The 56,775-nt window shown below is 60.7% G+C and carries 47 protein-coding genes; 24 read left to right on the top strand and 23 right to left on the bottom strand.

Features of this window, described 5'->3' with window-relative positions; genetic code table 11:
- Window positions 1-203: 203 nt before the first annotated feature.
- Window positions 204-2,117, bottom strand: a complete 1,914-nt coding sequence (locus tag M9827_RS26535; RefSeq protein ID WP_250608127.1) for a sigma-54-dependent Fis family transcriptional regulator — start codon at window positions 2,115-2,117, stop codon at window positions 204-206.
- Window positions 2,118-2,418: 301 nt separating this feature from the next.
- Between M9827_RS26535 and exaC the strand changes: the two genes are divergently transcribed.
- From exaC to M9827_RS26485, 10 genes are all read left to right on the top strand, one after another.
- Window positions 2,419-3,939: an acetaldehyde dehydrogenase ExaC gene (gene exaC, locus M9827_RS26530; RefSeq protein WP_250608125.1), complete on the top strand. Its 1,521-nt coding sequence runs from the start codon at window positions 2,419-2,421 to the stop codon at window positions 3,937-3,939.
- Window positions 3,940-4,117: 178 nt separating this feature from the next.
- Window positions 4,118-5,569 carry an ethanolamine permease gene (gene eat / locus M9827_RS26525; RefSeq protein WP_250608123.1) on the top strand — a complete coding sequence of 484 codons (1,452 nt, stop codon included), beginning with the start codon at window positions 4,118-4,120 and terminating at the stop codon, window positions 5,567-5,569.
- Window positions 5,570-5,621: 52 nt separating this feature from the next.
- Window positions 5,622-7,016: an ethanolamine ammonia-lyase subunit EutB gene (locus M9827_RS26520; RefSeq protein WP_038361972.1), complete on the top strand. Its 1,395-nt coding sequence runs from the start codon at window positions 5,622-5,624 to the stop codon at window positions 7,014-7,016.
- A complete protein-coding gene (gene eutC, locus M9827_RS26515) occupies window positions 7,013-7,846 on the top strand; it encodes an ethanolamine ammonia-lyase subunit EutC (protein ID WP_502943470.1) in 834 nt (277 codons plus the stop codon). Before M9827_RS26520 ends, eutC begins: the two co-directional genes overlap by 4 nt.
- 115 nt (window positions 7,847-7,961) lie before the next feature.
- The gene (locus tag M9827_RS26510; protein ID WP_007910890.1) at window positions 7,962-8,423 is read left to right on the top strand and encodes a GNAT family N-acetyltransferase; all 462 of its coding nucleotides are present in this window, start codon (window positions 7,962-7,964) and stop codon (window positions 8,421-8,423) included.
- 229 nt (window positions 8,424-8,652) lie between these two features.
- Window positions 8,653-9,303 carry a DedA family protein gene (locus tag M9827_RS26505; RefSeq protein ID WP_034153744.1) on the top strand — a complete coding sequence of 217 codons (651 nt, stop codon included), beginning with the start codon at window positions 8,653-8,655 and terminating at the stop codon, window positions 9,301-9,303.
- 4 nt (window positions 9,304-9,307) lie between these two features.
- Window positions 9,308-10,120, top strand: a complete 813-nt coding sequence (locus M9827_RS26500; RefSeq protein WP_250608119.1) for a M90 family metallopeptidase — start codon at window positions 9,308-9,310, stop codon at window positions 10,118-10,120.
- A gap of 112 nt (window positions 10,121-10,232) precedes the next feature.
- Window positions 10,233-10,760, top strand: a complete 528-nt coding sequence (gene ppa / locus M9827_RS26495) for an inorganic diphosphatase (RefSeq protein WP_008052339.1) — start codon at window positions 10,233-10,235, stop codon at window positions 10,758-10,760.
- A gap of 223 nt (window positions 10,761-10,983) precedes the next feature.
- Window positions 10,984-11,730 carry a S24 family peptidase gene (locus tag M9827_RS26490; RefSeq protein WP_250608117.1) on the top strand — a complete coding sequence of 249 codons (747 nt, stop codon included), beginning with the start codon at window positions 10,984-10,986 and terminating at the stop codon, window positions 11,728-11,730.
- A gap of 1,267 nt (window positions 11,731-12,997) precedes the next feature.
- Window positions 12,998-14,554 (top strand): methyl-accepting chemotaxis protein, encoded by a 1,557-nt coding sequence (locus M9827_RS26485; RefSeq protein ID WP_250608115.1) that lies wholly within the window; start codon window positions 12,998-13,000, stop codon window positions 14,552-14,554.
- A gap of 60 nt (window positions 14,555-14,614) precedes the next feature.
- Here the strand turns inward: M9827_RS26485 and M9827_RS26480 are convergent, their stop codons facing one another.
- From M9827_RS26480 to M9827_RS26455, 6 genes are read right to left on the bottom strand one after another with little or no spacing between them, the layout of a single operon-like run.
- Window positions 14,615-15,427 carry a YfaP family protein gene (locus tag M9827_RS26480; protein ID WP_250608113.1) on the bottom strand — a complete coding sequence of 271 codons (813 nt, stop codon included), beginning with the start codon at window positions 15,425-15,427 and terminating at the stop codon, window positions 14,615-14,617.
- Window positions 15,428-15,430: 3 nt separating this feature from the next.
- A complete protein-coding gene (locus tag M9827_RS26475; RefSeq protein WP_250608111.1) occupies window positions 15,431-17,050 on the bottom strand; it encodes a DUF2300 domain-containing protein in 1,620 nt (539 codons plus the stop codon).
- A 1-nt stretch (window position 17,051) separates the two neighbouring features.
- The gene (locus M9827_RS26470; RefSeq protein ID WP_250608109.1) at window positions 17,052-21,626 is read right to left on the bottom strand and encodes an alpha-2-macroglobulin family protein; all 4,575 of its coding nucleotides are present in this window, start codon (window positions 21,624-21,626) and stop codon (window positions 17,052-17,054) included.
- Window positions 21,623-22,273, bottom strand: a complete 651-nt coding sequence (locus M9827_RS26465) for a DUF1175 domain-containing protein (RefSeq protein ID WP_034153738.1) — start codon at window positions 22,271-22,273, stop codon at window positions 21,623-21,625. The genes M9827_RS26470 and M9827_RS26465 overlap by 4 nt, the downstream gene beginning before the upstream one ends.
- Window positions 22,258-23,970, bottom strand: a complete 1,713-nt coding sequence (locus M9827_RS26460) for a DUF2138 domain-containing protein (RefSeq protein ID WP_250608108.1) — start codon at window positions 23,968-23,970, stop codon at window positions 22,258-22,260. The genes M9827_RS26465 and M9827_RS26460 overlap by 16 nt, the downstream gene beginning before the upstream one ends.
- A gap of 48 nt (window positions 23,971-24,018) precedes the next feature.
- On the bottom strand, window positions 24,019-24,810 hold the full coding sequence (locus M9827_RS26455) for a YfaP family protein (RefSeq protein ID WP_250608107.1): 792 nt from the start codon (window positions 24,808-24,810) through the stop codon (window positions 24,019-24,021).
- A gap of 278 nt (window positions 24,811-25,088) precedes the next feature.
- Between M9827_RS26455 and M9827_RS26450 the strand changes: the two genes are divergently transcribed.
- From M9827_RS26450 to M9827_RS26430, 5 genes are all read left to right on the top strand, one after another.
- Window positions 25,089-26,234: a Fic family protein gene (locus M9827_RS26450; RefSeq protein ID WP_250608106.1), complete on the top strand. Its 1,146-nt coding sequence runs from the start codon at window positions 25,089-25,091 to the stop codon at window positions 26,232-26,234.
- 113 nt (window positions 26,235-26,347) lie between these two features.
- Entirely contained in the window at window positions 26,348-26,590 is a 243-nt protein-coding gene (locus tag M9827_RS26445; protein WP_003228627.1) for an exodeoxyribonuclease VII small subunit, read from the top strand.
- Window positions 26,587-27,474 (top strand): (2E,6E)-farnesyl diphosphate synthase, encoded by an 888-nt coding sequence (ispA, locus tag M9827_RS26440; protein ID WP_250608105.1) that lies wholly within the window; start codon window positions 26,587-26,589, stop codon window positions 27,472-27,474. Before M9827_RS26445 ends, ispA begins: the two co-directional genes overlap by 4 nt.
- A 91-nt stretch (window positions 27,475-27,565) precedes the next feature.
- Window positions 27,566-29,464, top strand: coding sequence for a 1-deoxy-D-xylulose-5-phosphate synthase (gene dxs / locus M9827_RS26435; protein ID WP_250608104.1), 1,899 nt, complete (start codon window positions 27,566-27,568; stop codon window positions 29,462-29,464).
- Window positions 29,465-29,605: 141 nt separating this feature from the next.
- A complete protein-coding gene (locus tag M9827_RS26430; protein WP_250608103.1) occupies window positions 29,606-31,504 on the top strand; it encodes a TonB-dependent receptor domain-containing protein in 1,899 nt (632 codons plus the stop codon).
- A gap of 102 nt (window positions 31,505-31,606) precedes the next feature.
- Here M9827_RS26430 and M9827_RS26425 read toward each other — a convergent pair whose 3' ends face one another.
- The 12 genes from M9827_RS26425 to nrdR all read right to left on the bottom strand — a co-directional run bounded on the left by M9827_RS26425 (window position 31,607) and on the right by nrdR (window position 40,422).
- Window positions 31,607-32,407 carry a cobalamin-binding protein gene (locus M9827_RS26425; RefSeq protein ID WP_250608102.1) on the bottom strand — a complete coding sequence of 267 codons (801 nt, stop codon included), beginning with the start codon at window positions 32,405-32,407 and terminating at the stop codon, window positions 31,607-31,609.
- Window positions 32,407-32,826 carry an MFS transporter gene (locus M9827_RS26420; protein WP_250608101.1) on the bottom strand — a complete coding sequence of 140 codons (420 nt, stop codon included), beginning with the start codon at window positions 32,824-32,826 and terminating at the stop codon, window positions 32,407-32,409. Before M9827_RS26420 ends, M9827_RS26425 begins: the two co-directional genes overlap by 1 nt.
- Complete coding sequence (ribA, locus tag M9827_RS26415; RefSeq protein WP_016984117.1) at window positions 32,823-33,440, bottom strand: GTP cyclohydrolase II; 618 nt, start codon at window positions 33,438-33,440, stop codon at window positions 32,823-32,825. Before ribA ends, M9827_RS26420 begins: the two co-directional genes overlap by 4 nt.
- Before the next feature lie 221 nt (window positions 33,441-33,661).
- Window positions 33,662-34,414: a substrate-binding periplasmic protein gene (locus M9827_RS26410; protein WP_250608100.1), complete on the bottom strand. Its 753-nt coding sequence runs from the start codon at window positions 34,412-34,414 to the stop codon at window positions 33,662-33,664.
- Window positions 34,415-34,451: 37 nt separating this feature from the next.
- The gene (locus tag M9827_RS26405) at window positions 34,452-34,955 is read right to left on the bottom strand and encodes a phosphatidylglycerophosphatase A family protein (protein ID WP_007910933.1); all 504 of its coding nucleotides are present in this window, start codon (window positions 34,953-34,955) and stop codon (window positions 34,452-34,454) included.
- Window positions 34,952-35,917, bottom strand: a complete 966-nt coding sequence (gene thiL / locus M9827_RS26400) for a thiamine-phosphate kinase (RefSeq protein ID WP_250608099.1) — start codon at window positions 35,915-35,917, stop codon at window positions 34,952-34,954. The genes M9827_RS26405 and thiL overlap by 4 nt, the downstream gene beginning before the upstream one ends.
- Before the next feature lie 27 nt (window positions 35,918-35,944).
- The gene (gene nusB / locus M9827_RS26395) at window positions 35,945-36,445 is read right to left on the bottom strand and encodes a transcription antitermination factor NusB (protein ID WP_123448286.1); all 501 of its coding nucleotides are present in this window, start codon (window positions 36,443-36,445) and stop codon (window positions 35,945-35,947) included.
- The gene (gene ribH / locus M9827_RS26390; RefSeq protein ID WP_003228649.1) at window positions 36,442-36,918 is read right to left on the bottom strand and encodes a 6,7-dimethyl-8-ribityllumazine synthase; all 477 of its coding nucleotides are present in this window, start codon (window positions 36,916-36,918) and stop codon (window positions 36,442-36,444) included. The genes nusB and ribH overlap by 4 nt, the downstream gene beginning before the upstream one ends.
- A 91-nt stretch (window positions 36,919-37,009) precedes the next feature.
- A complete protein-coding gene (ribBA, locus tag M9827_RS26385; protein ID WP_039761895.1) occupies window positions 37,010-38,101 on the bottom strand; it encodes a bifunctional 3,4-dihydroxy-2-butanone-4-phosphate synthase/GTP cyclohydrolase II in 1,092 nt (363 codons plus the stop codon).
- 16 nt (window positions 38,102-38,117) lie between these two features.
- A complete protein-coding gene (locus M9827_RS26380; RefSeq protein WP_093434480.1) occupies window positions 38,118-38,780 on the bottom strand; it encodes a riboflavin synthase in 663 nt (220 codons plus the stop codon).
- Between the two features lie 47 nt (window positions 38,781-38,827).
- On the bottom strand, window positions 38,828-39,961 hold the full coding sequence (gene ribD / locus M9827_RS26375) for a bifunctional diaminohydroxyphosphoribosylaminopyrimidine deaminase/5-amino-6-(5-phosphoribosylamino)uracil reductase RibD (protein WP_250608098.1): 1,134 nt from the start codon (window positions 39,959-39,961) through the stop codon (window positions 38,828-38,830).
- Window positions 39,958-40,422 carry a transcriptional regulator NrdR gene (gene nrdR / locus M9827_RS26370; RefSeq protein WP_007910946.1) on the bottom strand — a complete coding sequence of 155 codons (465 nt, stop codon included), beginning with the start codon at window positions 40,420-40,422 and terminating at the stop codon, window positions 39,958-39,960. Before nrdR ends, ribD begins: the two co-directional genes overlap by 4 nt.
- A 128-nt stretch (window positions 40,423-40,550) precedes the next feature.
- Between nrdR and M9827_RS26365 the strand changes: the two genes are divergently transcribed.
- The 3 genes from M9827_RS26365 (at window position 40,551) to trxA (ending at window position 42,697) form a co-directional block, all read left to right on the top strand.
- The gene (locus tag M9827_RS26365; RefSeq protein ID WP_042562223.1) at window positions 40,551-41,015 is read left to right on the top strand and encodes a YbaY family lipoprotein; all 465 of its coding nucleotides are present in this window, start codon (window positions 40,551-40,553) and stop codon (window positions 41,013-41,015) included.
- Window positions 41,012-41,677, top strand: coding sequence for a class I SAM-dependent methyltransferase (locus M9827_RS26360; protein WP_250608097.1), 666 nt, complete (start codon window positions 41,012-41,014; stop codon window positions 41,675-41,677). Before M9827_RS26365 ends, M9827_RS26360 begins: the two co-directional genes overlap by 4 nt.
- A 147-nt stretch (window positions 41,678-41,824) precedes the next feature.
- The gene (gene trxA, locus M9827_RS26355) at window positions 41,825-42,697 is read left to right on the top strand and encodes a thioredoxin (protein ID WP_250608096.1); all 873 of its coding nucleotides are present in this window, start codon (window positions 41,825-41,827) and stop codon (window positions 42,695-42,697) included.
- An 88-nt stretch (window positions 42,698-42,785) separates the two neighbouring features.
- Here the strand turns inward: trxA and M9827_RS26350 are convergent, their stop codons facing one another.
- Entirely contained in the window at window positions 42,786-43,145 is a 360-nt protein-coding gene (locus M9827_RS26350) for a hypothetical protein (protein WP_250608095.1), read from the bottom strand.
- A 135-nt stretch (window positions 43,146-43,280) separates the two neighbouring features.
- On the opposite strand from M9827_RS26350, the gene M9827_RS26345 reads away from it, so the two are divergent.
- The 5 genes from M9827_RS26345 to M9827_RS26325 all read left to right on the top strand — a co-directional run bounded on the left by M9827_RS26345 (window position 43,281) and on the right by M9827_RS26325 (window position 47,469).
- Window positions 43,281-43,880 carry a DUF2796 domain-containing protein gene (locus M9827_RS26345; RefSeq protein ID WP_007910957.1) on the top strand — a complete coding sequence of 200 codons (600 nt, stop codon included), beginning with the start codon at window positions 43,281-43,283 and terminating at the stop codon, window positions 43,878-43,880.
- Window positions 43,881-44,013: 133 nt separating this feature from the next.
- Window positions 44,014-44,724, top strand: coding sequence for an ABC transporter ATP-binding protein (locus M9827_RS26340; RefSeq protein ID WP_250608094.1), 711 nt, complete (start codon window positions 44,014-44,016; stop codon window positions 44,722-44,724).
- Between the two features lies 1 nt (window position 44,725).
- A complete protein-coding gene (locus tag M9827_RS26335) occupies window positions 44,726-45,991 on the top strand; it encodes an ABC transporter permease (RefSeq protein ID WP_250608093.1) in 1,266 nt (421 codons plus the stop codon).
- Between the two features lie 11 nt (window positions 45,992-46,002).
- The gene (locus M9827_RS26330) at window positions 46,003-46,521 is read left to right on the top strand and encodes a DUF3299 domain-containing protein (RefSeq protein WP_250608092.1); all 519 of its coding nucleotides are present in this window, start codon (window positions 46,003-46,005) and stop codon (window positions 46,519-46,521) included.
- A gap of 249 nt (window positions 46,522-46,770) precedes the next feature.
- Window positions 46,771-47,469: an OmpW/AlkL family protein gene (locus M9827_RS26325; protein ID WP_250608091.1), complete on the top strand. Its 699-nt coding sequence runs from the start codon at window positions 46,771-46,773 to the stop codon at window positions 47,467-47,469.
- A gap of 468 nt (window positions 47,470-47,937) precedes the next feature.
- On the opposite strand, the gene pgnE is transcribed toward M9827_RS26325, so the two are convergent.
- Both pgnE and M9827_RS26315 read right to left on the bottom strand, forming a co-directional pair.
- Complete coding sequence (gene pgnE / locus M9827_RS26320) at window positions 47,938-48,870, bottom strand: UDP-N-acetylglucosamine epimerase PgnE (RefSeq protein ID WP_250608090.1); 933 nt, start codon at window positions 48,868-48,870, stop codon at window positions 47,938-47,940.
- Complete coding sequence (locus tag M9827_RS26315) at window positions 48,863-49,747, bottom strand: sugar nucleotide-binding protein (RefSeq protein ID WP_250608088.1); 885 nt, start codon at window positions 49,745-49,747, stop codon at window positions 48,863-48,865. Before M9827_RS26315 ends, pgnE begins: the two co-directional genes overlap by 8 nt.
- A gap of 322 nt (window positions 49,748-50,069) precedes the next feature.
- Here M9827_RS26315 and M9827_RS26310 point away from each other — a divergent pair, with 322 nt between their 5' ends.
- Entirely contained in the window at window positions 50,070-54,356 is a 4,287-nt protein-coding gene (locus tag M9827_RS26310; RefSeq protein ID WP_250608086.1) for a DEAD/DEAH box helicase, read from the top strand.
- 142 nt (window positions 54,357-54,498) lie between these two features.
- Here M9827_RS26310 and M9827_RS26305 read toward each other — a convergent pair whose 3' ends face one another.
- Entirely contained in the window at window positions 54,499-56,595 is a 2,097-nt protein-coding gene (locus tag M9827_RS26305) for a mechanosensitive ion channel family protein (protein ID WP_250608084.1), read from the bottom strand.
- Between the last annotated feature and the right edge of the window lie 180 nt (window positions 56,596-56,775).

The following is a 56,775-nucleotide window of genomic DNA, read 5'->3' as shown; positions in this document are numbered from 1 at the left end:
TCCTGAGTTAGGCTCAATATTTCAGGTCGGCGTAAATCGCCAAAACACCGCGGTCAGTCCCCTCGCCCCCCCCCCGGGAGAGGGAGCCGATCTCGGTTGCCTTCAAATCCTGAGTTCAGCTCGATATTTCAGGTCGGCGTAAATCAGTAGAGCGACCCGGTCAGTCCCCTCTCCCTCTGGGAGAGGGCTAGGGTGAGGGCCTTCTAACTGACTCGACGCTCAATGCCATGCTTACGCAGTTTTCTATAGAGCGTATTACGGCTGACCCCAAGCTGTTCCGCTGTATGCGTCATGTGCCACCGCGTCTGCTCCAGCGTTTTAAGCAGCGCAATCCGCTCGGCGTCTTCCAGGGGATGTTCAGACGAATCAGGCTGCAAAATCGGCACCCGTCCCTGCCGAATCATCACCGGCAAATCCTCCAGCCCGATCCGCCCTTCATCACACAACGCCGCCAACGTGCGCAGCACATTGCGCAACTGGCGCACGTTGCCCGGCCAGTTGAAGGCCAGCAACGCCTGACGCGCCGACTCGTTGATCAGGATCGTTTCTCCACCCGCCTCCTCGGCCAACAGGAAATCCAGCAGCTGCGATTTATCACTGCGCTCGCGGAGTGCCGGCAGTGCCACTTCCAGCCCGTTGAGCCGGTAATACAAATCCTCGCGGAAGCTGCCGTCCGCAACCCGCTCCAGCAAATTGCGGTGGGTGGCGCTGATGATCCGCACATTGACCGACTCCGGCTCGCCGCCAATCGGCACCACTTGCCGGTCTTCAAGCACCCGCAACAACCGGGTCTGCAAGGCCAGCGGCATATCGCCGATTTCATCGAGGAACAACGTACCGCCATCGGCCTGCTGCAACTTGCCGCGCATGCCATCCTTGCGCGCGCCGGTGAAGCTGCCGCCGCGATAGCCGAACAGTTCGCTTTCAATCAGGCTCTCAGGAATCGCCGCGCAATTGAGCGCGACGAAGGCTTTGTTCGATCGCTGGCTGGCCTGGTGCACAGCCTTGGCGAAGGCTTCCTTGCCGGAGCCGGTTTCGCCATTGATCAACAACGGCACATCTCGCTCGAAGACGCGCAGCGCTTTGCGGAAGTCTGCCTGCAAGGCCTCATCACCGAGACAAATGCCCGACAAGCGCGCGGGTGCCGGAATGACCGGCGCAGGCATGATCGGCGTCGGCCTGCGCGATTCGCCGCGCAACACGGCAAACAGATGCCGACCGTCGCGGGTGCGCAACGGCCAACTGGCGCTGGCATGGGCACTGGCGCGGCCAAGCAATTCATCCAGCGAACAATCGAAAAACGCCTCGACCGGTTTGCCCAGCAAGCCACCGCGAATATGCCCGAGCAGGTTCAGCGCACTCTGGTTGACCGCACTGATCCGCCCTTCGCCGTCAAACGCCAGCAGCCCTTCGCTGAACAAACCGACCGATTCTGCCTGCAAGTGGAAACGCAGCAACCATTGGTTATCGAAACAACGCAGGAAGTAGCAACTCTCGATCATCTTCGCCGAGAGGTTGACCAGCGCCATGGTGTGAAACTGGCTTTGCCGCGAGACATCGTGGCGCGCCGAGGACACGTCGAGTACCGCGAGCAGTTCGCCATGCGGGTCGAACACCGGACTGGCCGAGCAGGTCAGGCCGGTGTGGCGGCCGCGAAAGTGTTCGTCCTGATGAATGGTCAGCGCCTGCCGCTCGACCAGGCAGGTGCCGATGCCGTTGGTGCCTTCGCAGGCTTCGCTCCAGTCAGCGCCGAGCCAGAGGCCGGCACGTTCGAAAATCTTGCGTTCGGCCGGCGCGGTGACGCAGTTGAGGATCACCCCGCGAGCATCGGTCAGCAGCACCGCGTGGCCGGCGCCGGAGAGTTGTTGATGCAGGCTGCTCATTTCATTGCCGGCGATCTGCAACACTTGCTGCAGACGTTCGCGGCTCTCCAGCACACGGCCGTGCTCAAGTACCGTCGGCGCCATGCTCAGCGCCGGGTCGAGGTGATAGTCCTCCAGACAGCGCAGCCAGGAACGGGCAATCGACGGGTCGGCACCGGGCCCGTGCAGATGCGGTTTGCCCTGGGTCACGGTGAGAACCTGTCGGGCATGGCGACTCAAATGGTTGTCGTGCATTTCTTATTGTTCTCCCCGGGGTTCGACGGCCCAATGCTGAGGTGACGCCCAGCATCCTCCAGCCATCGACGCATTGCAATGCTGGCAAGACTGCCCGGTCACTGGCTGTGCCAAAAGCGGTACAAACTGTCACCCCCTCTGTACCGAAACCATCACAGGCGCGATCCACTCGTCCGACAAAAATCACGCAAGGCCTTGATCTACCTGCCCTGCACGGCAGTGGCCCGACCTTTGCTCTACGCTTATAGCAAGCGCACTTGCGCGTTTCTCTAATAAGTACAAAGCCAAGGAGAACATCATCATGCGTTACGCTCACCCCGGAACTGAAGGCGCCAAAGTCTCGTTCAAGAGCAAGTACGGTAACTACATCGGCGGCGAGTTCGTCGCGCCTGTCAAAGGTCAGTACTTCACCAACACCTCGCCAGTGAATGGCCAACCGATTGCCGAATTCCCCCGCTCCACTGCCGAAGACATCGACAAGGCACTGGACGCCGCCCACGCCGCTGCCGATGCGTGGGGCGCGACCTCCGTGCAGGCGCGCTCGCTGATCCTGCTGAAAATCGCCGACCGCATCGAAGCGAACCTCGAACTGCTGGCGATCACCGAAACCTGGGACAACGGCAAAGCCATCCGCGAAACCCTCAACGCCGACATCCCGCTGGCCGCCGACCATTTCCGCTACTTCGCCGGGTGCCTGCGCGCCCAGGAAGGCAGCGCTGCCGAAATCGACGGCAACACCGTGGCTTATCACATCCATGAACCGCTGGGCGTGGTCGGCCAGATCATCCCGTGGAACTTCCCGCTACTGATGGCTGCCTGGAAACTCGCTCCGGCACTGGCTGCCGGTAACTGCGTGGTGCTCAAGCCTGCCGAGCAAACCCCGCTGGGCATCTGTGTACTGATGGAGTTGATCGGCGATCTGCTGCCGCCGGGCGTGCTCAACGTGGTGCAAGGGTTCGGCAAAGAGGCCGGCGAAGCCCTGGCCACCAGCAAGCGCATCGCCAAGATTGCGTTCACCGGCTCGACCCCGGTCGGCTCGCACATCATGAAGTGCGCGGCCGAGAACATCATTCCGTCCACCGTGGAACTGGGCGGCAAATCGCCGAACATCTTCTTCGAAGACATCATGCAGGCCGAACCGAGCTTCATCGAAAAAGCCGCTGAAGGTCTGGTACTGGCGTTTTTCAACCAGGGCGAAGTGTGCACCTGCCCTTCCCGCGCGCTGGTGCAGGAATCGATCTACGACGAATTCATGCAAGCAGTGATGAAGAAAGTCAGCCAGATCAAGCGTGGCGACCCACTGGACACCGACACCATGGTTGGCGCGCAGGCGTCCGAGCAGCAATTCGACAAGATCCTGTCGTACCTGGAAATCGCCAAGGGCGAAGGTGCCGAGCTGTTGACCGGCGGCAAGGTGGAAAAACTCGAGGGCAGTCTCGCAACCGGCTACTACATCCAGCCGACCCTGCTCAAGGGCACCAACAAGATGCGCGTGTTCCAGGAAGAAATCTTCGGCCCGGTGGTCAGCATCACCACCTTCAAGGACGAAGCCGAAGCCCTGGCAATTGCCAACGACACCGAGTTCGGCCTCGGCGCCGGGCTGTGGACTCGCGACATCAACCGCGCCTACCGCATGGGCCGCGCGATCAAGGCCGGTCGCGTGTGGACCAACTGCTACCACCTGTATCCGGCGCATGCCGCGTTCGGCGGGTACAAGAAATCCGGCGTTGGTCGTGAAACCCACAAGATGATGCTTGACCACTATCAGCAGACCAAAAACCTGCTGGTGAGCTACGACATCAATCCGTTGGGGTTCTTCTAAACCTGCAGCACTGATCGTTCCCACGCTCTGCGTGGGAATGCAGCCCGGGACGCTCCGCGTCTCACCAAAGCCGAACGCAGAGCGTCCGTTGAGGCATCCCCACGCAGAGCGTGGGGACGATCATGCTACCCACCGGCAAAAAAGCCGGGCCAATAAAACAATAAGAACGGTGAAACCTATGCCTAGCGAATCCCCGGCTGGCGCTCCGGCGACCGGCGCCTCCGTCGACTTTGAAAAAGTCGGATCGGATTACTTTCAACAACGCGAACTGAAAAAAGGTGCTGCCGGCTGGGTACTGCTGGTGGGGCTGGGCGTGGCCTACGTGATTTCCGGTGACTATGCCGGCTGGAACTTCGGCCTCGCTCAGGGTGGCTGGGGCGGCATGTTCCTGGCGACGCTGCTGATGGCCACCATGTACCTGTGCATGTGCTTTTCTCTGGCCGAGTTGTCTTCGATGATCCCCACCGCCGGCGGTGGCTACGGTTTTGCGCGCAGTGCATTCGGGCCTTGGGGCGGGTTTCTCACCGGCACCGCGATCCTCATCGAATACGCCATTGCCCCTGCGGCTATCGCGGTGTTCATCGGTGCCTACTGCGAATCGCTGTTCGGCATCGGCGGCTGGATGATTTATCTGGCGTTCTACATCATTTTCATTGCCATCCATATTTTCGGGGTCGGCGAAGCGCTCAAGCTGATGTTTGTCATCACCGCCGTCGCCGCGTTGGCGCTGGGGGTGTTTCTGGTGGCAATGGTGCCGCACTTCGACGTCGCCAACCTGCTCGACATTCCGGTCACTGCCGCGGCGGGCGCCAGTCCGTTTCTGCCATTTGGCTATGTCGGCGTCTGGGCGGCGATTCCCTATGCGATCTGGTTCTTCCTTGCCGTTGAAGGCGTGCCGCTGGCCGCCGAGGAAACCAAGAACCCCAAACGTGACCTGCCACGTGGCTTGATCGGCGCCATGTTGGTGCTGCTCATGTTTGCCCTGTTGATTCTGATCGTCGGCCCCGGCGGTGCGGGCGCCAACTCGCTGCTGACCTCCGGTAACCCGTTGGTTGAAGCGTTGAGCAAAGCCTATGGTGGCTCGACCTGGATGGGCAGCTTCGTCAATCTCGTGGGCCTGGCCGGGTTGATCGCCAGTTTCTTCTCGATCATCTATGCCTACTCGCGACAGATTTTCGCCTTGTCGCGTGCAGGCTACCTGCCGCGAAAACTCTCCGAGACCAACAAAAGCAAGGCGCCAGTGCTGGCCCTGATCATTCCAGGGATCATCGGTTTTGGTCTGTCACTGACCGGCCAGGGCGACCTGCTGATTCTGGTAGCGGTGTTCGGCGCGACCATTTCCTACGTGCTGATGATGGCGGCGCATATCACGCTGCGCATCCGCCGCCCCAAAATGGATCGGCCGTACCGCACGCCTGGCGGCATTTTCACCTCCGGTGTGGCGCTGGTGCTGGCTTGCATCGCCGTAATTGCGGGGTTTCTGGTTGACCCACGGGTCGTGATCGGCGCCGCTATCATCTATGGAGTGTTAATTGCTTACTTTGCTTTCTACAGTCGACATCACTTGGTAGCAGGTACGCCGGAAGAAGAATTCGCGGCGATTCAGAACGCTGAAAAAGCCCTGCACTGACTGCCGAAAACCACGGCGCGGGTCTGACCTGCGCCGTCACGGAGAATTCTGTATGGCGAGTTTCGCTCACACGGTCGGCGCCCAGACCTATCGCTTCGACAGCCTCAAGGACGTCATGGCCAAGGCCAGCCCGGCGCGTTCCGGGGACTTTCTTGCCGGCGTCGCCGCGCTCAACGACGGCGAGCGCGTAGCCGCACAAATGGCCCTGGCCGACATCCCGCTCACGCATTTCCTGCAGGAAGCGCTGATTCCCTACGAGTCCGATGAAGTCACCCGGCTGATCATCGACACCCACGACAAGCAAGCCTTCGCCGTGGTCAGCCACCTCACCGTCGGCGGCTTTCGCGACTGGCTGCTCAGCGACGCCGCCGACGAAACCAGCCTGCGCAACCTCGCCCCCGGCCTGACCCCGGAAATGGTCGCCGCGGTGTCGAAGATCATGCGCGTGCAGGATCTGGTGCTGGTGGCGCAAAAGATCCGCGTGGTCACAAAATTTCGCGGCACCCTCGGCCTGCGCGGGCGTTTGTCGACGCGCCTGCAACCCAATCATCCAACCGACGAGCCTTCCGGCATCGCTGCAAGCATTCTCGACGGTCTGCTCTACGGCAACGGCGACGCGATGATCGGGATCAACCCGGCCACCGACAGCATCGCCTCGATCTGCGCGATGCTGGAAATGCTCGACGCGATCATCCAGCGCTACGACATCCCGACTCAGGCCTGCGTGCTGACCCACGTCACCACCTCCATCGAAGCGATCAATCGCGGCGTGCCGCTGGATCTGGTGTTTCAGTCGATTGCCGGCACCGAAGCGGCCAACGCCAGTTTCGGCATCAACCTGAATGTCTTGCAGGAAGGCTACGACGCTGGCCTGAGCCTGAATCGCGGCACTCTCGGGCAAAACCTGATGTATTTCGAAACAGGTCAAGGCAGCGCGCTGTCGGCCAACGCCCACCACGGTGTCGACCAACAGACCTGCGAGACGCGGGCCTACGCTGTGGCACGACATTTCAAACCGTTTCTGGTGAACACCGTCGTAGGATTTATCGGCCCGGAGTACCTGTACAACGGCAAACAGATCATCCGCGCCGGCCTCGAAGACCATTTCTGCGGCAAGTTGCTCGGCGTGCCGATGGGTTGCGATATCTGCTACACCAACCACGCCGAAGCCGATCAGGACGACATGGACACCCTGCTGACCCTCTTGGGTGTGGCCGGGATCAATTTCATCATGGGCATCCCCGGCTCCGACGACATCATGCTCAACTACCAGACCACCTCGTTCCACGACGCGCTCTACGCCCGCCAGACCCTGGGCCTGAAACCGGCGCCGGAGTTTGAGCAGTGGCTGGCGAACATGGGCATCTTCACCCAAGCGGACGGCAAGGTTCGTTTCGGTAACAACTTGCCGCCGGCCTTTCGCCAGGCGCTGGCGCAACTGGGATGAGTCACATGGAAAAACCGCCCGTCGACCCGCAAAACCCTTGGCTGGAACTGCGTCGCCTGACCCCGGCGCGGATCGCCCTCGGCCGCACCGGCACCAGCCTGCCGACCAACGCACAACTGGACTTTCAGTTCGCCCACGCGCAGGCACGCGACGCCGTGCACCTGCCGTTCGATCACGCCGCGCTCAGCGCGCAACTGACGGAACGTGGCCGCGAAAGCCTGCTGCTCCACAGCGCCGCTGCGGATCGCAACAGCTATCTGCAACGCCCGGATCTGGGGCGCAAGCTCAGCGATGAATCGGCGCAGGCCTTGCGCGAATATGCCGCGGCGCATCCGGGCGGCGTCGATCTGGCGATTGTCGTGGCTGACGGTTTGTCGGCATTGGCAGTGCATCGGCATACTTTGCCGTTTCTGACCCGACTGGAGGAGCAGATGAACGCTGAGGGCTGGTCAACAGCGCCGGTCGTTCTGGTGGAACAGGGTCGCGTTGCGGTCGGCGATGAAATTGGTCAATTGCTCGGCGCAAAAATGCTGGTGATGCTGATCGGCGAACGCCCAGGCCTCAGTTCGCCAGACAGCCTCGGTTTATATTTCACCTACAATCCAAAGGTCGGCCTGACCGACGCCTACCGCAACTGCATTTCCAATGTACGGCTCGAAGGCTTGAGCTACGGCATGGCGGCGCACCGCTTGCTTTATCTGATGCGCGAAGCCTGTCGGCGGCAGTTGTCGGGGGTCAACCTGAAGGACGAAGCACAGGTTCAGACGCTGGAGTCGGACGCCGGTGTAGACATGAAAGGTAATTTCCTACTGGATCCGCCCACAACCTGAACCGTTTCCGCATTGCGTTTCTGCGCTGCTTTAAGGCAGGATCGATGCACGGCCGCACGGGTTTCCCATCGCCGTCAGAGCAGTTGAAGACAGCCACTTGAAGACGAGACCTATCATGCGGATTATTCAAGCGACCCTCGAACATCTGGATTTGTTGACCCCGTTGTTCGTCAAATATCGCGAGTTCTACGGTTCCCTGCCTTACCCGGATTCCTCCCGTGCCTTCCTTGAAAAGCGTCTGCGCCGCAAGGAATCGGTGATCTATCTGGCTCTGGCCGACGATGACGACAAGAAACTGATGGGTTTCTGTCAGCTCTATCCAAGCTTCTCTTCGCTGTCGCTCAAACGCGTGTGGATCCTCAACGATATCTACGTCGCTGAAGACGCGCGCCGGCAACTGGTCGCTGACAACCTGATCCGCACGGCGAAAAAAATGGCCAAGGAAACCCAGGCCGTGCGCATGCGTGTTTCCACGAGCAGCAATAATGAGGTCGCGCAGAAAACCTACGAATCCATCGGGTTCAAGGAAGACACCGAGTTCAAGAACTACGTGCTGCCGATCAGTGAAGAACTCTGATTGCGCACGCCACCTGTGATGAGGGAGCCTGCTCCCTCAGCCACGCCGAATGCAGCCTGACAATTGTTCACACCCCGACATCCCCCGCTACAAAACCAACGCGCTTTTCATCCTTCAGACCGTATAATCCCGATCTTTCCGGCTTGTAAGAAAAACTACACCCCGCTGTAGGCTTACACGAAGTCATCCGCACAGGCCTGCCGAGTCGGGCCGCCATACAGGTGCCCCCATGGATTTCAACCCGCTCGACCTTATCCTGCATCTCGACGTCTACCTCGATTTGCTGGTGAACAACTATGGGCCATGGATCTACGCCATCCTGTTTCTGGTGATCTTCTGTGAAACCGGTCTGGTGGTGATGCCCTTCCTGCCGGGCGACTCGCTGTTGTTCATTGCCGGTGCCGTGGCGGCGGGCGGTGGCATGGATCCGGTCCTGTTGGGCGGTCTGCTGATGCTCGCGGCCATACTCGGTGACAGCACCAACTATGTGATCGGACGAACGGCCGGCGAGAAGTTGTTCAGCAACCCGAACTCGAAAATCTTCCGTCGCGATTACCTGCAGAAAACCCACGATTTCTATGACAAGCATGGCGGCAAGACCGTAACCCTGGCGCGCTTCCTGCCGATCATCCGCACCTTTGCACCGTTCGTCGCCGGTGTTGCGAAGATGCCGTACGCACGCTTTTTCGGTTTCAGCGTGTTGGGCACCATCCTCTGGGTCGGTGGACTGGTAACCCTGGGCTACTTCTTCGGCAACGTACCGTTCATCAAGAAAAACCTGTCGTTACTCGTGGTAGCGATCATTCTGCTATCGCTGGTGCCGATGATTCTCGGCGTGGTTCGCAGCCGTTTCGGCGGCACCAAAGCCCAATCGCACTAAGCCGATGTGGTCGCTAAGCGCCTGGCGTCGCCGGCGCATTCTGGCGAAGCACCCGATTGCCGACGACATGTGGCAACGGGTGCGCCATCACCTGAGTTTTCTTGACGGTATCAGTGCCGCTGAAGATCAGTGGCTGCGCGAAGCCTGCGTGCTGTTCCTCGAAGACAAACACCTGAGCGCCCTGCCCGGTGTCGAACTGCATCAGGAACAACGCCTGCTGCTCGCCGCTCAGGCGCAGTTGCCGCTGCTGCATCTCGGCGATTTGAACTGGTATCAGGGTTTCCACGAGATCGTCCTCTACCCCGACGACTTTCTCAGCCCGCAACGCCATCGTGACGCCAGCGGCGTCGAGCATGAGTGGGATGGCGAGCACAGCGGCGAAGCCTGGCAACAAGGGCCGATCATCCTCGCCTGGCCGGGCGTGATGGCCAGTGGCGGCTGGGAAGGCTACAACCTGGTGATCCACGAACTGGCGCACAAACTCGACATGCTCAACGGCGACGCCAATGGTCTGCCGCCGCTGCATGCGGACATGCGGGTCAGCGACTGGGCCGAAGTGATGCAAAAAGCCTACGACGATCTCAACCGTCAGCTTGACCACGACCCGGACGCCGAAACCGCCATCGATCCCTACGCCGCCGAAAACCCGGCGGAATTCTTCGCGGTCACCAGCGAATACTTCTTCAGCGCCCCGGATCTGCTGCACGAGGCTTATCCACAGGTCTACTTGCAACTGAAGCTTTTCTACCGGCAGGATCCGTTGAGCCGGTTGCGGCAACTTCAGGCCACAGACCCGGTCTATCAGGCGCACGACTAAGGTCTGCACGACTTTCGGTACATGGCGTCGACGGCAGAATATGCCTATAATCGCCGCCACTTTTTGGTCAATCCGGCCAAGTGTTTTTGGTCAACTACGGGGGCAACGCCCAATGAGCTACAGCAAGATTCCGGCTGGCAAAGACCTGCCGAACGACATCTACGTCGCGATCGAGATCCCGGCCAACCACGCGCCGATCAAATACGAAATCGACAAAGACAGCGATTGCCTGTTCGTTGACCGTTTCATGGCCACCCCAATGTTCTACCCGGCCAACTACGGTTACATCCCGAACACCCTGGCTGACGACGGTGATCCCCTCGACGTACTGGTTGTGACCCCTTACCCGGTTGCTCCAGGCTCGGTGATCCGCGCGCGTCCAGTCGGCATCCTGAACATGACCGACGACGGCGGCGGCGATGCCAAAGTCATCGCAGTGCCACACGACAAGCTGTCCCAGCTGTACGTCGATGTGAAGGAATACACCGACCTGCCGCCACTGCTGATCCAGCAGATCGAGCACTTCTTCGCGAACTACAAAGATCTCGAAAAAGGCAAGTGGGTCAAGATCGAAGGCTGGGCCGGTGCAGACGCCGCCCGCGACGCGATCACCAAGTCGGTTGCCGCCTACAAGGGCTAAGCACCTGCGCTAAGCGTGAGGCTTGAAGAAAACCCCGGTTGATCCGGGGTTTTTTGTGCCTGGCAAAAGCCGTATTAAACAGAGTGTTTATGGCGGACCACAGAAAAGTTTTGCCATGTGTAATTTCCCACAAGAACGTCTTACATCCCGTCGCAAAATTCAGCCCGTTTTTGAACGTCCGGTTTATTCAAACCGCTCTGGCACGGCCGTAGACTCCGTGTTTATGAGAAAGAACACTAGCGGTCCAAGATTCAAGGCACTCCTGGAAGCTGCGAACATCTCGACGACGGGTTTCGCAAAGTTCTGGGGCACGGAAGCCCAAAATGTCCACAACTGGTACACCCGGGGCGTCCCGGCGTATCGCATGGAAGAAGTCTCACGCCTGCTGTCCGTCAACAGCGAATGGCTGAAAACCGGCGAAGGCACAAAAGAGTTGCCGAGCCTGACTCCCCCTGCCAGCAACGGCGACAGCTTCGACGTCCACGATCCTCGGGGCACCTACCGATTCATCCATCCCAACGACATCGAACTGGCTTTCTTCAAAGAAACGCCACTGACCAACGGCTCCGACAAAACTCACGTCATCCAGGACCCGGACCTGTCCATCCGACTGCTGCGCGCCCCACTGGATCAACTGGAAATCCGCCATGCCGACGCCATCTGCGCGCACATGATCGGCAACAGCATGGCCGAACGCATCGAAGACGGCTCCATCGTTGCCATCGACCGCAGCCTGACCCAGGTCGTCGACGGCGAGATCTACGCCATCGAACACGACGGCATGCTGCGCATCAAATACCTGCATCGCATGCCCGGCAACGGCTTGCGCCTGCGCAGCCACAACAACGCCGAATACCCGGACGAAGTGTTCCGCCCGGCACAGATCGAGGAGCAACGGATTCATATATTGGGCTGGGTGTTCTGGTGGTCTACGGTGAGCAAGCGGCGGCCGGTGGTGCCGTTTCTATGACTTGATGCGGTTTTTCAAGTTTGCACTGAACCCTGTGGGAGCGAGCCTGCTCGCGAAGAGGCCCGGACAATCGGTACAAATCCCGGATTTCTGGCGAAGAAGTCGCTCTAACCCGCACTTCAGGCTGGGAATCCACAACAAAACTCAGTATCCTGCGCCCCACATTTGCGCATCGACCCGCCCTGCGGCTCAGAGAGCGCCCGACGCGGCAGACCAACGTCTGACCAAGTCCCACAGCCGGACGCAGATCCGGATGTACGTTTTGAAGGCTGGCGCGGTTTACCAAAAATAAACCAAGCCAGTCCCCGAGAAGCCGGCCACAAGCCGGCTTTTTAATGCCTGTAGAAAAACCAGGTCAGGTGCTTCCGATGATCAGAACCTTCTGGCATGCCCCCCCCGATCTGTTGCATGGATAAATAAACGCGAAGTACATCCAGCACGGGTTTTATACCTGGCTGACCGCGCTGAAACGAATCAGGCAATTTTCCATCGCCGGTCAACTTCTAAAAGGCACCGCGCATCCAGATGGCCCACAAACAAAAATAAGACCTATGAATAACTGAAACCAAGAAAACTCAATATTTATAAAGCCTCTTCGCCATTAGTCGAATACTGGCCCGTTGACACCGGCGATTATAGTACCCACCACAAAAGCCAATCCGACCACCAGTTAGTTCTGGAACTAAAATGTCTTTGAGCCAATACCCGCTGGGTACGATACCGATAGATGAGAAACTACTGCAATTCCTCCACGCTATAGACAGCGCGCGCATCGCTTGGAAAACTGCAGTCAATCAAATAAACGCAGCATGTGATGACGTGTGGCTGGCTCGAATGTGGGAAGTGGAAAAGCTCGAAGGCCAGTACAGAACTTGTCAGGACCAACTGTTCTTTTACCTGAAGCAGCTGGTTCACCTCTAAGCTTTGCAGTTCATACAGCAACTGCACCCGCAGAAAAGTCCGTGGATCCGGGCTATCCAGATCACGACAACTCTGCCTATTCGACTAAAGAATGAAGCATGTTGTTTTATCTTCCTTTGATGTCTGTGGCCAACCGCCGAAGAGCGCTCACAACTCAGGCGGGCTTTAAGCTGTAACCTTTCAGTTAGCCGGCATCATATAGCAGCGGTGCTGAATATTTTTCTGAGCAACAGACTAAAAATTACTCACCCGCAATTAATAGCAGCCGCAAAGTTAAAGATTCACGACTCATGGTCGACATCAGAGCACCAAGATCAATCTAAACCCATTATTACCTGGAGTCCTTATGTTCGGCTGGATCAGCGATATCCGTGTCAGCGCTAAACTTAGTCTGGGGTTTGGACTGGTATTAGGACTTACGTTGTTAATCGCAGCCTCTGGCTGGTATACCGTTAACGCACTGACCGAGCGCGGCATCAAGATTGAGAAAATTGCTCAAGTCAGTAATTACACGAAAGACTTGCGAATCATTCGTTTACGCATAGGTGGCAATCCTCAACCGGATGCCTATCGACCCTTGCAGCAAACGCTGGATAGCCTGCTGGCCCACCTGACCAGTATCAAAGGAGAATTCATCGTACCGGTAGATCACGAGCTGATTCAGCAACAGATCAGCGCAGCGACGGAATATGGACAACTGCTGCAAGAACTGGTCAAGCCCAACATTGATCAGGCCCCCATGTTCAAACGAATGGCGCAGTTGGGCGATCAGTTGCTCGACACCACGCAAAAACTCATTGATTCGCAAAACACCAAGCGCGCTACCGATGCCGAGTCCGCCAAAACCCTGCTGAGCCTTGTAGCCGCCCTGGCTTTGCTGCTCGGCACACTGGCGGCATGGGTTATTACTCGACAGATCGTCACCCCGCTAAGAGGCACACTTGAGGCGGTCAATCGTATTGCCGAAGGTGATTTAAGCCACCAGATTCAGGTTGATCGGCGTGATGAGTTGGGCCTGTTGCAATCGGGTCTACAGCGGATGACGCTCAACCTGCACGAGCTGATCGATGGTATTCGCGCCGGTGTCATCCAGGTAGCAAGCGCTGCAGAACAGCTATCGGCCATTACCGAGCAAACGAATACAGGCGTGAACAATCAGAAGGTCGAGACTGATCACGTTGCCACTGCAATGAACGAAATGACCGCCACTGTGCAAAACGTCGCACGCAATGCCGAAGAAGCGTCGGCTGCCGCAACTGTCGCAGATCAGCAAGCCTGCGAGGGGGAGCAGATCGTCGGTGACGCCATCGCTCAGATCAAGCGTCTGGCGGAGGAACTCAACTGCTCGGCAGAGGCTGTGCGCCACCTTCAGGAACAAAGCGACAAAATAGGCGGTGTGCTGGATGTGATCAAGGCCGTGGCCCAGCAAACCAACTTGCTGGCGCTGAATGCCGCCATTGAAGCGGCTCGCGCAGGGGAGGCTGGTCGCGGTTTTGCAGTGGTTGCCGATGAAGTGCGTAATCTGGCCTTGCGCACCCAGCGCTCCACTGAAGAAATTGAAAATCTGGTCGCCGGTGTGCAAAGCGGCACTCATGCCGTCGCTTCAGGCATGGACAGCAGCCTGCTCCTGAGCGAAAGCAGCGTGGACTTTACCCATCGCGCCGTCAACGCTCTGGAAAACATTACCGCCAAGGTATCCATTATCCAGTCCATGAATCAGCAGATAGCCACCGCGGCGGATCAACAAAGTGCCGTAACCGAGGAAATCAATCGCAGCGTGATCAACGTTCGCGACATTTCAGATCAGACGGCAAGTACCTGTGAAGAAACCGCGTCGTCGAGTATTGAACTGGCGCGGCTGGGGCATGAACTGGAAGCTCTGGTTGGTCGTTTCAAAGTATGAGCCCGAGGCAGGCGCTGCCCGCTCATGGCGGCGCCTGGCCTCACACCGTCGAGAGTAAATTCACGGATAACTGAACGCCTTAACCAACGTCAGCTCACCCACCGCCCGCATCGGGATCAAGAACGTCTCCATCTTCTCGCTCGGCGTCCCTTCCTCAGTAATCACCGTCACCTGCGCCGTGGTCAGCGCCTGCACGGCATCATCCCCACCCTCGTCATCCCCGCGATACCCACCGCCGTAGTAATTCACATACACCAGATACTGCCCCTTGATCGGCGCCGGCATGGCGAAGATTTCCGGGCCGTAGCCGGTGGTGACGTCGACATCGAGTGCGCCGCCGTTGGCGGCGCTGCGGTTGCCGTACCAGATGTGCGCACCGTCGGGAGTGATCAAGTGCAGGTCGAGGTCGGTGCCGTCGCTGTCCCATGCCAGCAGTACGCGCAACTTGGCCGGAGTAGCGCCGCCGCTGGTGTTGAGGAATTGTGTGCGGTGCCGTTGCTGGCCGTCGGGACTGCGCACTTCGACGCTGTTGCTGCCGTTGGGGAAGGAGAACGGGCGGTCGAAGCGGCCACTGTCGTCGATTTTCAGCGGCATGCTCACGCCGTTGACGATCAGGCGGCCGGGTTCGTTGTCCTTCCGCGCAGCTTTGATCTCACCGCTGATACGGGCGGTGTTGGCCTGGCCGAGCGGGGTGTTGACCGATGAAGCCGGGTAGTTGACGGTTTGGCGGAAGCTTTCGCCCTCGCCTTCCGGCGCGCCGCTGCGCCAACCTCCGATCGGGGTGTCGAGTTTGACGCCGTCGGCAGCGATGGCTGGCGAGAGCGCAGTCAAGGTGCAGAGCAGCAGCAAGACCTGTGGATAACGGAGTGTCATGGTCTATTCCAGCAAAAGATGACGGGCGAGCCCTTCGATGTAGGTTTCATCCTGGCCGTTGGGGTGAGCTTCAAAGGCCAGGTGCAGATATTCGTGGGTCAGGTCGAGGCGATCCTGCAGGGTCAGTACGCCGCGCACGTAGATACGTTGGCGTTCGCGGTCGACGAAGGGCCTGCCGAACGCCAGTTTGCACACGGCGAAAGTGCTGACTTCGTTGTAGCCGGTTTCGCTTTCCAGTTTCGGGCGCCAGCCGCGTCGTTGTTTCTGCAGCCAGTCTTGCGCGGCGGGCAGTGCCTCGCAGGAGGCGACCGGATTGTCCCAGCGACTGAGGCTGGCGCGCGGATAGGCGTGCAGCAGAATCGCGTCGTAACGCTGACCGGCATTAGCTTGCTCGACGGCTTGTTGCCAGGCGAGTTTGTCCGGGCCGGGTTGATCGGAGTGATAGGTGACGGTGCTGCCGGCCAGCACGAGGTCTGCCGTCCATGCGGCGATGTTGCGGGATTCGGCCGAAGCCGGTCGCGGTGCGACGCGTTGGCGATTGCTGCTGTCGTCGATGCTCAGGCAATCGCCGTTGCGCGTGGCGTTTTGCAGCAGATAAGTGCGAATCGCCACGGCGAGGGCTTTGGCGGCTTCGGCAGGTTCCGGTTTGGCTTCGCGCTCCAGTACGCGGGCGACGTACTCTTCGCGATCAAGCCTGGCGACCAGTTTGTCGTTGAGCAGAAACAGTTCACCGGCGCTGTGGATATCCAGCGCATTGCCATTGGCGAATTCGACGCGGTAGTCGCCTTGCAACGGACCGGATGTGGCGACGCGATCACCCGCTGACACCTTGGAAACCGGGTACTTCGAAAACAGGCTGACTTCGACACAACGCCCCGTCTCAGCGGGCCATGCCGCGGGCAACACCGTCGCCAACGCCTGCCCATAATGGCGCAAGACCATCTGACTGGTGCCTCGCCCACCCGCCCAGACCGGCGAGCCGTCCGCCGTCCAACCGGCGAAACCACCCTGCCGCGACTGCGGATCCTGATCGCCGAGCCAGCTCCAGGTTTTCACCCGCAGGCGTCCGCCGAGTTCGCCGACGACATTGCCATCCGCCGCATTCAGTACCACATCGAGCAACACTCGACGCGCCTGATCCTGCGCCGGTAACGAGGCCAAAACCTTCAGCAACTCAGCCACGGAAACCCGTTGAGCTGGCTGCACCGAGGGTAAATCCAGCAACCACGACGGCGCCCGCCGCGCCTGCCAATACGTGCGCCAATCGGCAGAAGAAATGCCCAACCGCGCAGGCTCAAAATACAACCCGCAGGATTTCACCAACGCCTGATCACGCTCGATCCTGCCACCCGCCGAGCAGCAATAAACCTCTTCCTTCGATTGCCCGCGACATTCATACGCCGGCTCGCGAGCACCGGTATCGACCAGCCACGCATAGACAAACAATTTCCACAGACTGCCAAGCGGCGTATCCAGCGACGTCGGCAACGGTTCACGAGCGATCAGTTGCGTCTGGTTCAGCGACAACAACTCGCCCTTATAGGCCACACGCAACGGCTCATCCTGCGCCGTCGCCAGCGCAGGTATCACACACATCAGCAGCCACAGCAGCGGCCGGGTCATGTCAGTTGACCGTGACCTGACCAAGGGCGGCTTTCGCTTCCTGGGCCTGATGCTGCGGCGCGTAGACCTGTTTGAAACGCACCGGCGGCAGGCTGAACTGGCCCTTCTGCGAGAAGCGCACCAGATGGCGCAGGCGCAATTCGCCGCTCAGCGCATCGACCGGCACCGCGTAGGCCAGTTGTCCCGGTTCGAATCGCGCCTTCTCCAGCGCGGTCGGCTCGGTACCGTCCTTGCCCTGCAACTTGATGCCCCACGTGGTGCGCTCGACATCGGCGCCCGGTGGCAGCGGCACTTCGAGCATGCCGTAGCGCAGCGGTTTCGGCGCTTTGCTGGTGAGGATCACTTCGTCCAGGTACAGGCTGTCACTGGACAGCGGCTTGGTTCCGACCGGCTCCAGTTTGAAAGTGAACGCTTCATCACCCGGCACCAGTCGCGACAGGCGACGGGTGATGGTCACGGCCATCGGATCGACCGCCGGTTGCTGGGTCTGAAAACTCAGTGCCGCGCGTAGCGGGCGCTCTTGCGTGCCGGACACCGTCAACACGCTCGGCACCGGATTGGCGCCTTGCCAAGTCCAGTACATCTCACCGGTAGCGCCGTAGTTTTTCTTCCAGCCTTCACCCGGCGTCAGGGCAATGGTCGGCGAAGCCTGGGCGATGCTGCGTTGCAGCCAGGTCAGCGCCAGCGCACGTTCGAGGGTCGATTGCTGCGGCAACAGTCGCTGCAACAGCGCTTGCGCACGCGCCTGATCGAACGGTTGCAGCGACAGGTTCAGCGCCTCGGCGAACGGTTGCGAGCTGACCGCCAGACGCTGTTGCGCCGCAGCCACTTGACGATTGAACGCATCCGGCAAGGCAACCTTCGACTGTGTGGCCAACGAAGCAGTCAACACCCGCGCCGCCGCCAGACCGAGCGCCGAATCCGGATCACTCATCACCAGACTGTCTTCGCCATCGTCCATCAGGGTTTCGGCGTTGCCTTCACCGGCCTTGGCGAGATCCTCCATCAAGCCGCTGAGCAAGGTGTTCACCGGCAAATGCATCTGCTTGGCGAACGACAGAATCAGCGCGCGTTGCAGCAATGGCGTGTTCGGCGCTTGCTTGGCGTAGACCTCCAGCACTCGCTGCCAATGCTCCGGCGGCAAGGTCAATTCCAGCACCTGACTGGCGTTCCAGTCGGCGTAGTAGGCGTAGGCGGTGAGGAATGCATCCGGTTCACCGTCGTAGCCCCACCAGGTGAAGCTCGCCGACGGCCCGGCCATTTGCACCAGACGCAGACGGCTGTTCTGCATGATCAGACGCAAGCGATCACGGATCTGCGGATTCGATGCCAGCGATGGATAGGCAATGCTCAGCGGCAGCAAACGGCTGGCGGTCTGCTCGACGCCGCCATACGGATAGCTGAGCAGATCATCGAGTGCGGAACGGAACAGCGCTTGCGGACTGTCATCCAGACGCAGGCGAATATCGCTGGCGTCGGCCGGCAGGCTCAACGGTGTGTCACCGCTGGCCACGTCGAGGCTTTGAGTCTGAGTGACTTGCCAGCCGTCACCGGTCGCACTCAGGCGCACGGCGAGGGAGTCGGCGGTCTTGCCGTCCTGCACCAACTCCGCCGTCCATTCGCCGGAAGCCAATGTGAACGCCGGCAGCGGCAGATAATTGATGCCGTTGTTCAGGGTCACCGGCAGACGCTGTTCGGCGCCCGCATAGTGAGTGACCAGTTCAGCCTTGAGCGGTTTCTCGGCCTGACTGAACGCGAACACGCCGAGTTGCGGCTGATCACCCTTACGGAATTTGCTCGGCCCGCTCCACTTCAGGTACAGCGGTTTTTCCGAACGGACGAACTGCTTCTTCTGCCCGACCTGACCATCATCGGCGATCGCGCGGGCGGTGATGCGCCAGCGGGTCAGCGAGTCCGGCATCTTGAAGGTGAAACGGGTTTTACCGTCGGCACCGGTCAACAACTCCGGCTGCCATGCGGCGGTGTCGACGTCTTCACGACGCGGACGCTCCAGCACTTTCACCCCTCGCTCGCTGCGGTTGGCTTTGCCCGGCGCACCGGGGCTGCCCGGCAACGCGACGTCGTAACTGATGAACGACAGGCTGGCACTGGTGCGTACGTTGTTACGGCGCGGGTGATAGAAAAACTGGTCGATGGTCGGCGCGACTTCTGGTTGCAGCGCATAGACCATTTCATCGACGACGCTGACGGTCAGATGCGCCGGTACCGCTTTGCCGGCGAACTGCGTAGTCAGGTCAACCGTGACCGTGTCGCCCGGCAGATACACCGTTTTGTCGGTGCTGATCGCCACGTCGATTTGCGGCGCAACCACCTTGATCCCGGCGTTCTGGAAGCTGTACTGACCGCCCTTGGTGTACAGCACGGAGAAGGTCAGGTTCGGTGCAAAGTTGTCCTTCACCGGAATTCGGGCGCGGTATTGGGTGTCGCTGAGTTTTTCCAGTTTCAGCCAGTCGCCACCCTTGGCCAGCAGCGCGGTGGCTTCGACTTTGTCGCGTTCCAGCGAGAGCAATGCATCGCTGACCGGTTCCGGGAAGGTGATCAGCGCCAGCGCTTCATCGCCAGCCTTGTATTCAGGCTTGTCGAGGACGATTTCCACAGTGCCCGGCACGGCTTTGACGCCATCGCCAGTGACCGAATGCCCGGTGGCGCCGAGGACGCGACCGTGTTGATCTTTCAAGGTCAGGTTGTAAGTGCCAGGGCGTTCGAAGGCCATGCTGAAGCCTTTGTCATTCGCCGCAAGTTTGCCCTCGCCTGTGCTCTGGTCTTCCAGACGCACCCAACCATACGTGCTTGGGGTCACCGCTTTGCTTTGCTCGGTGCCGCCCTCGTTGGCGTAGCTGAACGCAACCTTGTCACCGACTGCACTGAAGCGTTGCGGCGCGCTCAGGCGGAAACTCGCCGCGCCACGGTCGATGAGGATTTCCTTGGTGGTCTTGACCCGATACGCCGCACCATCGCTGGCGAACACGGTGAGCATGTAGCGGCTCGGTTTATCGGCCGCCGGCAGATCAAGGGTCGCGTTGCCTTTGCTGTCGGTGGTCAGTTCGGTGCTGGTCAGTTCCACCGGGAATTGCCCGAGGTATTGCAGCTCGTTGTCAACCATCGACAGTTGCTGGGCGCGCAGGCTCAGGCTCAGTTTGGCGTTGGCCACCGGTTTGCCGTCCGGGTACAGCAGCACCAGACTGCCTTTCACCGGTTCGCCGGTTCGGTAATCCTGTTTGGCCAGGTTCAGCGAAATCTCGAAGTGCGGCTTGATGTATTCCGCCACTCGGAAAGCGCTGCTGTAGGCCTGATCCTTGTAGTTGAAACGAATCTCGTAACCGCCCGCCACCGCGTTGTCCGGCAACTGGAAGCGGCCCTGAGTACCGGCCTTCGAATCGAGCTTCAGGTCGAGGTGTTGCAACTCGGTACCGGTGGCATCGAGTACGCTGACCGTGACATCTGCCGCACCGGGCAACACCGAATCCCGTGCGTTCTTGAACTCGCGACCAACGATTTTCAGCGACACCCAATCACCCGGGCGATACAGCGGTCGGTCGGTGAAGGCATACAGTTTGGTATCGTAGATTTCGCTGTCGTAATAGAAGTTCTCGGAGACGAACACCCCACCCTCTTCGTCCTCGCCAATCACGAACGATCGCTCCGGGCTGACGTGCTTCAGGCGCAGCAAACCATCGGCATCGGTGGCACCGCTGCTCATCACGCCGAGGCCGTCAGTCCACAGCACATTGACCTTCGGCACCGAACTGCCTTCGTGTTTGCGCGCCGCCCAGACCAGCAATTCATCACCGGCAATCTTGCTCACCGCGACGGTGTTGGAAACGAACACCATGGTGGTCGCGCGGTACTTGCCGATCAGCGCTTCGACCAGGTACAGACCCGGCTTCAGATTGCCCAGCGGGATATAAACGTTACCCGGCGCGACACTGACGAAATCACTGGAAGATCCGGCCAGATTAACCCCGGCCGGTGGCTGAATCGGCTTGGCCTGCCACAGCGGATAACGGAACTGGCTGACCACCGGCAGACCCGGGATCAGCGCAAATTGCGGCTGCGCGTCGTACGCGGTCGGCGCGGCGATGGCGTTGCCCATCTTCAGTTCCGGCACTTCTTCGGTGACCTGTTTACGCGATTCATAGGAGAACGCGCGCTGCATCACCCGACGGGATTTGCGGTACCAGTTGTCCCACAAGTACGCGAGGGTGTTGGACAGCCCTTCGCCCTTGAACTGGCCGTCGCTGACCACGCGATGCAGGTTCTTCTGCCGTTTGAGGAAATCCAGCGGCTTGTCGATGCGGTACACGCGGATGTCGGCGCCGCCGTAAGGCTCCATGCGGAAACGGCGGTAGTCACGACCCGGCGCTTCAAGACGCACCATCGCCTGCTCGTCCGCCGCGAAACTGCTGTCGGCGAGCAGGAAGAAGCTTTCACCGGCGACCGGCGTATAACCGCTCGGCTCGACCGAATCTTCGGCGCTGACGATGGCCACTGGCAACAACAGCGCCAGCAGCAGAGGAATTCGGGAGCAGAGTCGCAACATGCGGGCACCGGTCATTGGGAGAGAAAGTTCAGTCGATAGACGCCGATGAAGTTGGGATTGGCTGCGTCGGGTATCCATCGGGTGTCCTTCCATGTCATGAGTTGCTGCAGGCTTGCCGAACGCATGCCGTTGTCTGTGGGGGTAGTGGTGCCGGTGTGATAGGCGATGTAGCGGCCCATCCAGATCATCAGGTGCTGGTCGTCACCCTGATCGAAAAACATCAAGTCACCGGGCCGCGCCTGCGACACGTCGCGGCTGACCAGATGGCTGTTGAACTGAATCAGTTTGATCGCGTTGACGTACGGCCCGACCTTGCCGCCGCCCTGCTGCCATTGCTGAGCGAGCTTGCGCTGCTCATCGCTGAGTGACAGCTCTGGCGGCAGGTAGCGATTGGACAGGCCATTGCTGCGCAGCCATTTGTCGTCGTGGACCTTCAGCGCTTCGTTGGCGGCAAAACGCACCAGGCCGGCACAATCCTGCTGATACCAGCGCGGGCTCGGGCCCTGGCTCAGTTGTTCCTGGGCGATGCGCACGAACCAGGCGCGAAACACCTGGGACTGCGCCGGATCCAGTGCCGGCGCTTCAACGGCGCGGGCGCCAGCACTGAGCAACAGTGCGAGCAAGCCGAGGCTGCGGATCAATGCGGTCACAGCGCTTTCCATTCCAGCGGCAGCCATTGCCAGTGGCCGTCAGGCTCGCTGCCTTCCGGCAGGGTCAGCGCATATTTGCCGTAGCCACCGAGGGTGCGCAGTTTCGGGATCAGGTAGGTTTGCGCGGCGTTGTAAAACACCGGTTCCATGTCCTGGGGCAGGCTGTCGAGGGTTTCCTGCTGCATCAGTTGCGCCATCGAATCCGGGCCGAAGTAGATCGGCATCAGCACGTCTTTGGGCAACACGTCCGCCATCGGCGGGAAGCGTTTATCGAGGGTGCCGAGGGCCTTGTCGACCAGTTTGTCATCGAGGGAAAACAACAGCGTCGAGCCGTGACGGGCGAGGCTGACTTTCATGAACGCCTTGCCGCTGATTGCGTCCGGGTTCTCGGCAGTCTTCGCCGCATATGGGCCGAAGTTGGAGCTGACCTGACGCTGCCAGACGTGGTTTTGGCCTTCTTGCTTCTCAACCACCGGGAACACGTTTTCGTCGACATTGGCTTCGAACGCACCAACCATCGAGCCAAACAGTTTGCCGAGGTCGCCATCGAGTTTGCTGCTGTCTTCGTCTTTCAGACTGGCCACCAGCAACGGCGTGTACAACCGCGAATCGGCGTACCAGCACAGACCTGCCGCGCCGGCCACGTGTTCGGTGAGGGTTTGCGCCACGGTTTCTTCAGCGCCGAGTTTCACCAGCAATGGTTTTTGCGGTTCGGCCGCGACCGGCAGGGTCACGCAGGCACTGGCGCCGAGTGGCATGGCTTGCCAGACCGGTTTCAAATCGAAGTCGGGCTGGTTGTCCAGTTCGTCCATGGCGAGGTAGCTGTGCCAGCCCTTGTCGTCCATGTCGAAACGCAGCCCGGCGAAGTTCGGGATGAAACGCTGATAACCCATGGCGAGAACGCTGGAGTTGACCGACAGGCGCTGCTTGGTTTCCGGGGTTTTCGCCGGCAGACCGAACGCTTCGGGGAACAGTTTTTCGCCGTTGAGCAGCGCCGCCAGCGCCTGTGGCGAAACGTGGCCGGATTCCTCGGAGGCGCCGCTTTCCGGGTCGTAATACTTGGCCGGGTTCGACAGCACCACCAGTTTGTCGCCGTGGGAGGCGAACAGCAGCGCTTTGCTGGCGTTGTAGGTCAGTTGGTACAGCGGCACGCTATCGCCGCCCACTTTGAGTTCGCTCATCTGACTGAGCTGCGTGTCATCCAGCGCTACTTTCGCCAGCGGCTCGAGCAGTTTCGCCAGTCCACCACGATCCATCACCAACAGAAAATCCTTCAAGCGACCATCCGCGCCACGCCACAGCGCAACGTCGGCCGGTTGATCGAAAAGCTGCTCGATCAGGCTGTCCTGCAATTTCAGGTCATGCTCGTAGATGATCCGCCGCAGACTGCCAATCAGCCCCAGGCGGTCGGCGTGGGTTTCGTAATAAAAGACGAAATCTTCGGTCAGCGTGGCCTTGAGGAACGGCACCGTCAGCAGGTCCTTGGGCAACTGGCTCAGCGAGCGGGTCTCCAGCAACGCATCCGGACGACTGAGGCCGAGCTTGTCGCTGGCCAACTCCGCCGGCGGCGCCTTGGGCTTGAGCAGCAGCCAGCCAAAACCGCCCGCCACCCCGGCCACCAGGCACAACCCGGCCAGCAGCAACGGCCAGCGCCGCGAAGGTTTGGCCGCTGGCGTGTCGGCAGCCGAAGTCACAGTGTTATCGCTCATCTTCTCGCTCATTTCCCAAAGCTCAGGATTTCATCCGTGGCGGAATGCTTAATAGTTGAAAGTCTTGACCAGCAGCAGATCACCGATCGCCCGCAGGGGCACGATGAACGTTTCGCGTTTTTCGTCGACGGTGTTTTCGTTGAGCACCAGCGTGATTTGCGAGGTGATCACCTCGTTCTGGTTGCTGGCCTCCTCGAAGTTATAGCCGCCGTTGCCGAAGTTGCCCCAATAGTTGACGTAAACCAGATAGGTGCCGTGCAGCGGCGCGGTCATGGTGAACATTTCCGGGCCGGGGCCATCGACGCCATCCGGGTCGAGACCACCGCCATTGCTCAACGCCGGCCGCGCCCAGAAGGCATGCTGACCGTCGGGCGTGACAATGTGCAGATCAAGCTCGGCTTTCGGATCGTCCCAGCCCAAGACAAGACGAATCCGCGCCGGCGTGCGCGAGTTATTTGCTTCATAAAATTGCACGCGCTTGAGCGACTGGCCTTCGGCGCTGATCACCTCGACGCTGTTGGAGCCAGCGCCAAAGGCATACGGCCGGGCGAAACGGCCCTGGTCGTCGGTGTACAGATTCAATGGATTGCCGTTGACGGCGAGGCTGTGCGGCGGGCGCATAGGGCCGAGGGCCTTGAGCTGGCCCTGAATCATCGTGCGATTGCGCTGGATGCCGCGATCGATCGGCGGCGTCGGGTAGGCGACTTGCGGGTTTTCCGTGCGATCGAGCAAGCCGTGATAGCGCCAGCCACCGACCGGCTCCGACAACTCGGCCGTCGGCGCAGCCAGCAGCGCGGGCGCGCAGGCCAGGCCGATCAGCAACCAAAGAATTGAACGCATGTAATGCCTCCTGCCATGCCTGAACGAAACCTTGCACCCGATCCTCGGTACTTCACAGCGGTGAAAACTGCGTTTCGTCTGAAAGACCCATGAATATGGGGTCGTAGAAGGCGCGAAGATTAGCGATTCGGCGGTTTTTTAACAATCGGATACATGTGCTTTTACTGTAGGAATCACGCCAATCCGGTGGACGGTGAGCCGAATAGCCGTCATATTCGGCTCACAAAATGAGCCGAATAGCTTTTCTATTCGGCTCACGGACTCAAGGCAGGCAACGAATGGCAACTCACTGGATCTGGCAGCAGCCCGATTGGCCCGACTTCAACTGGCAGGCAGAACGCCTGACGCCGTTGTTGCGCGAGTGTGTACAGGCACAAGGTCAGTTGATGGGTATGGCTGGTTCAGTAGGTGACTCTTTGGGGGCTCAGACCGAACTGGATGCCCTTTTGCAGAATATCGTGACGTCTTCGGCCATCGAAGGTGAGCAACTGAATGTCGGCTCCGTACGGTCATCCTTGGCGCGACGTTTGGGCCTGAAGTTTATCGACGGCGATAAAGTCAGCCAACGCAGTGAAGGTCTGGCGCAGCTTATGCTTGATGCCACCCGCCGATTTGCCGAACCGTTGACGCTGGAACGCTTGCTGGAATGGCATCAGTGGCTGTTTCCCGATCAAGAGGCTGACCTTACTGCGCGCTCAATGCATGTGGGTGCGCTACGCGGTGACGAGCCAATGCAGGTGGTTTCGGGTCGCATTGATCGCCCGACCGTTCATTTCGAAGCCCCACCACGCCAAGGTCTTGAACAGCAGCTCGAGCAATTTCTCCAATGGTTCGAGGCCAGCCAGCATCAGACAGCTCTTGACCCGATGCTACGCGCGGGCATCGCCCATTTCTGGTTTGTCACCCTGCATCCGTTCGACGATGGTAACGGCCGCCTGACACGTACCATCACTGATCTGGCGCTGGCACAGGGCGAAGCGCAAGCCATCCGTTTCTACGCCATGTCGGCGAGCATTCTGGAGAATCGTTCCGGCTACTATCGGATTCTGGAGTCAAGCCAAAAAGCCACACTGGATATCACGGAGTGGCTCACATGGTTTCTGCAAACGTTGCTAAGCAGTTTGCAACAAGCCATCACTCGAATTGAAAGCGTGCTGGGCAAGACGCGTTTCTGGCAGGCACACCGAGAGTCTGAACTTTCGGCGGAGCAGATCAAAGTGCTTAACCGCCTGCTAGACGGCGGCGAGCGGGGCTTTGAACACGGCATCAGCGCCGGACAATATCAAGCGGTGGCTAAAGTGTCGAAGGCCACGGCGACACGACATCTTGCGGAGTTGCTGGAGAAAGGTTGCCTGCAACGTCTGCCGGGAGGTGGTCGGAGCACGCGCTATCAGGTCAACTATCCCGACAGAGCTGCACATTAATTCCACTCAGCACAGAACCATTCTTACCCTTGCGGGGGTGACCCGCTCATTTGCCCATAAACCCCCTATCTGCTAGTGTCGCGCCGGTTTAACGTCAACCGGAAACTGCCGCCATGGCCCGCAAAAAAGCTGCACTGGATTTCGAACAGTCCCTCGCCGACCTGCAAACATTGGTCGAGCGTCTGGAGAACGGTGAATTGTCGCTGGAAGACTCGCTGACCGCTTTCGAGCAGGGCATCGGCCTGACCCGTGACTGCCAGGCAGCGCTGGCGCAAGCCGAGCAGAAGGTGCAAGTGCTGCTGGAGCGCGATGGCGAACTCGCCGAGGAACCCTTCGACGCGGAACAGCCAGAATGATTGCGGCGTATACGGCGAGTAGCCAGACCCGGGTTAACGCGGCGCTGGAAACCCTGTTCAACGCGCCGTTGCCAGAGTTGGCGCGGCTTTACGAAGCCATGCGCTACAGCGTGATGAACGGTGGCAAGCGCGTGCGTCCGCTGCTCGCCTACGCGGCATGCGAAGCACTGGGCGGCAATGCCGAGCAAGCCAACGGCGCGGCCTGCGCGGTTGAGCTGATCCATGCCTATTCGCTGGTGCACGATGATTTGCCGGCGATGGACGACGACGATTTGCGTCGCGGCCAGCCAACCACTCACAAAAAATTCGATGAAGCCTGCGCGATTCTTGCCGGTGACGGTTTGCAGAGTCTGGCCTTCAGCGCCCTCCTCGACCCGCGCCTGAGCGACTGCAGCAGCGATATCCGCCTGCAAATGGTCACTGCCCTGGCTAACGCCGCCGGCCCGGCAGGCATGGTCGGCGGTCAGGCCATCGACCTTGGTTCGGTCGGCCTCAAACTCGATCAGAAAGCCCTCGAACAAATGCACCGGCACAAGACCGGCGCGCTGATCGAAGTCAGCGTCAGACTCGGCGCGCTGGCCAGCGGCCGTGCCGAACCGGATGAACTCAAGGCCCTGCAGACTTATGCACAGGCCATCGGTCTGGCCTTTCAGGTGCAGGACGACATCCTCGACGTCGAAAGCGATACCGAAACCCTCGGTAAACGCCAGGGCGCCGACATCGCCCGCGACAAGCCGACCTACCCGGCGCTACTCGGTCTCGACGCTGCCAAGGCTTACGCGCTGGAGCTGCGCGATCAGGCCCTGCACACCCTGCGACCGTTTGACGCGGCGGCCGAGCCATTGCGCGAGCTGGCCCGGTATATCGTCGAGCGGCGCAACTGACGGCGTATCCGCCAAAAAAGACCAACGCGTGGGCAGGGGGCGATGCATCAGGTAAACTGCCGCATCTTTTATACCTATAACGATTCGCCTGATGCCCACGACGTTTCATGAGATTCCCCGCAAGCGCCCGACCACGCCCCTGCTCGACCGCGCGAATACGCCGGACGGCCTGCGCCGGTTAGGCGAAGCCGAGCTGGAAACCCTGGCCGATGAGTTGCGCCTGGAATTGCTCTACACGGTCGGTCAGACCGGTGGGCATTTCGGTGCCGGCCTGGGCGTGATCGAGCTGACCATCGCGTTGCATTACGTCTTCGACACGCCGGACGACCGTCTGCTGTGGGACGTCGGGCATCAGGCGTATCCGCACAAGATCCTCACCGGTCGCCGCGAGCGCATGGGCACCCTGCGCCAGAAGGACGGCATTGCCGCTTTCCCGCGTCGCTCCGAGAGCGAGTACGACACCTTTGGCGTCGGCCACTCCAGCACATCGATCAGCGCAGCACTGGGCATGGCCATCGCCGCCCGCCTGCAGAACAGTGATCGCAAGGCAATCGCGGTGATTGGTGACGGCGCATTGACCGCCGGCATGGCTTTCGAGGCGCTGAACCACGCGCCGGAAGTCAACGCCAACATGCTGGTGATCCTCAACGACAACGACATGTCGATCTCGCGCAATGTCGGCGGCCTGTCGAATTATCTGGCGAAGATCCTCTCCAGCCGCACCTACGCGAGCATGCGTGAGGGCAGCAAGAAAGTCCTGTCGCGCCTGCCCGGCGCCTGGGAAATCGCCCGGCGCACCGAAGAATACGCCAAGGGCATGCTGGTCCCCGGCACCCTGTTCGAGGAGCTGGGCTGGAACTACATCGGTCCGATCGACGGCCACGACCTGCCAACGCTGATCGCCACCCTGCGCAACATGCGCGATCTGAAAGGCCCGCAGTTCCTGCATATCGTCACCAAGAAAGGCAAAGGCTTCGCCCCGGCGGAAGTCGACCCGATCGGTTACCACGCCATCACCAAACTCGAACCACTGGACGCTCCGGCCGCCGCGCCGAAGAAGGCCGGCGGTCCGAAGTATTCGGCGGTGTTTGGCGAATGGCTGTGCGACATGGCGGCGGCTGACCCGCGTCTGGTCGGGATTACCCCGGCGATGAAGGAAGGCTCGGATCTGGTGGCGTTCAGCGAACGCTTCCCGCTGCGCTACTTCGACGTGGCGATTGCCGAGCAACACGCGGTGACGTTCGCCGCCGGCATGGCCTGCGAAGGCGCAAAACCGGTGGTGGCGATCTATTCGACGTTCCTCCAGCGCGGTTATGACCAACTCGTCCATGACGTCGCGGTGCAGAACCTCGACGTGCTGTTCGCCATCGACCGTGCCGGTCTGGTCGGCGAAGACGGCCCGACCCACGCCGGCAGCTTCGATCTGTCGTACCTGCGCTGCATCCCGGGCATGGTCATCATGACCCCGAGCGATGAAAACGAACTGCGCAAGATGCTCACCACCGGCCACTTGTACAACGGCCCGGCGGCGGTGCGTTACCCACGCGGCACCGGTCCGAACGCGACCATCGACAAAGACCTCGAACCGATCGAAATCGGCAAGGGCGTCGTCCGTCGTCAGGGCAGCAAAGTCGCTCTGCTGGTGTTCGGCGTGCAACTGGCCGAGGCACTGAAGGTCGCTGAAAAACTCGAGGCCACCGTGGTCGACATGCGCTTCGTCAAACCGCTTGATGAAGCGCTGGTCCGCGAGATTGCCGAGCGCCACGAATTGCTGGTGACGATCGAAGAGAACGCGATCATGGGCGGCGCCGGCGGCGCGGTCAGCGAGTTCCTGGCGCGGGAGAACATCCTCAAGTCGATGCTGCATCTGGGCTTGCCGGATATCTACGTCGAACACGCCAAGCCTGCGCAAATGCTGGCCGAGTGCGGGCTGGATGAGGCGGGGATCGAAGCGTCGATTCGTGAGCGTCTGGAATTGCTCAACAAGTAACACGCAATACCCCTGTGGGAGCGAGCCTGCTCGCGAAAGTGGACCGTCAATCAACGCAGTGTTGACTGATGCACCGCATTCGCGAGCAGGCTCGCTCCCACATTTGATTTGTGTACGTCAGAAATACCCAACGGACCACCGATGAACCTCTCGCGCCTCGCCCTGCCCTTCCTCCTGCTGCCAGCCGCGGACGCTCTCGCCGACACCTTCGAACGCGACCAAGCCCTGAAGCTGCCCGACACGCTGATCAGCGCCAACCGCCAGGTCGAAGCCCGCAACGACAGCAGCGCCGCCAATACCGTGTTCACCCGCGAAGACATCGATCGCCTGCAACCGAGCGACGTGCCGGACCTGCTGCGCCGCGTCCCCGGCGTGCAAGTGGCGCAGGCCGGCGGGCGCGGCAGCCTGCCGGGGATCTACATTCGCGGTACGCAGTCGGCGCAGAGTCTGGTGCTGGTCGATGGTCAGCGCATCGGCAGTTCCACTTCCGGCGACAGCAACCTGCAGCATCTGAACATCGAGCAGATCGAACGGGTGGAAGTGCTGCGCGGTTCGCGATCGGTGATTTACGGCAGCGATGCGATTGGCGGGGTGATTCAGATCTTTACCCGGCGCGGCACGGAGCAAGGTTTGCAGCCACGGATGCACGTCGGATTCGGCAGCAACCAGACTTGGGAGCGCAGCCTCGGCTTGTCCGGCGGCGATGAGAAAACCCGCTTCAACCTCGGCGCCAGCCTTGATGAAACCGCCGGGGGTGACCGCACTCACGCGTCGTACCCAAGCGATGCGGATGAAGACGCCTATCGCAATAAATCCGTCAGCCTGAGCCTCAGCCATGCGCTGACCGATGACATCGAAATCGGCGCCAATCTGCTGGATAACCGGGGCAAGAACGAGTTCGACAACCCGTTCGGCCGCTTCGACATGAATACGTTCGAATCAGTCCAACAGCAGCCGTACAGCGACTTCAATGTCAGCAGCGTCAGCAGCTATGTCGATGCACGGGTCAACGAAACCTGGAAAACCCGCGTCGAATTCGGCCACACCGAGAACCGCGAAAAGAGCCTCGACAAGCTCAGCGACGAACGCACCGTTTTCAACACCTACCGCGACTCGGTGAATTGGCAGAACGATCTGACGCTGGATGCGCGTAACAGCCTGATCCTCGGCGGCGACTGGTACGAAGACCGGGTCAACAGCAGCACCGCGTTCGACGAAGACAGCCGCTGGAACCGCGCCGCATTCATTCAGCATCGTTATCAGGCCGACAGTTTCTCCACAGAACTGGGCTTGCGTCACGACGACAACCAGCAGTTCGGCAGTCAGAACACCTGGAGCGGCACCTTTACATTGCCGCTGAACCCGGACAACGATCTGTTGCTGAGCTACAGCGAAGGCTTCCGCGCACCGACTTTCAACGATCTGTACTACCCGGATTTCAGCAACCCGGATTTGAAACCGGAAACCTCGAAAAGCTATGAGCTGCAGTGGCGCAGTCAGTTGACTGACAGCAGCCGTCTGGAGGCGTCGATCTATCGTACGGATTTGCAAGACGCGATCATCTTCGGCAGCAATTCACGGCCGGAGAACGTCGCTTCGGCGCGGATCAACGGTTTTGAAGCGGCACTGAAGCAGGAGTTGTTCGGCTGGCAGAGCAACCTTGGCGTTTCGATCATCGATCCGCGTGATCGCGATACCGGGCACACGTTGGCCCGGCGTGCGCGGCGCACGTTGAGCTGGGATCTCGATCGTCAGTTTGACCAGGCCAGCCTCGGCGCCAGTTGGCAGGCGGTCAGCAGCAGTTATGACGATCTGAAAAACGAGCAGCCGCTGGGTGGCTATGCGCTGTTCGGCTTGCGCAGCAGTTGGGCGCTGAATCGCGAGATCAAGCTGGATCTGAAGGTCGATAACGTTTTCGACAAAGGCTACAGCCGGGCGAATTACAGCTATGACGGCAGCCAGTATGGTTATCGCGAGGAAGGTCGCGTGTGGATGTTTGGCGTCACCTGGACTCCCGAAATCCACAGAAATCCACTGTAGGAGCTGCCGAAGGCTGCGATCTTTTGATCTTGATCTTCGGCGAGTCCGATTCCGTCATAAAGCAAAATCAACAGATCGCAGCCTTCGGCGGCTCCTACAGGGTTACCTGTCCGGCGCGATCAACTGGCAGAGCTTGGCGGTGGCACTGATCATTTGACCACTTGGGCGTTCGAGGCCTTTGTCGGTGACCAACAGTAATTGCTGCTGTTTTACAGCCGCCACCTGCGGCCAGGCGCTCCATGCATTCAACTGCGCCTGATTACCCGCCAAAATCACCTCAGGATCGCGCTGCAACACCGCCTCGATACTCACCTGCGGCGCCGGCAGACTCAGGTCGCGAAACACATTCCGCGCCCCGCACACCTCCAGCGCATCACTGATGATTTGCCCGCCACCGACGGTATACAGGGGCTTGTCCCACACCTGATAAAACACCCGCAACGGCACTTCCCGGCGATAGCGCTGGCGTAGCTCCGCGAGTTGTTGGCGCAGTTCGGTCGCTCGCACCACCCCACGCGCAGGTCGCCCCAATCGCGCGGCAATGGCTTCAATCTGGGTGGCGAGTTGCTCAAGAGAATGCGGTTCGGCGACGAAGGTCGGGATGCCCAGGCGCTTGAGCTGATCACGCTGCGCCGGGCCGACACTGCCGGGCCACAGCAGCAATAAATCAGGTTTGAGGCTCAGCAACTGCTCCATATCGAGCTGGCCATAGCGGCCGACAGAAGGAACGCTGGCAATCGCCGCTGGCCGCTCACCGGCATCCAGCACCCCGACCAGCAGATCAGCCGAATTCAGCTCAACGACAATTTCAGAAAGCGACGGGGCGAGGCTGACAACCCGCAGTTGCGCCAACGCAGAGCCACTGACGGCCAGCACCAGCAGCGCCAGCCAGAGACGACGCATCAGCCGAGTTGACGCGGGATACGGTAGAGATAAAACAGTACCGCCGTGGACAACGCCAGCAGCATCAACGGTACGGCTTCAAGACCGACAAACACCGCCAGTGCGCCGATCCACGCCGGCAAAGCTGCCGCCAGAAACGCCGCACGACGACGGGCTGCGAGAGCAATCCACGCGGCGGGCTCATCTGGGGTATCAAGGGCTTTTTGCGTAGCGATCAGCGCATGTTTGTAACGGCCGAAAAACTTCAGGCTGACAAACATTGATGCCACGCCGGCAATAAAGAACGGCATCGCCAGTACCGGCAGAACCCCTTTGCCCTGACCAAACAACGCGTTGAGCACGAACAGCGGCACCAACGCCAGCGCGAGGTATTTCCACCAATCAACCGACAATCGGCGCCGCACCTGACCCCGTGTCACGCGCGATCAACCTCGCCTTGATGCTCGTTGCCCATCATGTGGTCGAGCTTGCTGGCCTTGGTCGCCAGATAGAGTTTGTTATGCGGGTTGTGACCGGTGTGCAACGGCACGCGCTCGGCGACGGTGATGCCCATGTCGGTCAGGGCTTTGACTTTGCGTGGGTTGTTGGTCATCAGACGCAGGGACTTGACGCCCAGATGCTCGAGCATCGGCAGGCACATGGCGTAGTCGCGCTGGTCAGCGGCAAAGCCCAGACGCTCGTTGGCTTCAACGGTGTCGGCGCCGCCATCCTGCAACTCGTAGGCACGGATCTTGTTCAACAAGCCGATGCCACGACCTTCCTGACGCAGGTACAGCAACACACCACGGCCTTCACGGGCGATGGCCTTAAGCGCGCCTTCCAGTTGCGAGCCGCAGTCGCAACGCTGGCTGAACAAGGCATCGCCGGTCAGGCATTCGGAGTGCAACCGGCCGAGTACCGGGGCACCGTCGGCAATTTCACCCAGGCTCAGCACGACGTGCTCGCGGCCGGTGGCTTCATCGAGAAAACCGTGCATGGTGAATTGCGCAAAAGGCGTTGGCAGCTTGGAAGCGGCGACAAAGACGACAGGCACCGGTGTGCTCCTGATCTAAAGAGTCTGAAAATTCGCAGGCCGGCATTGTAACAGCAGCTTCCTACCGGCGCTTAGGCTGAATTATCGGGCATAACGATCAAAAAGTTTGATAACTACCCGGTCGACATGGATCCCTGCAGGAGCTGTCGAGTGAAACGAGGCTGCGATCTTTTGATCTGGTTTTAGAATCAAGATCAAAAGATCGCAGCGTGCCGCAGCTCCTACAGGGGATTCGTCGCGCCCGTAGTGAACGGATACGGCTGCTTCCACTTCTCGAAGATCGACTTCAACTCGCCGCTCTTCACCAACTGCTCCATACGCTGGTCATACAGTGCCATCAGCGCCCGCGCCTGCGGGGTGTCGGCAAAGCCGAGATACAGCGGCAGCTCGGCCAGGTGTGAATAGCGATACTGCGCCGGATCGGCTGCGATTTTCACCACGGCTTCAATCTCGGTCAGCGCGTCGATGTAGTAATCCGCCCGCCCCTGCTTGAGCATCGACAGAATCCCGGTACGCCGCTCGATCTGGTTGTAGCGTTTGATGTTGGGCAGGTAGTTTTCGTAGCGATAACCGCGCACCCAGGCCAGGCGATACTTGCCCAGCGTCGCTTCGGTGGGCACCGGATTACTCGCCAGGCCCAGTGCGTAAATGTGGTCGGAATCGAAATTCCAGCGCGGGTACAGGACTTGCTCGGCTTCGTCGCGGTAGGAGCCGACCAGCGCGTCGACCTCCTTCAACTGCACCAGCCCGACCGAACGGGTGTAAGGCACGCTGCGGATATCCAGCTTGACCCCGGCCGGTTCGAACACCTTGCGCAACACGTCCCAGCCCAGGCCATGGCCGTCGGCAGCGGTGTAATCTTCCCAGTCTTCGCTGGCCAGATGGATGACCGCAGGCGTCGGCGCAGCTTCCTGCGCACCAGTCACAGTGCTCAGCAAAGCCAAAACCACGAGTGCCAACCAGCGCCGAGCCATCCCTAGTCCCCTCACTTGCCCCTGATATCCCTTGGAATCAGGCGAAAATCCACACCAGCCCCTGCATCGCCAGCCAGGCAAACACACCGGCCAGCACGTCGTCGAGCATGATGCCGACACCGCCATGCACATGCCGGTCGATCCAGCGAATCGGCCACGGCTTGAGAATGTCGAAGAAACGGAACACCAGAAAACCCGCGAGCAACCAGTACCAGCCTTCCGGCACCAGCCACAGAGTGATCCACATCCCGACCATCTCGTCCCAGACGATGCCTTCGTGGTCGTGTACCCGCAAATCGTCGGCGACTTTGCCGCACAGCCAGAAGCCGAACAGCATGGTGATCCCGAGCATCAGCCAGTAACCCCAGTCGGGCAACATCTGCCACAACGGGATAAAGGGTAGCGCAACCAACGAGCCCCACGTGCCCGGCGCTTTCGGCAAGGTGCCGGAACCAAAACCGAACGCGAGGAAATGCCAGGGATTGCGCCAGACCGACGGCGGAACGAATTCGGCCGGAACCTGTTTCGGGTGATCTGTCACGGTGTCTCCTGAAAATGTTGATAACCCCGGATTTGCGGGGTGATGTCGTGCCCTTCGCGATCCAGCAGAACCACGCCCTGACCTTCTGATACGCGACCGATCACATGGATCGGCCAGCCATTGGCCAGCAGCGCCGGCAACTCGACGGACGGCAGGGTAAAGGCCAGCACGTAATCATCGCCACCGCTCAGCGCGGCACGCTCGGCGCCGCGCTGACCGAGATACGCCACTAATGCATCCGACAGCGGTACGCGCTCGCGTTCAATCTCAAGTCGCACCTTCGACGCCAGCGCAATGTGGCCGCAGTCAGCAAGGAGGCCATCGGAGATATCCAGCGCAGACGTGGCTTTGCCGCGCAAAGCCTGGCCAAGGGCGAGTTGCGGCTGCGGCGACCAGTAATGATCGAGCAGCGGTTGGGCGATATGCGCTTCGGCCTCACGCTGCCCCAGCACCAGCGGCAAGGCGCCGGCGGCATTGCCCAGCTCACCGCCGACGCAGAGCAAATCGCCCGGTTGCGCGCCGCTGCGGGTCAACGCCTGACCGGCCGGAACACGACCGAACACCGTTACCGTCAGGCTCAACGGCCCACGCGTGGTATCGCCGCCCACCAGCGCCACGCCGCAGTTCTGCGCCATGCGGTTCAAACCGCGGGCATAGGCTTGCAGCCAATCGGCGGTCACCGTCGGTACAGTCAGGGCAAGGGTAAAGGCAACGGGCGTGGCGCCCATGGCGGCCAGATCGCTGACCGCCACGGCCAGCGAGCGCTGACCGAGAAGAAACGGATCGCAGGGGTCGGCGAAGTGCACACCGGCCACCAGCGTATCGGTAGAAATCGCCAACTGCTCCCCGGAAGGAACAGCGAGCAAGGCGCAGTCGTCGCCGATCCCCAGCGCAACGCCTTCGCCGCCCTGCGCACAAGGCGCGGCGGCGAAGAAATTGCGGATCAGCTCAAACTCGCCCATGGCTGAGACAAAGTGCTCAAGCGCCGATCAGCGCTTGAACGCCTTCACTTCAGCTTCACGCAGGCGCGGGGCCAGCTTGTCGAGCACACCGTTGACGAACTTGTGGCCGTCGGTCGAACCGAAGACTTTCGCCAGCTCGATGCCTTCGTTGATCACCACGCGGTACGGCACGTCGACGCGCTTGAGCAGTTCCCAGGTCGACAGGCGTAGCACGGCCAGTTCAACCGGGTCCAGCTCTTCGATCGCCAGGTCCAGGCAAGGCGTCAGGGCGTTGTCGATTTCGGTCTTGAACTGCGGAACCCCGTGGAGGATTTCGCGGAAGTAGGCACCGTCGACATCGGTGAAATCGTTATCAACGCGAAACTGCGCTTCGATCTCGTTCAGCGATTGCTTGGCCATGTGCCACTGGTACAGCGCCTGGGTCGCGAGCTGACGGGCTTCGCGACGCTTGACGCTTTTCGAGGGCTTGCCGGCATCCGCAGGTTTCGGATCGCGCGGGTTGAAACGATCGCTTTCGTCGCTAATCACTTGGCCTCCAACTGCGCCAGCAGGCTGACCATTTCCAGAGCGGACAGCGCAGCTTCGGCACCTTTGTTACCGGCCTTGGTGCCGGAACGTTCGATGGCTTGCTCGATGGAATCAACGGTCAGGACGCCGAAGGCAACCGGAACGCCGAACTCCATGGACACCTGGGCCAGACCCTTGGTGCACTCGCCTGCCACGTATTCGAAGTGCGGAGTGCCGCCACGAATGACCGCGCCGAGGGCGATGATGGCTGCGAATTCACCTTTCTGGGCGACTTTCTGCGCAACCAGCGGGATTTCGAAGGCGCCAGGTGCGCGGATGATGGTGATGTCGCTTTCGCTCACGCCGTGGCGAACCAGGGCATCAACTGCACCGCTGACCAGGCTTTCAACGACGAAGCTGTTGAAGCGGCCCACTACCAAAGCGTAGCGGCCTTTAGGGGCGATGAAGGTACCTTCGATGGTCTTCAGGGTCATTCGTCAGTTCTCTTAAAGAGCCGGGACGCGTCTGCTACGCGTCCCTCAGTGATTTATTTGCCGCGAATCGGAGACAGGAAACAACCGGTCATTATTCGGAGGGCACGTATTCTACAACTTCCAGATCGAAACCGGATATCGCATTAAATTTCATTGGTGCAGACATCAGGCGCATTTTGCGTACACCGAGGTCACGCAGGATCTGCGAACCGGCACCGACGATGCTGTAGGTGGTCGGCTTTTTCGGCGCTGCCTGCTCACCGGTTTCGCGGATGTGCGCCAGCAACACGTCGCCATCGAGCGGGTGACCGAGCAACAGCACCACACCGCTACCCGCCTCGGCGACCGCGGCCATGGCGGCACGCAGGCTCCAGCGGCCCGGTTGCTTGACCATCAACAGGTCGCGCAGCGGGTCCATGTTGTGCACGCGAACCAGGGTCGGCTCTTCGGCGCAAACAGTGCCCAGGGTCAGTGCCATGTGCACGTCGCCTTCCACCGAATCACGATAGGTCACCAGGTTGAATTGGCCCAGTTCGCTGTCCAGTGGCTGTTCGGCAATCCGCTGAACGGTACGTTCGTGGATCATCCGGTAGTGAATCAGGTCGGCGATGGTGCCGATCTTGATGTTGTGTTCAGCGGCGAAAGCTTCCAGTTCGGCGCGACGGGACATGGTGCCGTCGTCGTTCATTACTTCGCAGATCACGCCGCTCGGCTCGAAACCGGCCATGCGCGCGAGGTCGCAAGCCGCTTCGGTGTGGCCGGCGCGAGCGAGGGTGCCGCCGGCCTGCGCCATCAGCGGGAAGATGTGGCCCGGACTGACGATATCTTCAGCCTTGGCGTCTTTGGCGGCAGCCGCTTGCACGGTGCGCGCACGGTCAGCGGCGGAGATGCCGGTGGTGACGCCTTCGGCGGCTTCGATCGACACGGTGAACTTGGTGCCGAAACCGGAACCGTTGCGCGGTGCCATCAATGGCAGCTTCAACAGTTCGCAGCGCTCGCGGCTCATCGGCATGCAGATCAGGCCACGGGCGTGCTTGGCCATGAAGTTGATGTGTTCGGCCTGGCAGCATTCGGCGGCCATGATCAGGTCGCCTTCGTTCTCGCGGTCTTCGTCATCCATGAGGATGACCATCTTGCCTTGGCGGATGTCTTCAACCAGTTCTTCGATGCTATTGAGCGCCACAAGGCACCCCCTTCAGTCAGGATTTGAGGTAGCCGTTGGCGGCCAGAAAGCTTTCAGTAATACCGCCAGCGCTCGGCTCTGCGGCCTTGTCGCCGAGGAGCAGACGCTCCAGATAACGTGCCAGCAAGTCGACTTCCAGATTCACCCGGCGACCAGGCTTGTACGACGCCATGATGGTTTCGCTCAGGGTGTGCGGGATGATTGTCAGCATGAATTCGGCGCCATCGACTGCGTTCACGGTCAGGCTGGTGCCGTCGACGGTGATCGAGCCTTTATGGGCGATGTACTTGGCCAACTCCTTCGGCGCGCGAATGCGAAATTCCACAGCACGGGCATTGTCGCTGCGCGAGACGATTTCGCCGACACCGTCGACGTGGCCGCTGACCAGATGCCCGCCGAGACGGGTGGTCGGGGTCAGGGCTTTTTCCAGATTGACCGGGCTGCCGCTTTTCAGGTCGTTCATGGCGGTGCAGTCGAGGGTTTCGCGGCTGACGTCAGCGGCAAAGCCGTCGCCCGGCAGCTCAACGGCCGTCAGGCAGACGCCGTTGACGGCGATGCTGTCGCCGAGTTTGACGTCGCTCAGGTCGAGCTTGCCGGTGGCGACGTGTACCCGCACATCACCGCCCTTTGGGGTCAGTGCGCGGATACTGCCGATGGATTCGATGATGCCGGTAAACATGGGGTTCTCCTTGAGAACTGGGCCAGCGCTAACGCGATGGCCGAGAATTATACGCTCGCTGAAAGGACAGGGATGGCAGTGACTCGCCAGTCATCGCCCACCGCGCGAATTTCAGTGATTTTCAGCTCCGGTGCATCCTTCATATAAGCCAGCGGCCAGTCCAGCAGCGGACGCGCCGTGGAACCAAGGAACGTGCCGGCGATGAAGATCACGAACTCATCGACCAGACCGAGCTGAGCAAAGGCACCGGCCAGGCGTGGGCCAGCCTCGACCAATACTTCGTTGGTGCCACGCTTGGCCAGTTCGATCAGTAATTGATGCAGGTCGACCTGGCCATCTTCACCCGGCACGATCAGGCACTCGGGGCCGTGGGCGTATTGCTCTTCGATCGCGACGCAGGTGGCGACCAGCGCCGGACCGGCCTTGAAGAACGGCGCATCCAGCGGTACGCGCAGGCGTCCGTCGATCAGCACGCGCAAGGGCGGACGGCTCATCGCCAGCGCGGTTTGCTCGCTGTCCAGACCGAGTTCGTCAGCGCGTACGGTCAACCGCGCGCCGTCGGCCAGCACCGTGTCAGCGCCGGTCAGCACCACCGCCGCCTGAGCGCGCAGACGCTGGACAGCCGAACGTGCGGCCGGGCCGGTGATCCATTGGCTCTCGCCGCTTGCCATCGCCGTGCGCCCGTCGAGGCTCATGGCCAACTTGACCCGCACGAACGGCAAGCCGTGCTCCATGCGTTTCAGAAAACCTTGGTTGAGCTTGCGCGCCTCGCCTTCGAGCACGCCGCTTTCGGTGGCGATACCGGCATCGGCCAGGCGCTGCAAGCCACGACCTGCGACCTGCGGATTCGGATCACGCATCGCCGCCACCACTCGAGCGACACCGGCATTCACCAACGCATCGGCGCACGGCGGCGTCCGGCCATGGTGGCTGCACGGTTCCAGCGTCACATAAGCGGTCGCGCCCCGGGCCAGATCACCGGCGGCACGCAGGGCGTGAACTTCAGCGTGCGGCTCACCGGCGCGCTCATGCCAGCCTTCGCCGACAATCTGCCCGTCGCGCACCACCACGCAGCCGACCCGAGGGTTGGGATGGGTGGTGTAGTGACCTTTGCGCGCCAGTTCCAGCGCGCGTGCCATGAAATGGGCGTCGAGGATGGCCTGCTCGCTGGCGCTGGTCATTCTTTCACCGGTTCGCGGGCGAGGCGGTCGATTTCTTCGCGGAATTCGTTGAGGTCCTGGAAGCGCTTGTACACCGAAGCGAAACGGATGTAGGCGACTTCATCAAGCTTTTGCAGCTCGGCCATCACCAGTTCGCCGACCACGAGGGATTTGACCTCGCGTTCGCCGGTGGCGCGCAGCTTGTGCTTGATGTGAACCAGAGAGGATTCGAGGCGCTCGACGCTCACCGGGCGTTTCTCCAGCGCGCGCTGCATGCCGGCGCGGAGTTTTTCTTCGTCGAACGGTTGGCGGCTGCCGTCGGTTTTGATCAGGCGCGGCAACACCAGTTCGGCCGTCTCGAACGTCGTGAAACGTTCGCCGCAGGCCAGGCATTCACGCCGGCGGCGCACCTGTTCGCCCTCGGCGACCAGACGCGAGTCGATGACCTTGGTGTCGTTGGCACCGCAGAAGGGACAGTGCATGGTGGCTGGCAACAAAAAAAGGGAGGGCCATGGTAGCGCATCCCGGTGGCAAGACAAGCCATAGGCTTTGCGGTATACAGAACGGCATGATCGTTTGATCCATGGATTTCATTTTGCCGGAGCATCCAATGCCGTTACGTCCGCTCGTTTTGCTCAGTCTTTTCAGCCTGCTGGTGGCCTGTGGCAGCGATGCGCCCAAGCCTCAACCGCCCACACCAGGCCCGGCGCCGCAGCAGGCGCAGAAAAAAGCCAATCAGGCCGCCGCCCTCGGCCCGCTGCCAGCCCATCAACGCGAACTGAGCGGCACCCTGCAAGGTGTGCCGGCCGGTGCTGAAGTCGAACTGGCACTGCTGGTGATCGATGCAAAGGATCGCCCGCAACAACTGCTCGCCAGTTCCAGCCTGATCGGCAACAACCAGATCCTGCCATTCCACGTGCGTTTCAATCCCGAGGCCTTTCCGGCGGGGGCGCGGGTTGAGCTGCGTGGCCGGGCGAGTCAGTCCGGCCAACTGATCCTGCATCTACCGTCGCAAACCATTACCCAGCCGACCACGCAGGCGTTGGGCCAGCTGCAATTCGTCAAAGCACCATGAGTGCACCGCTCGACCTGCAACAGGCATTGGGTGAATTGCTCGGCGACGCCAGACTCAAGGCCTGCGCGTTGCCCGGGACTGATTTACAGCTCTGGCTGATCGACGGCGACAACATGGCGCGCGAATTCAGCCAGCAAGAAACCCAGCGAATCCTGCATGAGCCGCCGTACTGGAGCTTTTGCTGGGCCAGCGGTCTGGCGGTGGCGCGGTATCTGGCGCAGTTTCCGCACTGGGTGCGCGGCAAGCGCGTGCTGGATTTCGGCGCCGGTTCCGGGATTGCCGGGATCGCGGCAGTCAAGGCCGGGGCGCTGGAAGTGGTGGCGTGCGATCTCGATCCGCTGGCGATCGCCGCGTGCCGGGCGAATGCCGAACTCAATAATGTGCAGATGAGTTATTCGACGGATTTCTTTGCCGAAGCCGATCGCTTTGATCTGATTCTGGTCGCCGACGTGCTGTACGACCGGGCGAATCTGCCGTTGCTCGATGCGTTCTTGAGTCGTGGCCGTGAAGCGCTGGTGGCGGATTCGCGGGTTCGGGATTTTCGCCATCCGCTGTATGAGCGCATTGAAATGCTCGAGGCGATGACCTTGCCGGATCTGGCGGAGCCGGAAGAGTTTCGGCATGTCAGCCTTTACCATGCGCGTCGTGATTGGAATCGTTAAAAGATCGCAGCCTTCGGCAGCTCCTACAGTGATCGGCTTTATCGTCCATATTGCGGGCGGACGCTGAACCTGTAGGAGCTGCCGAAGGCTGCGATCTTTTGCGCCACCGCTTATAGTGCGTTCATTAACGCTTCTACGAGATCCCCCATGAGTGAGCAAACGCCGTACATCTTCGACGCCACGACGGCCGATTTCGACCAGTCGGTGATTGAGGCTTCTTTCAACAAACCGGTGCTGGTGGATTTCTGGGCCGAATGGTGTGCGCCGTGCAAGGCGCTGATGCCGATGCTGCAAGGCATTGCCGAGAGCTATCAGGGCGAATTGCTGCTGGCCAAGGTCAACTGCGACATCGAGCAGGACATCGTCGCCCGCTTCGGTATTCGCAGCCTGCCAACCGTGGTGCTGTTCAAGGATGGTCAGCCAGTCGACGGCTTTGCCGGTGCACAACCGGAATCCGCCGTACGCGCTCTGCTCGAACCGCATGTGCAGATGCCGCCACCGGCCGCCACCGATCCGTTCGAACAGGCTCAGGCGTTGTTCGACGAGGGCCGTTACGCCGATGCCGAAGCGGCGCTGGTGGTGATGCTCACTGAGGACAACACAAACGCCAAAGCGCTGATTCTCTACGCACGCTGCCTGACCGAACGCGGCGAACTGGACGAAGCGCAAACCGTGCTCGATGCAGTCAAAAGCGATGAACACAAAGCCGCACTGGCCGGGGCCAAGGCGCAGATCAAGTTCCTCGGTCTGGCGCGTGACCTGCCGGATGCCGCTGACCTGAAAGCGCGCCTGGCGAAAGATCCGCAGGACGATGAGGCGGTGTATCAACTGGCGATCCAGCAACTGGCGCGTCAGCAGTACGAAGCGGCGCTGGATGCTTTGCTCAAGCTGTTTATCCGCAACCGCAACTATGGCGAAGGTCTGCCGCACAAGACCTTACTGCAAGTGTTCGAGCTGCTGGGCAATGATCATCCGTTGGTGACGATGTACCGCCGCAAGATGTTTGCTGCGCTTTATTAAGATCAAAAGATCGTAGCCTGCGGCAGCTCCTGCATTGGGATCGTGTACACCCTTGCAGGAGCTGCCGCAGGCTGCGATCTTTTGCAACTCACTCGATCCAGCTGTAGAGCGGCGTATCCCCGCCGCTCACCACTTTCACGTCCGAGCTATGACGCAAACGCACCAGCAAGCGCTTGCCCGCTGCCGCACTGCCGGTCAACCCTTCCAGTTGATCGAGCAGATCCGGCCCGCTGAGTTGCCCGGCCTTGCGCAACAGGTCCTTGGCCAGTTGCCACAAGGCATCGTCCTGATTCAGCGGTTTCGCCGCCGGGGCTACCGTTGCTGCTTCAGATTGAGCAACCGGCGCCTGCCCATTCAGTGCCGAACCGAGCTTCGCCCAATCGCCGTCATCCAGTTCCACCGTCAAGTCCACCGGCACATCGCCGACGGTTCCGCGTATCCGCAACATTCAGTTCGCTCCCGCACTTTTCTGACCTGCATGCTCCCACGGGACTTGTGCAACGCCAAGCGCACGGGCAAACTCTGCGCACTTTCGTTATAAGATTACATAACAAACTCTTCACTTTACTTCCCGGAGACCGCCATGCGTCGTCTGCTGCTCGCTTTGCCGTTTGCCCTGTTGCCGCTGGCCATCGCCCACGCGGCTGATGAGCATGACCACGATCACGACCATGAACACGGTAGCCTCGGTGCGCATGAACATGGTGTTGGCCGTCTGAATGCCGCGCTCGATGGCCAGACCCTGGAGCTTGAGCTGGAAAGCCCGGCGATGAACCTCGTCGGTTTCGAACACGTTGCGACTTCGGATGCCGATAAAGCCAAAGTTGCCGCCGCCCGTGCGCAGTTGGAAAAACCGCTGGCCCTGTTCAGCCTGCCTGCCGCTGCCGGTTGCAAAGTGGTCAGTCAGGAACTGGAAAGCCCGTTGTTCGGCGACAAGCCGGATGCCGACGACCATGACGATGATGAAGCGGACAAGGACGGCCACGAGCACCACCACGACCACAGCGAAATCCACGCGCACTACCAATTCAACTGTGCCACGCCGGGTGCGTTGAAGACCCTTGATCTGGCGAACGTCTTCAAGACCTTCCCGGCGACCCAGAAAATTCAGGTACAACTGATCAGCGCCAGCGGCCAGCAAGGCACCGAAGTGACGGCCAAGGCGGCTGCCCTGAAATTCTGAATAACCTGAAAATCCCCTGTAGGAGCTGCCGAAGGCTGCGATCTTTTGATCCTGGGCTTTTGAAGCAAGATCAAAAGATCGCAGCCTTCGGCAGCTCCTACGGGGGTCCGTTTATAACCACGAAATCGGTGCCATGACCCAAGCACTCATCGAACTGTCCGACCTGGGCTTCAACTGGCCCGGTCACCCGCCGCTGCTGGACATCCCGGCGTTTCGTCTGGAAGCCGGTGAAACCCTGTTCCTCAAAGGCCCGAGTGGCAGCGGCAAGACCACCCTGCTCGGCCTGCTCGGTGGCGTGCAGAAGCCCGGGCGCGGCAGCATTCGCCTGCTCGGCCAGGAACTCACCGAACTCTCCGCTGGCGCCCGCGATTCCTTCCGCGTCGATCACACCGGCTACATCTTCCAGCAGTTCAACCTGCTGCCGTTTCTCTCGGTACGCGAGAACGTCGAGCTGCCGTGCCACTTTTCCAAGCTGCGTGCGCAACGGGCGAAACAGCGCCACGGCAGCATCGATCAAGCCGCCGCCACCCTGCTGGCGCACTTGGGTTTGAAGGATGAAAGCATCCTCAGCCGCCGTGCCGACTCGCTGTCGATCGGCCAGCAACAACGGGTCGCTGCCGCACGTGCGTTGATCGGCCAGCCTGAATTGGTGATTGCCGACGAACCGACCTCGGCACTGGACTACGACGCGCGGGAAAACTTCATTCGCTTGCTGTTCGCTGAATGCCGCGAAGCCGGTTCCAGTCTGCTGTTTGTCAGCCACGACCAGAGCCTGGCGCCGCTGTTCGACCGTCACCTGTCCCTGGCCGAGCTCAATCGCGCCGCCACGTCTGCCGAGGTCTGAGATGTATCTGTTTCGTCTGGCCATGGCCAGCCTGGCCAACCGCCGCTTCACCGCCCTGCTCACCGCGTTCGCCATCGCCCTGTCAGTGTGTCTGCTGCTGGCCGTCGAGCGGGTGCGCACCGAAGCCAAAGCCAGTTTCGCCAGCACCATCAGCGGCACCGACCTGATCGTCGGCGCCCGCTCCGGCTCGGTGAATCTGCTGCTGTACTCGGTGTTCCGCATCGGCAACGCCACCAACAACATCCGCTGGGACAGCTTCGAACACTTCGCCAGCAACCCGAAAGTGAAGTGGGCGATTCCGATGTCCCTCGGCGACTCCCATCGCGGCTACCGCGTGATGGGTACTACCGAAGCCTACTTCGAGCATTATCAGTACGGCCGCCAGCAGCATCTTGAACTGGCTGACGGTCGCGCGTTTGCCACCGATCCGTTTGAAGTGGTGCTTGGCGCTGAAGTGGCCGATGCGCTGCATTACAAACTCGGCGATCAACTGGTGCTGGCCCATGGCGTGGCGGCGATCAGTCTGGTCAAGCACGACGACAAACCCTTCACCGTGGTCGGCATTCTCAAGCGCACCGGCACCCCGGTCGATCGCACGCTGCACATCAGCCTCGGCGGCATGGAGGCGATTCACATCGACTGGCACAACGGCGTGCCGGCGCGTGGCAATGGCCGGATCAGCGCTGATCAGGCGCGCAACATGGACCTGACGCCGCAAGCGATCACCGCGTTCATGCTCGGTCTCAACAGCAAGATTTCCACCTTTGCCCTGCAACGCGAGATCAATGAATTCCGTGGCGAGCCGATGCTGGCGATTCTGCCGGGCGTGGCCTTGCAGGAGTTGTGGAGCCTGATGAGCACCGCTGAAAAAGCGTTGTTCGTAGTGTCGCTGTTCGTGGTGCTGACCGGGTTGATCGGCATGCTCACGGCGATTCTCACCAGCCTCAACGAACGTCGACGCGAGATGGCAATTCTGCGTTCGGTCGGTGCGCGGCCGTGGCATATCGCGAGTCTGCTGGTGCTGGAGGCGTTTGCCCTGGCCCTGACCGGGGTGATTGCCGGGGTAGCGTTGTTGTACATCGGCATCGCCGCCGCGCAGGGTTACGTGCAGGCCAATTACGGTTTGTTCCTGCCGCTGGCGTGGCCGAGCGAGTATGAATGGACGCTGCTCGGTGGCATTCTGGCGGCCGCGCTGCTAATGGGCAGCGTGCCGGCCTGGCGCGCTTATCGCCAATCCTTGGCCGATGGCCTGTCGATCCGTTTATGAGGATGTTCACCATGCCCCGCGCTGCACTTGCGCTGCTGTTGCTGATCGCCCTGCCCGTGTGGGCAGCGGCGCCGAAAGACCTGACGTGGTCGGAAATGATCCCGCCGGACGCCGCGCCGGAAGTGCCGAACATGACGCCGCTGCACGACCTGTCGAAGATGAGTGATGCGCTGTCCGCCGAGTCGGCGCCCGCGGCCAAACAGGACCTGCCGAACGCGCCGGTGGTGCAGGCACTCGACGGGCAGAACATTCGTTTGCCGGGTTATATCGTGCCGCTGGAAGTCAATGAAGAGGGACGCACCACGGACTTTTTGCTGGTGCCGTATTTCGGCGCCTGCATCCATGTGCCGCCCCCGCCGTCGAACCAGATTGTGCATGTGAAAAGCGAGTTGGGCGTGAAGCTTGACGAGCTGTATCAGCCGTACTGGGTCGAGGGGCCGTTGCAGGTCAAGGCGTCGAGCAGCGAACTGGCGGATGCCGGGTATCAGATGGATGCCGACAAGATTTATGTGTATGAGCTGCCGGAGTAAATCCCGGTAGTTTTGTGCTGTTTGTTAGGGCCCAATCGCTGGCAAGCCAGCTCCCACAGGTTTCGTTGGCGATCACAAAATTTGTGAACGACTCGATCACTGTGGGAGCTGGCTTGCCAGCGATGGGGCCCTCCAAGTTCCCACAGAAACCCGCCCCTTCACTGTTTCATTGAGCTGAGTCAAAAGACCGTATCAGTTGGCTTCGTACCATAGGACATCAGACATTTCTAACGTCCTTTCGGAGCCCCCATGAACAAGTCCTTGCTCAGCGCCTCGCTGTTTGCCCTCGCGCTCGCAGCCCCGCTCGCCCACGCCCACGAAGCCGGTGACATCCTCATCCGCGCCGGTGCGATCACCGTCAATCCGAAGGCCGACAGCTCCAGCGTCAAGGTCGATCAGGGTCCGTTGAGCGGCACCAATCTGGGCGGCAAGGCGACTATGAGCAGCGACACTCAACTGGGTCTGAACTTCGCTTACATGCTCACCGACCACGTCGGCCTCGAATTGCTCGCGGCCACGCCGTTCGAGCATGACGTCAAGCTCAAGGGCACGGCCCTGCCAGCAGCCAATGGCAAGCTCGGCACCCTGAAACACTTGCCGCCGACCCTCAGCGTCGTCTACTACCCGCTGGATGCGAAGTCGCCGTTTCAGCCGTATGTCGGTGGCGGTATCAACTACACCTGGATCTATGACGAACACGTCGGCAGCGAAGCCAGCGCCAACGGTTTCAGCAACTTCAAGGCAAAAAACTCCTGGGGTCTGGCCTGGCAGGTCGGCGCAGACTACATGCTGACCGACAACATCATGGTCAACGCCCAAGTGCGTTACATCGACATCGATACCCGCGCCACCGTCGAGAACAACGCCGTTGCGCCGGGCACCCGCGCTCGGGTCAACGTGGATGTCGATCCGTTCATCTACATGGTTGGCTTGGGCTATAAGTTCTAAGTCGAGTTACCGAACGTTCACGTGGTGGTGAATGAGGCTTGGTGGTGAGCAGGCATAGAACTGACGGCGACCGTACGCAGTTGATCGGGGGATAACATCCCCTCGCCACAGGAGTAGCGACATATTCCGGCCGTGAAAAAGGCGCCTGTCAAAGGGCGCCTTTTTCATGTCTGCTGGAAACCTGTGGCGTGAGCTGGATTTCCCCCTCACCCCAGCCCTCTCCCTCAGGGAGAGGGGGAAAGGGAGCCGATTTGTGTGTTCTTCAAAATCTGAGTTCGACTCGATATTTCAGGTCGGCGTATCTCATCCAAACACCTCGGTCAGTCCCCTATCCCCCGGGAGAGGGAGCCGATTTGGGTGCCTTTCAAAACCTGAGTTCGACTCGATATTTCAGGTCGGTGTAACTCGAAAGAACACCTCGGTCAGTCCCCTCTCCCTCTGGGAGAGGGTTAGGGTGAGGGGCTCTTTTCAGGCACGCCCCAACAACCGCGCCAAACCGACGCTCATCGGCGTCTGCTGCGGCAGCTTGAAGCGCTCCAGCAAACGAGCGTTGTTCGCCCGCGAATGACGGATGTCGCCGGAGCGCGCCGGGCCATAGCTGATCGGCGGCAGTTCACCGACCACCGCTTGCAGTGCTTCCAGCATTTGTTTGAGGCTCATTGCCTGATTCCAGCCGACGTTCACCGGGCCGACTTCCACTTCAGGCTTTTCGATCCCCTGCACCAGCAAATCGACCAGGTCTTCGACATACAGAAAATCACGCGTTTGCTCGCCATCGCCGAACACCGTAATCGGCAGGCCTTTCTGCGCGCGCTCGCTGAAGATGCTGATCACCCCGGAGTACGGCGAGGACGGGTCCTGACGCGGGCCGAAGATATTGAAGAAGCGGAAAATCACCGGTTCCAGGCCATGCTGACGGCGATAGAAATCGAAATAGTGTTCGCCCGCCAGTTTGTCCGAGGCGTACGGCGTCAACGGGGCTTTGGGCGTGTCTTCATCAATCGACTCGCCCTCGCCATTGTTGCCGTAGACCGCCGCACTGGACGCATACAGCACACGCTTGACCCCGGCCAGACGCATGGCTTCGCAGACATTCAGCGTGCCGATGAAATTGCTCTGGTGAGTCTTCACCGGATTGTCCACCGAGGCTTGCACCGACGCCACGGCCGCCAGGTGAGCGACGGCGCTGCAACCTTGCATGGCTTTGGCCACCAGCGCCGCATCGGCGACATCGCCGACGATCAGCTCAACCTTCGGGTTATCCAGCGGCAGGTTGCTGCGCTTGCCGGTCGACAAATCGTCGAGGATGCGCACCGAATGCCCCTTGGCGAGCAAAGCGTCGGTCAGGTGCGAGCCAATGAAGCCGGCTCCGCCGGTGATTAAAACAGTCCCTTCAGCCATGACGGTAAAACCTATCCAGTAAGCCCGGGAGTGCGGCACGCCAGGCGCGCGGTTTGATCCCGAAAGTGTGCAGAATTTTCTTGCAGGCCAGCACCGCGTGTTGCGGCTCTTCGGCAGCGTCCGGTCGCGCGGCATGAGCCTGGGCGGTCGGGGCTTCGATGGCCAGGGCATGCAGGCTGCGCGCTTCGGTGAGAATCGCCTGACCCAGCGCCAATGGTGTGGTCGCTTCGTGGCCGGCGTAGTGATAAGTGCCCCACAGCGGCGCGGCGCAATCGAGTTGCTTGAGCACGGAAATGATCACCCGAGCGGCGTCATCGACCGGCGTCGGATTACCCCGGCGATCATCGGCCAGGAGCAATTCATCCGGCTGTTCGGCACGTGCGAGGAAGCGCCCGAGGGTGCCCTCCGGGCTGTCATCGAGCAACCAGCCAAATCGTAGCAAAACGTGTTGCGGGCACGTGGCGCGCACACTTTGTTCAATTCGCCACAACGCCTGACCGCGCAGGCCCAGCGGCACCGGTTCGTCTTTTTCGCTATACGCCGTGGCTCGCGAGCCATCGAACACCCGATAACTGGAAGGCTGAACGAGGACGATGTTGTGGTGCTGGCACAGTTCAGCCAGACGCTCGATCGCACGCTCCTGCCCGGCCATGCGGCTTTCGCTGACGGTTTCGGCCTGGAACCAGTCGAAATAGTAGGCGAGGTTGATCAATGCATCGGGACGGGTGTCGTCGAGCAATTGGGTCAGGCTCGCGGCATCCCAGCCGTTTTCGGGCGGGCGGGGGGCGAGGAAACCGATGTCTTCCTCTGCACCGAGGCGAATCAGCGCCTGCCCAAGGGCATTTCCGCCGCCCAGTAACATAAGGCGCATTCGCATAGAGTCAGCAGGCCCAGTCTGATTGGAACGATGGCTTTAGCGACGGCTCTTGTGAAACCGTCGTCGATAATTGCCGGAATCGTTGCATTTTGCGGGTTTAGTGCGCAACCGTCATCCGTAAAGTGTAGATCGCCGGGATTTGTGTCGTCCCGACCGGCCCCATCGCTGGCAAGCCAGCTCCCACAGGGTTGAGCGCTGATTATAATTCTGTGAACGACATCAATCCTTGTGGGAGCTGGCTTGCCAGCGATGAGGCCCTGCTAGCCAGTGAAGATCCAAGCGGTACTTGCATCTTCCCACTCCCGCCCGCATAACTTGAGCCATGAATCTGCCCATCCCCACGGACGCGGCCCTGGCAGGCTTTCACCCCGCCGTCAGCGCCTGGTTCAGCACGACTTTCCCGACGGTCACCGCCGCCCAGGCCCGTGCATGGCCGTTGATCCGCCAGCGCCGCTCGACGCTGATCGCCGCGCCGACCGGCTCCGGCAAGACCCTCACCGCTTTTCTCGCCGTGCTCGACGACCTCGTCCACCGGGGCCTGGAACATTCCGACGGCCTGCCCGACGAAACTCTGGTGGTCTACGTCTCGCCACTGAAAGCGCTGTCCAACGACATTCGCATCAACCTGCAAAACCCGTTGGCCGGAATCACCGAACACCTGCGGCAGATGAATCTGCCCGAGCTGGCAATCACCACCGCCGTGCGCACGGGCGACACCCCGCAAAAAGACCGTGCGGCCATGCGCAAGACCGCGCCACATATTCTGGTGACCACCCCGGAATCGCTCTACGTGCTGCTCGGTTCGGAATCGGGACGGAAAATGCTCGGCACCACGCGCACGGTGATCATCGATGAAATCCACGCGATGGCCGCCGGCAAACGCGGCAGTCATCTGGCGCTGAGTCTTGAGCGACTACAAGCGCTGTGCGCCGAACCGCTGACCCGCATCGGCCTGTCGGCCACGCAGAAACCGGTCGAAGCCGTGGCGCAATTTCTCGGCGGCCATGAGCGTCCCTGCGAAATCATCGACATCGGCCATGCACGGCCTCGGGATCTGGGTATCGAAGTGCCGCCCGTGGCGTTGTCGGCAGTCATGGCCAACGATGTCTGGGAACTGGTCTACGACCGCCTCGCCGAACTCGCCCGCGAGCACCGCACCACGCTGATTTTCGTCAACACCCGGCGCCTGGCCGAACGCCTGAGCCGACACCTCAGCGAACGCCTCGGCAAGCATGCGGTAGCCGCGCACCACGGCAGCCTGGCCAAGGAGTTTCGCCTCGACGCCGAACAACGGCTCAAGCGCGGCGAGCTACAGGTGTTGATCGCCACTGCCTCGCTGGAACTGGGCATCGATATCGGCGAAGTCGATCTGGTCTGTCAGATTGCCTCGCCGCGCTCCATCGCCGGGTTTCTGCAACGCGTCGGCCGGTCCGGACATCAGGTGGGCGGCACGCCCAAGGGCCGTTTGTTCGCCACCACCCGCGATGATCTGATCGAATGCACCGCCCTGCTCGACTGCGTGCGCCGAGGCGAACTCGACACCCTGCACATCCCGGTCGCGCCGCTGGATGTTTTGGCGCAGCAGATCATCGCCGAGGTCAGTTGTCAGGAATGGCCGGAGGACGCCTTGCTGGCGATGTTCCGCCGCGCCTCGCCCTACCACGATCTCGACGAAAAACACTACCAGGCCCTGCTGAGCATGCTTGCCGAGGGCTACAACGGTCGCCAGGGCATCCGCAGCGCCTACCTGCACCGCGACGCCGTCAGCCGCACCTTGCGTGGCCGTCGGGGTTCAAAGCTGACCGCCGTGACCAGCGGCGGCACCATTCCCGATAACGCCGATTACAGCGTCATGCTCGAGCCGCAAGGCTTGAACATCGGCAGCGTCAACGAAGACTTCGCGGTGGAAAGCATTGCCGGCGACGTGTTCCAGCTCGGCAACACGTCCTATCGAATCCTGCGCGTGGAAACCGGCAAAGTGCGCGTCGAGGATGCCCACGGCCAGCCGCCGACGATCCAGTTCTGGCTCGGCGAAGCGCCGGGGCGCAGCGATGAATTGTCGTCCGCCGTGGCGCGCCTGCAAGCACAGCTCGATGAACTGCTCAGCGCCAGCCCCGGCAATCTGCAGCCGGCGCTCGACTGGCTGACGCAGACCCTCGGTCTCAACCTCGCCAGCGCCGAGCAACTGGTCGAATACCTGGCCCGCGCCCGCCAAACCCTCGGCGCCCTGCCCTCGCAGGACACGCTGCTGATGGAGCGGTTTTTCGACGAGTCCGGCGGCACGCAATTGATCATCCACTCGCCGTTCGGCAGCCGCATCAACCGCGCCTGGGGTCTGGCCCTGCGCAAGCGTTTCTGCCGCACCTTCAACTTCGAATTGCAGGCCGCCGCCAGCGAGGACGCGATCGTCCTGTCGCTGTCCACCAGCCACAGCTTTGAACTCGATGACGTCTGGCGTTACCTGCACAGCAACAGCGCCGAGCACATTCTCATTCAAGCGGTGCTCGATGCGCCGCTGTTCGGCGTGCGCTGGCGCTGGAATGCCGGGGTGGCGTTGGCGCTGCCGCGTTTTACCGGTGGGCGCAAAGTTGCGCCGCAGTTGCAGCGGATGAAAAGCGAAGACCTGATTGCCAGCGTATTTCCCGATCAGATTGCCTGCCTGGAAAACCTCGCCGGCGAGCGCGAGATTCCCGAACATCCCTTGATTGAGCAAACCCTCGACGATTGCCTGCACGAGGCCATGGACAGCGAAGGCTGGCTCAATCTGCTGCGACGCATGGAGCGTGGCGAGGTGCGTCTGATCAGCCGCGATCTGCCGGCGCCCTCACCGCTCGCGGCGGAAATCCTCAGTGCGCGGCCGTACACCTTTCTCGACGATGCACCGCTGGAAGAACGTCGCACCCAAGCGGTGATCAACCGGCGCTGGAGCGATCCGCAATCGACCGATGATCTCGGTGCGCTGGATGCGGACGCGATTGCCGCCGTGCGTGAAGAAGCGTGGCCGACGCCGAACGCTGTGGATGAAATGCATGAGGCGCTGATGAGCCTGGCGTGCATCAGCGAGGCAGAAGTACAAACCAACGAAGGTTGGCGTGCATGGCTGGAAACCCTGGCCAGCAGCGGTCGCGCCTGCCGTTTACAAATTGATGCCGAGCATTGTTTATGGCTCGCCCGCGAACGACTGAGCTGCCTGCAGGCACTCTATCCACAGGGCGAATTGCAGGCCGAGCTGGAGCCGCTGCCGGGGTTCGATCAGGCCTGGACATTCGATGAAGCGCTGGTTGAAGTGCTCCGCGCACGCCTCGGCGCCTTCGGCCCTCTGCCGTTATCAGATATCGCCGAACCACTGGCGCTGCCGACTGCTCAAGTCCATCAAGCCCTCGCACAACTGGAGCGCGAAGGTTATGTGCTGCGTGGCCCATTCACACCGAAGCTGAAGGTCGAGGAATGGTGCGAACGCCATCTGCTCGCGCGCATTCATCGCTACACGGTCAAGCGCCTGCGCCGGGAAATCGAACCAGTCGCGTTGCAGGATTTCATGCGATTTCTGTTCGACTGGCAGCATCTGTCGCCCGCGACGCGCGGCCAGGGCAGCGCCGTGTTGCCAGCGATTGTCGGCCAGTTCGAAGGCTACGCGGCGGCCGCTTCGGCGTGGGACAGCGACATTCTTCCGGCACGCCTCAAAGACTACTCACCGAGTTGGCTGGATGACTTGTGCCGCAACGGCAAACTGGTGTGGACGCGCCTCAGTGCCCGGCAGAAGGTCAGCGGCACGGCGTTGCGCAGCACGCCGATCGTGTTGCTGCCGCGCAGTCAGGTCGGTTTGTGGAGTGCGCTGGCCGAACAAACGCCGGTGAGCGAACTGTCGCCAAAAACCCGGAAGGTCTTTGAAGCCTTGAGTCAGCACGGCGCGCTGTTTTTTGACGAGCTGAGTCATGAAGCGCACCTGCTGCGCACGGAGCTGGAAATCGCCTTGCAGGAACTGGTCGGCGCTGGCCTGGTGAACGCCGACAGCTTCGCCGGCCTGCGCGCGTTGATCACGCCGCCGAGCAAGCGCCAACAGCGCAGCAGTCGTCGTGGGCGCGGGGCGTTTGTCGTCGGGATGGATGACGCCGGGCGCTGGGCATTGCTGCGGCGCGGAGCGGCTGTGGATAACAGCGAAACCCTGGAGCATGTCGCGATGACCTTGTTGCGCCGCTACGGCGTGGTGTTCTGGCGCTTACTGGAGCGCGAGGCAGACTGGTTGCCGAGCTGGCGTGAATTGCTGCGCACGTTTCATCGGCTGGAAGCGCGGGGCGAGATTCGTGGCGGACGGTTTGTCAGTGGGTTGGCGGGCGAACAGTTTGCCTTGCCCGAGGCGATTGCGCTGTTGCGCGAAGTACGGCGGCGGCCGCATGACGGCAGTTTGGTCGTGGTGTGCGGGGTCGATCCATTGAACCTGGCCGGGACGTTGTTGCCGGGGGTGAAAGTGCCGGCGTTGGTGAGTAATCGGTTGGTGTATCGGGATGGAATTCCAGCGGCTGCGGAGATTGCCGGTAAGCAGCAGTTCTGGCTGGAGCTGGATCAGGTCGGCATGGAGCAGGTGCGCAGCAAGCTGATCCGGCATTAAGGGTGACTGTTCTGGCCTCATCGCTGGCAAGCCAGCTCCCACAGGGTTTTGGGTGATGCTGGAATAGAAGGCACACCACAAATCACTGTGGGAGCTGGCTTGCCAGCGATGAGGTCAGCACTAACACCAAAAAATCCACCGGTTAAGTCCGCGATTCCTGCGGCACCTCGCTCGCCACCACAGCCCCCTCTTGCTGCGACCGCTTCGGCAGCAAAACCTGTTGTGGATAAGTCTGCGCGAAATGTACGGACTCAGTGTTATCCACAAGCTTTTTCAAGCGCTGGTTGAACGCCCGGCTCACCGCATACTGCCCACCCGAGACCGTGCGGAACTGTGCGGTCAACACCACGCCATTCAAATCCATCCTGTCCACACCAAACACATCCAGCGGCCCTTGCAGGTTGTACTTGAGGAAAGGGTCTTCGCGAATCGAATCACCGGTCTCGCGGATCAGCTCAATTGCCTTGTCCACGTCGGTGTCATAGGTGAACTGCACCGAGAAAAACGCAAAGGCAAACTGCCGCGATTGGTTGGTCACTGCTTTGATCTGGCCGAACGGCACCGAGTGCACAAACCCTTTGCCGTCGCGCAAACGCAGGGTGCGAATGGTCAGCCCTTCGACGGTGCCGGCATGCCCGGAATCAAGCACCACCCAATCGCCAATCGACAGCGTGTCTTCAATAATGATGAATAGCCCGGTAATCACGTCCTGCACCAGTTGCTGCGAACCGAAACCGATGGCCAGCCCGACCACCCCGGCACCGGCCAGCAGTGGCGCAACGTTGATCCCCAGATTGGCCATGGTGGTGATCGCGCAAATCACCACGAGGATGATTTTGATCGCGTTGCGCAGCAGCGGCAGGATGGTTTTCACCCGCGTACTCGGCTGGCGCGCCGCGCGTTTGCTGAGCGGCGGCTTCAGCGCTTCCTGAATCGCGGTGTCGAGCACCACCCACAGCAACCACGTGACCAGGAAGATCAGGCCTATGCTGCTCAGCGCGTTGCTGATGGCTCGTCCGACCGTGCTGCTCTGGGCAAAATCGAGCAGCGAAACGCCCCAGATCCGCCCGAGAATATCGATGAAGGCGATAGCGATGACGATCCGCAGCAAGGCGTGCAACAGGCTGAGAAAACGTTCTTTGTAGGCACTGCTGCGCTGGATCGCTTCGGCTTTTCGTGACTTGAACAGGTGCTGCAGGATCGTGCTGAGGAACACCGTGCCGATCAGCAATACCGTGGTGAACAATGCGCAGCGCAGGGCCTTCTGATTGTCCTCGCCGATGCCGATCAGATTGACCGCCGAGACCAGCACCATCAACACAATCGGCCAATACCACAGTCCCGAGAAAATCCGCAGCGACTCCTGCAAAGAAGGTTGTTTCAGGCGCTGGCTCAACGGACGATTGCGGATCAGATGCGCCACCGGGCGGCGCAGGCGAATCACCAGCAGACCAAAAATCACCGAGGCGATCAGCCCGGTAAACACCGCGACGCTGCTGGTGATATTGCCGCCCAGTTGGCGGGCGATCTGCGGGCTGGTCAGCGCATCGCTGAGGGCGGCGAGGAAACCGATCAGGAACAGCGGTCGTGGGCAATAATCGCGGATGATCCGCGCCGCCGGACGTTTATGGCCGACGTTGAACATCACCACCACACACAACAACATCGAGGTGGAAAAAATGCCGCTGCTTGTCGCGTAAGCTAGACACAGCGCCAGCGCGCGTCCGACTGAAGCTTGCAGAAAATGGCTGACGTACAGGGTCAGTGGCAGGCAGATCAGCGCCGGTACGGTGTAGGGCAGCAGGTAACCGAGCAGGTCCTGACTGCGCTGGCGGGTGCGCAACCAGCGGCCCTCCCGCAGACGCTTGGTCAACAGGCTGCCAAGCACGGTCAACAACGCGAAACTGCCCAGCCAGACGCCCGACAGCGTAAGAAAGTCCCCGGCAACGCTCCAGCCCGAGCGGTTCGACGGTTGGTTGACCAGTTTGTCGACTTCATCGGCGGCGCGATCGGCGCGCAGACGCCAGGCGTCGACCAGGTGTTCGTTGATATCGAGTTTGTCCTGCACATCGTCGATGCTCGAACTGATCGCGCCGAGCAGACCGCCCTGCACAATCGGTTCAGGTTTGTCCGCCTCTTCGGCGGTGGCCGGGACACCCGGCAATGCAGCGGCGTCGATTTCACTAGCGCCGAGAAACAACAGTGCTCCCAGCAGAATGGCGATCCTGAACTTGCCCAAAACTCCGATCTCCCGTGGCTGAACCTGTAAGGAACTGATCAAATTTTATGCGGCAAGTTCAAGAGCCCCCTCACCCTAGCCCTCTCCCAGAGGGAGAGGGAACAGACCGATGCAGTGGTCTAATTTCCCCGGACACCTCGATAGGTGGAAAATACATCTATTGAGGAGTTATTCATGACT

This window comes from Pseudomonas sp. AKS31 (assembly GCF_023634765.1).
Taxonomy (GTDB): domain Bacteria; phylum Pseudomonadota; class Gammaproteobacteria; order Pseudomonadales; family Pseudomonadaceae; genus Aquipseudomonas.
Note: the sequence above shows the minus strand (reverse complement) of the source record. Positions and strands in the feature narration are given on the sequence as shown.

Excerpts from the sequence above, each read along its gene's own strand:
- M9827_RS26380 (WP_093434480.1), bottom strand. The coding sequence starts at position 38,780 with ATGTTTACCGGCATCATCGAATCCATCGGCAGTATCCGCGCACTGACC.
- M9827_RS26465 (WP_034153738.1), bottom strand. The coding sequence starts at position 22,273 with ATGGAAAGCGCTGTGACCGCATTGATCCGCAGCCTCGGCTTGCTCGCA.
- M9827_RS26430 (WP_250608103.1), top strand. The coding sequence starts at position 29,606 with ATGAACCTCTCGCGCCTCGCCCTGCCCTTCCTCCTGCTGCCAGCCGCG.
- pgnE (WP_250608090.1), bottom strand. The coding sequence starts at position 48,870 with ATGGCTGAAGGGACTGTTTTAATCACCGGCGGAGCCGGCTTCATTGGC.
- M9827_RS26510 (WP_007910890.1), top strand. The coding sequence starts at position 7,962 with ATGCGGATTATTCAAGCGACCCTCGAACATCTGGATTTGTTGACCCCG.
- M9827_RS26350 (WP_250608095.1), bottom strand. The coding sequence starts at position 43,145 with ATGTTGCGGATACGCGGAACCGTCGGCGATGTGCCGGTGGACTTGACG.
- M9827_RS26485 (WP_250608115.1), top strand. The coding sequence starts at position 12,998 with ATGTTCGGCTGGATCAGCGATATCCGTGTCAGCGCTAAACTTAGTCTG.
- M9827_RS26480 (WP_250608113.1), bottom strand. The coding sequence starts at position 15,427 with ATGACACTCCGTTATCCACAGGTCTTGCTGCTGCTCTGCACCTTGACT.
- ribH (WP_003228649.1), bottom strand. The coding sequence starts at position 36,918 with ATGACCCTGAAGACCATCGAAGGTACCTTCATCGCCCCTAAAGGCCGC.
- M9827_RS26410 (WP_250608100.1), bottom strand. The coding sequence starts at position 34,414 with ATGGCTCGGCGCTGGTTGGCACTCGTGGTTTTGGCTTTGCTGAGCACT.
- M9827_RS26345 (WP_007910957.1), top strand. The coding sequence starts at position 43,281 with ATGCGTCGTCTGCTGCTCGCTTTGCCGTTTGCCCTGTTGCCGCTGGCC.
- M9827_RS26505 (WP_034153744.1), top strand. The coding sequence starts at position 8,653 with ATGGATTTCAACCCGCTCGACCTTATCCTGCATCTCGACGTCTACCTC.
- M9827_RS26335 (WP_250608093.1), top strand. The coding sequence starts at position 44,726 with ATGTATCTGTTTCGTCTGGCCATGGCCAGCCTGGCCAACCGCCGCTTC.
- nrdR (WP_007910946.1), bottom strand. The coding sequence starts at position 40,422 with ATGCACTGTCCCTTCTGCGGTGCCAACGACACCAAGGTCATCGACTCG.
- M9827_RS26455 (WP_250608107.1), bottom strand. The coding sequence starts at position 24,810 with ATGCGTTCAATTCTTTGGTTGCTGATCGGCCTGGCCTGCGCGCCCGCG.
- ribD (WP_250608098.1), bottom strand. The coding sequence starts at position 39,961 with ATGACCAGCGCCAGCGAGCAGGCCATCCTCGACGCCCATTTCATGGCA.
- M9827_RS26425 (WP_250608102.1), bottom strand. The coding sequence starts at position 32,407 with ATGCGTCGTCTCTGGCTGGCGCTGCTGGTGCTGGCCGTCAGTGGCTCT.
- dxs (WP_250608104.1), top strand. The coding sequence starts at position 27,566 with ATGCCCACGACGTTTCATGAGATTCCCCGCAAGCGCCCGACCACGCCC.
- thiL (WP_250608099.1), bottom strand. The coding sequence starts at position 35,917 with ATGGGCGAGTTTGAGCTGATCCGCAATTTCTTCGCCGCCGCGCCTTGT.
- eutC (WP_502943470.1), top strand. The coding sequence starts at position 7,013 with ATGAGTCACATGGAAAAACCGCCCGTCGACCCGCAAAACCCTTGGCTG.
- M9827_RS26500 (WP_250608119.1), top strand. The coding sequence starts at position 9,308 with ATGTGGTCGCTAAGCGCCTGGCGTCGCCGGCGCATTCTGGCGAAGCAC.
- M9827_RS26365 (WP_042562223.1), top strand. The coding sequence starts at position 40,551 with ATGCCGTTACGTCCGCTCGTTTTGCTCAGTCTTTTCAGCCTGCTGGTG.
- M9827_RS26325 (WP_250608091.1), top strand. The coding sequence starts at position 46,771 with ATGAACAAGTCCTTGCTCAGCGCCTCGCTGTTTGCCCTCGCGCTCGCA.
- M9827_RS26460 (WP_250608108.1), bottom strand. The coding sequence starts at position 23,970 with ATGAGCGATAACACTGTGACTTCGGCTGCCGACACGCCAGCGGCCAAA.
- M9827_RS26450 (WP_250608106.1), top strand. The coding sequence starts at position 25,089 with ATGGCAACTCACTGGATCTGGCAGCAGCCCGATTGGCCCGACTTCAAC.
- M9827_RS26315 (WP_250608088.1), bottom strand. The coding sequence starts at position 49,747 with ATGCGAATGCGCCTTATGTTACTGGGCGGCGGAAATGCCCTTGGGCAG.
- M9827_RS26490 (WP_250608117.1), top strand. The coding sequence starts at position 10,984 with ATGAGAAAGAACACTAGCGGTCCAAGATTCAAGGCACTCCTGGAAGCT.
- M9827_RS26475 (WP_250608111.1), bottom strand. The coding sequence starts at position 17,050 with ATGACCCGGCCGCTGCTGTGGCTGCTGATGTGTGTGATACCTGCGCTG.
- trxA (WP_250608096.1), top strand. The coding sequence starts at position 41,825 with ATGAGTGAGCAAACGCCGTACATCTTCGACGCCACGACGGCCGATTTC.
- ppa (WP_008052339.1), top strand. The coding sequence starts at position 10,233 with ATGAGCTACAGCAAGATTCCGGCTGGCAAAGACCTGCCGAACGACATC.
- M9827_RS26340 (WP_250608094.1), top strand. The coding sequence starts at position 44,014 with ATGACCCAAGCACTCATCGAACTGTCCGACCTGGGCTTCAACTGGCCC.
- M9827_RS26310 (WP_250608086.1), top strand. The coding sequence starts at position 50,070 with ATGAATCTGCCCATCCCCACGGACGCGGCCCTGGCAGGCTTTCACCCC.
- M9827_RS26520 (WP_038361972.1), top strand. The coding sequence starts at position 5,622 with ATGGCGAGTTTCGCTCACACGGTCGGCGCCCAGACCTATCGCTTCGAC.
- M9827_RS26360 (WP_250608097.1), top strand. The coding sequence starts at position 41,012 with ATGAGTGCACCGCTCGACCTGCAACAGGCATTGGGTGAATTGCTCGGC.
- exaC (WP_250608125.1), top strand. The coding sequence starts at position 2,419 with ATGCGTTACGCTCACCCCGGAACTGAAGGCGCCAAAGTCTCGTTCAAG.
- eat (WP_250608123.1), top strand. The coding sequence starts at position 4,118 with ATGCCTAGCGAATCCCCGGCTGGCGCTCCGGCGACCGGCGCCTCCGTC.
- M9827_RS26470 (WP_250608109.1), bottom strand. The coding sequence starts at position 21,626 with ATGACCGGTGCCCGCATGTTGCGACTCTGCTCCCGAATTCCTCTGCTG.
- ispA (WP_250608105.1), top strand. The coding sequence starts at position 26,587 with ATGATTGCGGCGTATACGGCGAGTAGCCAGACCCGGGTTAACGCGGCG.
- M9827_RS26535 (WP_250608127.1), bottom strand. The coding sequence starts at position 2,117 with ATGCACGACAACCATTTGAGTCGCCATGCCCGACAGGTTCTCACCGTG.
- M9827_RS26445 (WP_003228627.1), top strand. The coding sequence starts at position 26,348 with ATGGCCCGCAAAAAAGCTGCACTGGATTTCGAACAGTCCCTCGCCGAC.
- M9827_RS26330 (WP_250608092.1), top strand. The coding sequence starts at position 46,003 with ATGCCCCGCGCTGCACTTGCGCTGCTGTTGCTGATCGCCCTGCCCGTG.